Source organism: Exiguobacterium sp. KKT215, assembly GCF_055635335.1.
The window spans coordinates 1-57,671 of sequence record NZ_JBVMVX010000002.1 but is presented as its reverse complement, the minus strand read 5'-3'; the positions used below and the strand labels follow the sequence as shown (position 1 = coordinate 57,671).

55 protein-coding genes and 3 pseudogenes (1 of these 58 running past the window's edge) are annotated in these 57,671 nt (G+C 44.4%); 22 read left to right on the top strand and 36 right to left on the bottom strand.

Annotation, left to right across the window (positions count from 1 at the left end):
• The 3 genes from hxlB to ACZ2GZ_RS15800 all read left to right on the top strand — a co-directional run.
• A protein-coding gene (gene hxlB, locus ACZ2GZ_RS15810; RefSeq protein WP_101190294.1) for a 6-phospho-3-hexuloisomerase crosses the window boundary here: on the top strand, positions 1–266 show its 3' portion. The gene continues 289 nt to the left of window position 1, outside the view; the window shows 266 of its 555 coding nt (coding positions 290–555); its start codon lies beyond the left edge, outside the window; it ends in the stop codon at positions 264–266.
• Positions 267–436: 170 nt separating this feature from the next.
• On the top strand, positions 437–1,054 hold the full coding sequence (locus ACZ2GZ_RS15805) for a cyclase family protein (RefSeq protein ID WP_101801553.1): 618 nt from the start codon (positions 437–439) through the stop codon (positions 1,052–1,054).
• A gap of 60 nt (positions 1,055–1,114) precedes the next feature.
• Positions 1,115–1,966 (top strand): Cof-type HAD-IIB family hydrolase, encoded by an 852-nt coding sequence (locus tag ACZ2GZ_RS15800; RefSeq protein ID WP_101190296.1) that lies wholly within the window; start codon positions 1,115–1,117, stop codon positions 1,964–1,966.
• A gap of 15 nt (positions 1,967–1,981) precedes the next feature.
• Here ACZ2GZ_RS15800 and ACZ2GZ_RS15795 read toward each other — a convergent pair.
• Positions 1,982–2,968 (bottom strand): annotated as a pseudogene (locus ACZ2GZ_RS15795) (Gfo/Idh/MocA family protein).
• Between the two features lie 194 nt (positions 2,969–3,162).
• Here ACZ2GZ_RS15795 and ACZ2GZ_RS15790 point away from each other — a divergent pair.
• Positions 3,163–3,516 carry a winged helix-turn-helix transcriptional regulator gene (locus tag ACZ2GZ_RS15790; RefSeq protein WP_101190298.1) on the top strand — a complete coding sequence of 118 codons (354 nt, stop codon included), beginning with the start codon at positions 3,163–3,165 and terminating at the stop codon, positions 3,514–3,516.
• A gap of 150 nt (positions 3,517–3,666) precedes the next feature.
• On the opposite strand, the gene ACZ2GZ_RS15785 is transcribed toward ACZ2GZ_RS15790, so the two are convergent.
• Together ACZ2GZ_RS15785 and ACZ2GZ_RS15780 are read right to left on the bottom strand one after the other, a co-directional pair.
• The gene (locus ACZ2GZ_RS15785) at positions 3,667–5,028 is read right to left on the bottom strand and encodes an IS1182 family transposase (protein ID WP_470295615.1); all 1,362 of its coding nucleotides are present in this window, start codon (positions 5,026–5,028) and stop codon (positions 3,667–3,669) included.
• A gap of 328 nt (positions 5,029–5,356) precedes the next feature.
• Positions 5,357–5,698 carry a YolD-like family protein gene (locus ACZ2GZ_RS15780; RefSeq protein ID WP_029336188.1) on the bottom strand — a complete coding sequence of 114 codons (342 nt, stop codon included), beginning with the start codon at positions 5,696–5,698 and terminating at the stop codon, positions 5,357–5,359.
• Between the two features lie 371 nt (positions 5,699–6,069).
• Between ACZ2GZ_RS15780 and radC the strand changes: the two genes are divergently transcribed.
• From radC to ACZ2GZ_RS15750, 6 genes are all read left to right on the top strand, one after another.
• The gene (gene radC / locus ACZ2GZ_RS15775; RefSeq protein WP_214803672.1) at positions 6,070–6,525 is read left to right on the top strand and encodes a RadC family protein; all 456 of its coding nucleotides are present in this window, start codon (positions 6,070–6,072) and stop codon (positions 6,523–6,525) included.
• 752 nt (positions 6,526–7,277) lie between these two features.
• Positions 7,278–7,664, top strand: coding sequence for a hypothetical protein (locus tag ACZ2GZ_RS15770; protein WP_214758538.1), 387 nt, complete (start codon positions 7,278–7,280; stop codon positions 7,662–7,664).
• A 411-nt stretch (positions 7,665–8,075) separates the two neighbouring features.
• The gene (locus ACZ2GZ_RS15765; protein ID WP_114167311.1) at positions 8,076–9,515 is read left to right on the top strand and encodes a caspase family protein; all 1,440 of its coding nucleotides are present in this window, start codon (positions 8,076–8,078) and stop codon (positions 9,513–9,515) included.
• A gap of 60 nt (positions 9,516–9,575) precedes the next feature.
• Positions 9,576–10,184: a hypothetical protein gene (locus tag ACZ2GZ_RS15760; protein WP_114167312.1), complete on the top strand. Its 609-nt coding sequence runs from the start codon at positions 9,576–9,578 to the stop codon at positions 10,182–10,184.
• A 519-nt stretch (positions 10,185–10,703) separates the two neighbouring features.
• Positions 10,704–11,276 carry a lecithin retinol acyltransferase family protein gene (locus tag ACZ2GZ_RS15755; protein WP_131472574.1) on the top strand — a complete coding sequence of 191 codons (573 nt, stop codon included), beginning with the start codon at positions 10,704–10,706 and terminating at the stop codon, positions 11,274–11,276.
• Positions 11,277–11,448: 172 nt separating this feature from the next.
• Positions 11,449–12,087: a helix-turn-helix domain-containing protein gene (locus tag ACZ2GZ_RS15750; protein ID WP_131472576.1), complete on the top strand. Its 639-nt coding sequence runs from the start codon at positions 11,449–11,451 to the stop codon at positions 12,085–12,087.
• 335 nt (positions 12,088–12,422) lie between these two features.
• Here the strand turns inward: ACZ2GZ_RS15750 and ACZ2GZ_RS15745 are convergent, their stop codons facing one another.
• The 3 genes from ACZ2GZ_RS15745 to ACZ2GZ_RS15735 all read right to left on the bottom strand — a co-directional run bounded on the left by ACZ2GZ_RS15745 (position 12,423) and on the right by ACZ2GZ_RS15735 (position 16,591).
• Positions 12,423–12,725 carry a putative quinol monooxygenase gene (locus ACZ2GZ_RS15745; RefSeq protein ID WP_012655943.1) on the bottom strand — a complete coding sequence of 101 codons (303 nt, stop codon included), beginning with the start codon at positions 12,723–12,725 and terminating at the stop codon, positions 12,423–12,425.
• Between the two features lie 136 nt (positions 12,726–12,861).
• Positions 12,862–14,013: an alcohol dehydrogenase catalytic domain-containing protein gene (locus ACZ2GZ_RS15740; protein ID WP_131472577.1), complete on the bottom strand. Its 1,152-nt coding sequence runs from the start codon at positions 14,011–14,013 to the stop codon at positions 12,862–12,864.
• 322 nt (positions 14,014–14,335) lie between these two features.
• Positions 14,336–16,591 carry an ATP-binding cassette domain-containing protein gene (locus ACZ2GZ_RS15735; RefSeq protein WP_131472579.1) on the bottom strand — a complete coding sequence of 752 codons (2,256 nt, stop codon included), beginning with the start codon at positions 16,589–16,591 and terminating at the stop codon, positions 14,336–14,338.
• Between the two features lie 286 nt (positions 16,592–16,877).
• Here ACZ2GZ_RS15735 and ACZ2GZ_RS15730 point away from each other — a divergent pair.
• Positions 16,878–17,357 (top strand): annotated as a pseudogene (locus ACZ2GZ_RS15730) (IS30 family transposase); the annotation flags it as partial.
• Positions 17,358–17,542: 185 nt separating this feature from the next.
• Here ACZ2GZ_RS15730 and ACZ2GZ_RS15725 read toward each other — a convergent pair.
• A protein-coding gene (locus ACZ2GZ_RS15725; RefSeq protein ID WP_131472581.1) for an IS3 family transposase occupies positions 17,543–18,662 on the bottom strand; the annotation gives its coding sequence in 2 pieces (ribosomal slippage) (positions 17,543–18,395 and positions 18,394–18,662; 1,122 coding nt in all).
• Positions 18,663–18,762: 100 nt separating this feature from the next.
• On the opposite strand from ACZ2GZ_RS15725, the gene ACZ2GZ_RS15720 reads away from it, so the two are divergent.
• Positions 18,763–18,897 (top strand): hypothetical protein, encoded by a 135-nt coding sequence (locus ACZ2GZ_RS15720; protein WP_255418329.1) that lies wholly within the window; start codon positions 18,763–18,765, stop codon positions 18,895–18,897.
• Positions 18,898–19,174: 277 nt separating this feature from the next.
• Here ACZ2GZ_RS15720 and ACZ2GZ_RS15715 read toward each other — a convergent pair whose 3' ends face one another.
• The 3 genes from ACZ2GZ_RS15715 to ACZ2GZ_RS15705 form a co-directional block, all read right to left on the bottom strand.
• Positions 19,175–20,116, bottom strand: coding sequence for a DNA/RNA non-specific endonuclease (locus tag ACZ2GZ_RS15715; protein WP_470295645.1), 942 nt, complete (start codon positions 20,114–20,116; stop codon positions 19,175–19,177).
• Between the two features lie 56 nt (positions 20,117–20,172).
• The gene (locus ACZ2GZ_RS15710; RefSeq protein WP_029596478.1) at positions 20,173–20,553 is read right to left on the bottom strand and encodes a hypothetical protein; all 381 of its coding nucleotides are present in this window, start codon (positions 20,551–20,553) and stop codon (positions 20,173–20,175) included.
• Between the two features lie 124 nt (positions 20,554–20,677).
• The gene (locus ACZ2GZ_RS15705; RefSeq protein ID WP_029596479.1) at positions 20,678–20,959 is read right to left on the bottom strand and encodes a hypothetical protein; all 282 of its coding nucleotides are present in this window, start codon (positions 20,957–20,959) and stop codon (positions 20,678–20,680) included.
• A gap of 143 nt (positions 20,960–21,102) precedes the next feature.
• On the opposite strand from ACZ2GZ_RS15705, the gene ACZ2GZ_RS15700 reads away from it, so the two are divergent.
• The 3 genes from ACZ2GZ_RS15700 to mphN all read left to right on the top strand — a co-directional run bounded on the left by ACZ2GZ_RS15700 (position 21,103) and on the right by mphN (position 23,595).
• Positions 21,103–21,945, top strand: a complete 843-nt coding sequence (locus ACZ2GZ_RS15700; RefSeq protein ID WP_131472583.1) for a ComEC/Rec2 family competence protein — start codon at positions 21,103–21,105, stop codon at positions 21,943–21,945.
• Positions 21,942–22,166: a DUF3006 domain-containing protein gene (locus ACZ2GZ_RS15695; RefSeq protein ID WP_470295644.1), complete on the top strand. Its 225-nt coding sequence runs from the start codon at positions 21,942–21,944 to the stop codon at positions 22,164–22,166. Before ACZ2GZ_RS15700 ends, ACZ2GZ_RS15695 begins: the two co-directional genes overlap by 4 nt.
• Positions 22,167–22,704: 538 nt before the next feature.
• Positions 22,705–23,595, top strand: coding sequence for a macrolide 2'-phosphotransferase MphN (mphN, locus tag ACZ2GZ_RS15690; RefSeq protein WP_131472585.1), 891 nt, complete (start codon positions 22,705–22,707; stop codon positions 23,593–23,595).
• 69 nt (positions 23,596–23,664) lie between these two features.
• Here mphN and ACZ2GZ_RS15685 read toward each other — a convergent pair whose 3' ends face one another.
• The 19 genes from ACZ2GZ_RS15685 to ACZ2GZ_RS15595 all read right to left on the bottom strand — a co-directional run bounded on the left by ACZ2GZ_RS15685 (position 23,665) and on the right by ACZ2GZ_RS15595 (position 40,305).
• Positions 23,665–25,101, bottom strand: coding sequence for an ImmA/IrrE family metallo-endopeptidase (locus ACZ2GZ_RS15685; RefSeq protein WP_138858530.1), 1,437 nt, complete (start codon positions 25,099–25,101; stop codon positions 23,665–23,667).
• Between the two features lie 4 nt (positions 25,102–25,105).
• The gene (locus tag ACZ2GZ_RS15680; RefSeq protein WP_138858529.1) at positions 25,106–25,393 is read right to left on the bottom strand and encodes a hypothetical protein; all 288 of its coding nucleotides are present in this window, start codon (positions 25,391–25,393) and stop codon (positions 25,106–25,108) included.
• Positions 25,394–25,398: 5 nt separating this feature from the next.
• Positions 25,399–25,848, bottom strand: coding sequence for a hypothetical protein (locus ACZ2GZ_RS15675; RefSeq protein ID WP_138858528.1), 450 nt, complete (start codon positions 25,846–25,848; stop codon positions 25,399–25,401).
• A 9-nt stretch (positions 25,849–25,857) separates the two neighbouring features.
• On the bottom strand, positions 25,858–27,012 hold the full coding sequence (gene mobP2 / locus ACZ2GZ_RS15670) for a MobP2 family relaxase (protein WP_138858527.1): 1,155 nt from the start codon (positions 27,010–27,012) through the stop codon (positions 25,858–25,860).
• On the bottom strand, positions 27,005–27,256 hold the full coding sequence (locus ACZ2GZ_RS15665) for a hypothetical protein (protein WP_029596487.1): 252 nt from the start codon (positions 27,254–27,256) through the stop codon (positions 27,005–27,007). The genes mobP2 and ACZ2GZ_RS15665 overlap by 8 nt, the downstream gene beginning before the upstream one ends.
• A gap of 192 nt (positions 27,257–27,448) precedes the next feature.
• Positions 27,449–28,288: a hypothetical protein gene (locus ACZ2GZ_RS15660; protein WP_470295643.1), complete on the bottom strand. Its 840-nt coding sequence runs from the start codon at positions 28,286–28,288 to the stop codon at positions 27,449–27,451.
• Entirely contained in the window at positions 28,289–28,867 is a 579-nt protein-coding gene (locus tag ACZ2GZ_RS15655; RefSeq protein ID WP_470295642.1) for a hypothetical protein, read from the bottom strand. It lies immediately after the preceding gene.
• Positions 28,868–28,897: 30 nt separating this feature from the next.
• Positions 28,898–30,004, bottom strand: coding sequence for a lysozyme family protein (locus ACZ2GZ_RS15650; RefSeq protein WP_470295641.1), 1,107 nt, complete (start codon positions 30,002–30,004; stop codon positions 28,898–28,900).
• A complete protein-coding gene (locus ACZ2GZ_RS15645; protein WP_470295640.1) occupies positions 30,004–31,956 on the bottom strand; it encodes a VirB4 family type IV secretion system protein in 1,953 nt (650 codons plus the stop codon). Before ACZ2GZ_RS15645 ends, ACZ2GZ_RS15650 begins: the two co-directional genes overlap by 1 nt.
• 17 nt (positions 31,957–31,973) lie before the next feature.
• A complete protein-coding gene (locus tag ACZ2GZ_RS15640) occupies positions 31,974–32,594 on the bottom strand; it encodes a hypothetical protein (protein WP_470295639.1) in 621 nt (206 codons plus the stop codon).
• 1 nt (position 32,595) lies between these two features.
• The gene (locus ACZ2GZ_RS15635; protein WP_233005489.1) at positions 32,596–32,895 is read right to left on the bottom strand and encodes a DUF5592 family protein; all 300 of its coding nucleotides are present in this window, start codon (positions 32,893–32,895) and stop codon (positions 32,596–32,598) included.
• A gap of 6 nt (positions 32,896–32,901) precedes the next feature.
• The gene (locus tag ACZ2GZ_RS15630; RefSeq protein ID WP_470295638.1) at positions 32,902–34,845 is read right to left on the bottom strand and encodes a pLS20_p028 family conjugation system transmembrane protein; all 1,944 of its coding nucleotides are present in this window, start codon (positions 34,843–34,845) and stop codon (positions 32,902–32,904) included.
• A 15-nt stretch (positions 34,846–34,860) separates the two neighbouring features.
• A complete protein-coding gene (locus ACZ2GZ_RS15625; protein WP_470295637.1) occupies positions 34,861–35,277 on the bottom strand; it encodes a hypothetical protein in 417 nt (138 codons plus the stop codon).
• A 16-nt stretch (positions 35,278–35,293) separates the two neighbouring features.
• Positions 35,294–35,536 (bottom strand): hypothetical protein, encoded by a 243-nt coding sequence (locus ACZ2GZ_RS15620; RefSeq protein ID WP_470295636.1) that lies wholly within the window; start codon positions 35,534–35,536, stop codon positions 35,294–35,296.
• Positions 35,537–35,552: 16 nt separating this feature from the next.
• Positions 35,553–37,916 carry a VirD4-like conjugal transfer protein, CD1115 family gene (locus ACZ2GZ_RS15615; protein ID WP_470295635.1) on the bottom strand — a complete coding sequence of 788 codons (2,364 nt, stop codon included), beginning with the start codon at positions 37,914–37,916 and terminating at the stop codon, positions 35,553–35,555.
• A gap of 14 nt (positions 37,917–37,930) precedes the next feature.
• Entirely contained in the window at positions 37,931–39,031 is a 1,101-nt protein-coding gene (locus tag ACZ2GZ_RS15610; RefSeq protein ID WP_470295634.1) for a hypothetical protein, read from the bottom strand.
• A 66-nt stretch (positions 39,032–39,097) separates the two neighbouring features.
• The gene (locus ACZ2GZ_RS15605) at positions 39,098–39,322 is read right to left on the bottom strand and encodes a hypothetical protein (protein WP_012390467.1); all 225 of its coding nucleotides are present in this window, start codon (positions 39,320–39,322) and stop codon (positions 39,098–39,100) included.
• Positions 39,323–39,334: 12 nt separating this feature from the next.
• The gene (locus ACZ2GZ_RS15600) at positions 39,335–39,517 is read right to left on the bottom strand and encodes a hypothetical protein (RefSeq protein WP_051627825.1); all 183 of its coding nucleotides are present in this window, start codon (positions 39,515–39,517) and stop codon (positions 39,335–39,337) included.
• A 299-nt stretch (positions 39,518–39,816) separates the two neighbouring features.
• Positions 39,817–40,305 (bottom strand): helix-turn-helix domain-containing protein, encoded by a 489-nt coding sequence (locus ACZ2GZ_RS15595; RefSeq protein WP_470295633.1) that lies wholly within the window; start codon positions 40,303–40,305, stop codon positions 39,817–39,819.
• A 365-nt stretch (positions 40,306–40,670) separates the two neighbouring features.
• Here ACZ2GZ_RS15595 and ACZ2GZ_RS15590 point away from each other — a divergent pair, with 365 nt between their 5' ends.
• A complete protein-coding gene (locus ACZ2GZ_RS15590; RefSeq protein ID WP_470295648.1) occupies positions 40,671–40,862 on the top strand; it encodes a helix-turn-helix domain-containing protein in 192 nt (63 codons plus the stop codon).
• A gap of 126 nt (positions 40,863–40,988) precedes the next feature.
• Here ACZ2GZ_RS15590 and ACZ2GZ_RS15585 read toward each other — a convergent pair whose 3' ends face one another.
• The 5 genes from ACZ2GZ_RS15585 to ACZ2GZ_RS15565 form a co-directional block, all read right to left on the bottom strand.
• Positions 40,989–41,963, bottom strand: coding sequence for an IS3 family transposase (locus ACZ2GZ_RS15585; protein ID WP_470295647.1), 975 nt, complete (start codon positions 41,961–41,963; stop codon positions 40,989–40,991).
• A 65-nt stretch (positions 41,964–42,028) separates the two neighbouring features.
• Complete coding sequence (gene istB, locus ACZ2GZ_RS15580) at positions 42,029–42,781, bottom strand: IS21-like element helper ATPase IstB (RefSeq protein ID WP_470295632.1); 753 nt, start codon at positions 42,779–42,781, stop codon at positions 42,029–42,031.
• Positions 42,778–44,325: an IS21 family transposase gene (gene istA, locus ACZ2GZ_RS15575; RefSeq protein ID WP_470295631.1), complete on the bottom strand. Its 1,548-nt coding sequence runs from the start codon at positions 44,323–44,325 to the stop codon at positions 42,778–42,780. Before istA ends, istB begins: the two co-directional genes overlap by 4 nt.
• Before the next feature lie 152 nt (positions 44,326–44,477).
• On the bottom strand, positions 44,478–44,756 hold the full coding sequence (locus ACZ2GZ_RS15570) for a helix-turn-helix domain-containing protein (protein ID WP_470295630.1): 279 nt from the start codon (positions 44,754–44,756) through the stop codon (positions 44,478–44,480).
• Positions 44,757–45,029: 273 nt separating this feature from the next.
• Positions 45,030–47,972: an SIR2 family protein gene (locus ACZ2GZ_RS15565; protein ID WP_470295629.1), complete on the bottom strand. Its 2,943-nt coding sequence runs from the start codon at positions 47,970–47,972 to the stop codon at positions 45,030–45,032.
• Between the two features lie 198 nt (positions 47,973–48,170).
• On the opposite strand from ACZ2GZ_RS15565, the gene ACZ2GZ_RS15560 reads away from it, so the two are divergent.
• The 5 genes and pseudogenes from ACZ2GZ_RS15560 (at position 48,171) to ACZ2GZ_RS15540 (ending at position 54,075) form a co-directional block, all read left to right on the top strand.
• A complete protein-coding gene (locus tag ACZ2GZ_RS15560; protein WP_470295628.1) occupies positions 48,171–49,121 on the top strand; it encodes a type II toxin-antitoxin system PemK/MazF family toxin in 951 nt (316 codons plus the stop codon).
• Positions 49,122–49,605: 484 nt separating this feature from the next.
• Positions 49,606–50,631, top strand: a complete 1,026-nt coding sequence (locus ACZ2GZ_RS15555; protein ID WP_470295627.1) for a tyrosine-type recombinase/integrase — start codon at positions 49,606–49,608, stop codon at positions 50,629–50,631.
• A 190-nt stretch (positions 50,632–50,821) separates the two neighbouring features.
• Positions 50,822–52,012, top strand: coding sequence for an AAA family ATPase (locus ACZ2GZ_RS15550; protein WP_470295626.1), 1,191 nt, complete (start codon positions 50,822–50,824; stop codon positions 52,010–52,012).
• The gene (locus tag ACZ2GZ_RS15545) at positions 52,009–52,758 is read left to right on the top strand and encodes an HNH endonuclease (protein ID WP_470295625.1); all 750 of its coding nucleotides are present in this window, start codon (positions 52,009–52,011) and stop codon (positions 52,756–52,758) included. Before ACZ2GZ_RS15550 ends, ACZ2GZ_RS15545 begins: the two co-directional genes overlap by 4 nt.
• Before the next feature lie 296 nt (positions 52,759–53,054).
• A pseudogene (locus tag ACZ2GZ_RS15540) lies at positions 53,055–54,075 on the top strand (IS3 family transposase).
• A 376-nt stretch (positions 54,076–54,451) separates the two neighbouring features.
• Here ACZ2GZ_RS15540 and ACZ2GZ_RS15535 read toward each other — a convergent pair.
• Positions 54,452–56,137: a hypothetical protein gene (locus tag ACZ2GZ_RS15535; protein WP_470295624.1), complete on the bottom strand. Its 1,686-nt coding sequence runs from the start codon at positions 56,135–56,137 to the stop codon at positions 54,452–54,454.
• Between the two features lie 479 nt (positions 56,138–56,616).
• Here ACZ2GZ_RS15535 and ACZ2GZ_RS15530 point away from each other — a divergent pair, with 479 nt between their 5' ends.
• Positions 56,617–56,730 carry an IS3 family transposase gene (locus tag ACZ2GZ_RS15530; protein WP_470295646.1) on the top strand — a complete coding sequence of 38 codons (114 nt, stop codon included), beginning with the start codon at positions 56,617–56,619 and terminating at the stop codon, positions 56,728–56,730.
• A 122-nt stretch (positions 56,731–56,852) separates the two neighbouring features.
• On the opposite strand, the gene ACZ2GZ_RS15525 is transcribed toward ACZ2GZ_RS15530, so the two are convergent.
• Entirely contained in the window at positions 56,853–57,479 is a 627-nt protein-coding gene (locus tag ACZ2GZ_RS15525) for a hypothetical protein (RefSeq protein WP_470295623.1), read from the bottom strand.
• Positions 57,480–57,671 lie beyond the last annotated feature (192 nt).

The window sequence follows — 57,671 nt, the reverse complement described above, 5'->3', positions numbered from 1 at the left end:
TGACGAAGAAAGCCAAAAGCATCGGTGCAACCATAGTGGCTGTTACTACAAACCCTGAGTCTACAATAGGCAAACTGGCGGATATTCGAATTGAAATACCGGCACAAGCAAAAGGGGAGGGCACTAGTGGCAAATCGATTCAACCGATGGGATCATTGTTTGAACAGTCGCTTCTTGTGTTTTATGACGCGGTGATTTTGAGATTCATGGATAAAAAGGGACTCAAATCCGATGTCATGTATGGCAGACATGCGAATTTAGAATAGAACAACGAATAAGCTTGAGTTTAAGATTTTTTAAGCTCAAGCTTATTTCTAATTGTTTATCAAGCTTGAACTTTTTTGCACCAAAGTATTTTCATTGGACAACTGTATAAATGGCATGCGAAGGTGAAGGTATCATTGAAGACAATATTACTAATGGAGGGTTGGATTACATGAAAATGTATGATGTAACAGGGGCGATCTATGAAGGCATGACCGTTTACAAGGACAAACCGGAAAAACAGCCGAAAATCAATCAGCAGACAAACGGCTATGTTACGGAAACGCGGCTGGATCTGGATGTGCACACCGGAACGCATATCGATGCGCCGCTTCATATGAATGTGGATGGAGAGACATTCGAATCGCTTTCGCTGGACAGTCTTGTAGGGCCTTGTCAAGTTCTCGATTTGACGGCAGTAAAGAACGGAATTTCAAAAACGGACTTAGAAGGATTCAAGCTTCAAAAAGGAGATTTTATTTTATTAAAAACGAAAAACTCGTTTGAGGAAAAGTTTAATTTTGATTTTGTCTATCTGGCAAAAGATGGAGCAAGCTATCTTGCTGAGTTAGGGATTCGCGGGGTTGGAATAGATGCGCTTGGAATTGAAAGAAGCCAAGAAGGGCATCCGACGCATAAAACCTTATTTGCAAATGACATCATCATCATAGAGGGCCTGAGATTGAAGGAAGTGGAGCAAGGACAATACTTTATGGTTGCCGCGCCTTTGAAATTAGTAGGTACGGAGGCTTCACCTGCGCGAGTATTGTTGTTTGAAGGATTAAGTTGAATTTTTCTGTTTCAATCATTTTTCCATGAAAGATAAAACATAATTGTAAGGAGAGAGCCTATGTATAAATTGGTCGCGATCGATCTCGATGGGACATTGCTCACAGACGATTTAATGATTTCACCAAATACAGTAACCGCTATTAAAAAAGCGGTGGAAGCGGGGACAATTGTTACGATTGCTACGGGCCGCATGTTTTCCTCTGCGAAACTCATTGCCCTGCAGTTGGGTATAAATGTACCGCTCATCACTTATCAAGGTGCATTGATCAAGGATGTTAATGAAAAAGAAGTAATATATGAGCGCACTGTTCCTCCCGATATTGCACAAAAGTTAATCGAAATTTCTCGTGAGAAAAAATTACATCTACAAATATACCAAGATGATATTCTCTACAGTGCCGTAGAAAATGACAAGCTGATTGCTTATTCTGAAGCAGTTAAAGTGCCCTATCGGATAGAGCCCAATCTCATCAAGCTTGCCCAAAAAGGCGTGACAAAACTACTTTTTATCGAAGAACCAATCGTCCTCGATTACTTACAAAATGAATTGCAAACCTTATTCGGCAAGTATGCTCACATCGCAAAATCAAAAAAACACTACCTTGAAATCACCCATCCCGAGGCAAACAAAGGTAGTGCCCTATTATGCTTAGCGAAAAAACTTGGTATAGACCGTTCAGAAATAATCGGTATTGGTGACAACTATAATGACATCGAACTTATTGAGACAGCCGGTCTCGGTATAGCAATGGGAAATGCCGTAAAGGAAGTGAAAGCTATGGCTGATTATACGACCTTTACGAACAATGAAGAAGGGGTGCTTCACGTATTAGAAAAGTTTATTTTAGAGCCAGTGAATACTTCCAATTATATAGAAGAAAAAAATTCTGATTCGCTTCCGACGGCCTGATCAATTGAAGACCGTTTACTTGGAATCACTTGGATAGGACAGGCCGATTTCTTGGCGGACTTTATCCATTACGCACATGGTGGTATAGGAGTTTTCAAACGAATTAACAAGTGACTCCGTTTTCTTTTGGCTGATTAAATCGATAAACTCTTTCACTTCATAATACATAGCGGGCTGAGGTTGTCCTACTGTCACTGATTCAACAGTGCCATCGTTGTAATGAATGTCCACTTTTTCGGCTGAATGTATTTTATCAATCACCATAATTCCTTTTTCCCCTTGGATTTCGCTTGGTAAAGTGGAATTTGTGATTTTTGAATAAATGATAACCGCATCTTTGTCATCATATTTCAATAGGACACTTCCTTCGCCATCTATACCGCAATCCAGGATAAGACCTGTGGCCTTTATTTCTTTTGGCTCGCCGAACAGTAAAATGAGCGGGTATAAACAGTAGGTGCCCAGATCCATCAATGAACCGTTCGCAAAATTTGGATTAAATACATTTAATACTGTTCCTTTTTTGTATGCATCATAACGCGATGAGTACTGGCAATAGCTAGCAAAGTATCTGCGGATAGGGCCGATTTTGTGCAGATTATTTTGAATAGCCTTAAAGTTTGGAAGCAACGTAGATTTCATCGCTTCCATAAGCAGCACATTATGATCTTTCGCTTCTTGAATCATTTTCGCTGCTTCTGCTGCATTGGCAGCCATCGTTTTTTCACATAATACATGTTTGGAGTTTTTTAAAAACAAGACGACTTGGTCAGCATGGAATGAGTTGGGTGTGGCAATATAAACCGCATCGATTTCATCGCTGACTGCCATTTCTTCCAAGTCAGTAAAAATTTTAGTTATTCCTTATTGACTGGCAAATTCCTCTGCTCTTTCCAACGTTCGGGAATAAACGGCTGCTAATTTAAAATTCTCAATCTCTTTTGCCGCTTCAAGCAATCTTTCTGTAATCCAATTAGTACCCACTATGCCGATTCGTATCATTTTTTATCCTCTTTTCTGTTTTTATTGCATTATCGCCCACAATTGCAAAGACATTATTCCAATGCTAAAAAAATTTACTAACCATTCTATATCTAGTATAATTATTAAGTTACATTAATTATAGTACTGACTTTTTTATCACATAGTATCGAAAAGTATACGATGGAAATATAACAAGGAAGGAAAGAAAATAGATGCCTAATTTAGGAGAGAAAGTTTTTAATTGTGAAAAAGAGCTGACACTTTCCATCATCGGAGGAAAGTGGAAAATGCTAGTGCTATGGCATTTAGGAAAAGAAGGAACTAAACGTTTTGGGGAATTAAAAAGTCTTATGCCAGGCATCACGCAACGGATGCTCGTGAATCAATTGCGTGAACTTGAAGATCATTTGATTGTCCACCGGGAAGTATACCCTGTGGTTCCGCCGAAAGTGGAGTACTCACTTACCGAACAAGGAAGAAGCCTTATTCCAATTCTTGATTCCATGTACGAATGGGGCAAAGAATACATCGAGCAAAACTTGGATCAGCAAATAGAAAACAACTAAGTTAGTAGGTATTTAAAAATAGCTGAATAAAATAAAGCGGATTTCAGTAAAATGAAATCCGCTCAGATTGTAGACAAAGTCACGTTTCAGGCGAACTGAAACGTGATTTTGTCGTTTTCGGGCCTTTAGGCGCTCTGCCCGCGCCCTTTTTCAGGCGGGCTGGGCGTTCTTCCATGCCCAGCCCGCCATCTTCTTGAGATTGAGGGCAGCAAAAGTAAGCATCGCCTGCATTGAAACTTTTTCAAGTCCCCGATAACGAGTCCAACGCATGCCATGCTTCTCTTTTGCGTCCGCGAACACGCGCTCGACCGTCTGTTTACGACGGTCATAGATGTTGCGGTTCAATTCCGTGTGGCGGAGGTCTTCGACCTCGTCCATATAGGGTTGCCAGAGGTGTCGCTCGATGATCCGCTGGTGCTTCTGGCTCTTCGTGCACTGCTCGAGCAGCGGGCAGTTCACACAAACCGCGGGATTCGAGACGTACTTGCGTTTCCCCTCGCGCATCGTCGTACTGTACGTTAATAACTCGTTGTTTGGGCAGATGTAGACGTCACGGTGCTCGTCGTAGATGAAATCCTTGGTCTTGAAGGCGCCCTTCTTACCCTTCGGGCGAGTGTATGGGAAGACCGGCAGGATCCCACGGTCAATCAGCAGCTTGGCAATGGCCGGATTTTTATAGGCGGAGTCGGCGGCGAACAGTTGAATCAGGCGGTCGGAGACCTTGTCGAGCAGATCGGGGAGCGCTACACTATCGTGCACGTTACCCGGTGTGACGATAGCACCGAGCACGAACCCATGGGCGTCGCTCGCCGCATGGACAGAGTAAGCGAACTGCTTCTCACGCTCACCTTTTACGTAATATCCACTCTCAGGGTCTGTCGTGCTGACCTTGATTTCCTTCGTCTCCTCCGCCTGATTCTTTTTTGGCCCTAAGGGCTTCTTTCCACTTTCTTCGCGGTCACGCTCGACCTCGGCATCGAGTTGTTCCTGATAGTGTTTCACCTCTTGCCGGACGGTCTTCTTGACGAGCTTCCGCTTGTTTGCGTTCGCTTTGACGTGTGTCGAGTCTACGAATAGGACGGCGCGATCGATGAACCCTGCGTCCGCAGCCTGTTCAAGGATATGATAGAAGATGTCATCGAATAAGCTCGTGTACTGGAACCGACGCACATAGTTCTTCCCGAACGTCGAGAAATGTGGCACCTTGTCCGCGAATCCGAACCCGAGAAACCAACGGTATGCGACGTTCGTCTCGATCTCACGAATTGTCTGTCGCATGGATCGGATACCGAACAGGTACTGAAGGAAGGCCATCTTGATCAGAACGACAGGGTCGACGCTTGGCCGGCCACGGTCCTCAGAATATAAGTCCTCCACGAGCGGATAGATGAACTCAAAGTCGATCACCGCCTCGATTTTTCGGACCAGATGGTCTGCTGGCACAAGCTCGTCGAGCGTGACCATCTCCAGTTGTGTCCGATTGGTTTCCGATTCTGTTGATTTCCTGATCATCCGATTCGCCTCCATAATTGTTTCTATATCTCTCATTATAAAAAAGCGACGACGGTACGAAAAGAGGGATTGATGCGTGGGCCGACTGCGGGCACGGCGAGACTTCCAGGGGATTAGCAAGCAAAGGGAGACCCAGCAGCGACAAAGTCGCGATGCGGCTCCCTGCTTGCCCCCAGAAAAGCGAGCTGTGCCCGGTCGGGCAAATAAAAAAGACTGCAGACAATGTTTTGTCTACAGTCTGGGAAGAGTATAATTACTCTTCCTTTTTTGAAAAGTCGAGGAGCGAAACTTCGTTTCGTGACGCAGACTTCGAACAACCGCTAGGGCGTTAGTCCATTGATTGTTCCACGTGAATGATTGCCTCGAACGGCACATGGATGATCCCGTCCCGCTGATTGGCCAGCTCGACGGTCCGCTCCATATAGTTCGTCCGGTGCACAAAACCCTTGAATCGTTTCATCTCCCGCTTCTCCACATATTTTACCTCTACCAAATCTCCGCTGAAGATCGCGTCGTTCAGCACATTCTCATAGACCGATAGGACCTGTTCATCGATATCTGGCATCTCAATTTTTTGAATCTCTTTATAGTATTTCGTCAGTAGCGCCTTGTGCTCGGGCATGAGGAATGGGATCCATTTCAATTCGCCCCGATCGCGATACATCGTCATAATAATTACCCCTCTCCATAAAACGAACGTTTGTTCTTATTTTATACCCGATTTACCTCGCTTGAACAGCCTTTTTCGTGATTGGTAATCCGTTCGTCCTGTTTCCGTACTCTAGCTCGCTGGTCGTCGGTGCAAGGGACGTCAAAAAAATGACGCGCCCTCCGGCCCGTCTTCCTTCGCTTTAGGCTCAAAGCGAGGCTTTTCGCTCGTTGGCTACGGAAGCCTGGACCTATGTGCGCTCTACGCATTTTTTTGAGGCTCTCCCTGCGGTCGCCCTTGCACCGTCTCCCGACGCTCGCTGCGTTTCCGTCAACAGGACGCACAACGGTGTTCGTTCTGAGGACAGATTATCCGAAAGGGGACAAACCATCATGGAACTATCCGCCATCATCGAGGTCATCCGTATCAAACAAGAGGTTCGCGAGGAAATGGTCGCCCTCGAGCACGCCATCATCCATTCGCCGGACAGCGCCCGACAAATCGGGTCATCATTCATCGGGGACGACGACCGTGAAGTTTTCCTTGTCATTATGCTCAACACGAAGAACCGGGTCATCGGTGTCCACCGGGCGCACGTCGGGAGCGTCAACTCGAGCATCGTCCACCCAAGAGAGGTCTTCAAATGCGCCATCTTGAACAACGCCTCGTGCCTCATCGTCTGTCATCAGCATCCGAGCGGGGACCCGACCCCGAGCCGGGAGGACATCCTCGTCTCCGAACGGTTACATGAAGCGGGGGACCTCATCGGCATCCCGGTGCTCGACCATCTCATCCTCGGGTCGGACGAGTCGTACGTCAGCATGAAACAGCGAGGTTACATGGGTTGAACGGAATGGAGTGGGGCCGGGGGACCGGTCCCGGTCCGTCCGGTAAGGGCACGGACGAAAAACGTACGTTTTTCTTTGACGGGATGGGCGACTCGCGTTGCTCTCGCCTGGATCCGTGGGGCGGGATCCGGGAAAAGGTCCGTTTTCGTATAACGAAAACGAGATGGTTCGTGTGTGAAAATTGGACGTTGTTTTGGTCTGTCTCATAAGAAGATTGTTTGATGAAATGGTAGAAGTGAAAACACGGTTTGTTTATTGAAAATGATTATGTTTTCTAAACAAGCCCTAGGGCTTGTTTGAAACAACACCAGGGCTTATGTGAAACTAGGTGAGATGTTGCTTGCGTAAATGCGAGATATCATGAGGCTATCAAATGGAGAGGACGATTCAGATGGATAAATTCCAACTAGACCAACAGACGATGGACGAAATGACGGAGGTATTGCTACGCCGCCTCCCGGATCGGTTAAACGTTAAGAACGGGGAATTTAAACTTGTGAGTATGGATATCCTATGTGATGTGAAAGAAGGGGAGTTATTGACAAGAAGCACAGTTTTTTTCACCACCAATACGCTTCGAACATATGGTCGACCGTAAGAATTTTCTAGATGTATACATGTAGATTTGTATACGTGTATACATGTATACGCGTATACATTTTTGAATGGGAATCGTTTCTACTAGTGTATGGATGAGGACTGAACTGTCTTTTTACGGGGAATCGTTTTAGAGAGAACCGGAAGGGGGAGGCGTGACGGACGAGGGGCTGCTTGATGACTATGCGTTCGAAGGATTGGATCCGTTCGTCCGGACCGTGTTCTCGGAACTGATGGAACATCCCGAGTGGATGCGTGTCGTCGACAGGCAACATGGCGTCGAGAAGGTCGTCCGGTTCGATGAAGGACGGAACTCGCCTTACTTCCGCATGGTGATCTATCTGGATGTAGAAGAACGTCCGATCAAGATCGTGTATCTATATGGGACATGGGTGGTGGCGGATGGGGACGTCCGCTTCGTCGTCTCAGAGCTATCCAAGGGTATATTCGAGTATGAACTCATGCATGTCCATTGGCTCATCAAGTATCGCTTCGAGGATTGGGGCGTGTCTGAAGACGGGGCATGGGAGAAGGAATGGTGATCCGGGCTCATGCGTGAGCGTCTAACGCCTTGTGGCGAAGTCGCTCATCGCACCGCTGCCTCCCTGACGGCCCGATAACAAGAGCTGCTGGTTCACCGCCGCATCTCTATGTTCCTGGCCCTTTCTGACGGGAGGCACGGAGCGTAAGAACAACACTAAAAGCAAGAACGTGGGCTTGTCGATCGACAAGCGAGGGAAACCATTCAGTCGAATGGTTTTTTGTTTTTACCTAGAGGCACTTTACTTTTCAAATCAGCTGTTTATCAATGGCTCTTAGAATAAGGATTGAGAATGAAAGAGTCTGCGTCGACATGTCTTCTGAATCGAGTGATTGATTTTCTATTCAAGTTTGGAGCATGTGTACATTGTATAATACAATATATGTAAATGATGAGAAGGTAGGGATTTACATTGTACAAAGCTCTATTAATTGCAGTCAATGAGCAACGTGACCATGAGATATCTGCTCTTCCGAATACGTTAAACGACGTAAGAGAAATCAATCGATTATTGACAGAAGAGCCCGCCGTATTCGGTAAATCTGACGTCCAGATTTTATATGGGAATTTGACCACCAAGTCAATGTTAGACCATGCATTACATAGTTTTTTTGGAGATGCGTCTCCAAATGATGTCTTATTTCTCTACTGGGCAGGCCACGGGGGGTTCAGTCAAACCAATGCGTATTTCATTCCATATGATGCAGGTATTCATGCTATAGGTGACACCAGCATCAACATGTCCGATGTCAGAGACCATATCGATCAAACAAAGGCCCGCACAGTCTTGAGCTTTTTTGATACGTGTCATAGCGGTGCGCTCATGCGATCAATCGACAATCTGATGGAGAGAGGGCTTGAAATTAAAGGGTCCGGTAAGTTCGTCATCGCAGCGTGCACGGAAAATCAGTTGGCTTGGGATCGAAACGGGCATGGAGCCTTCACAGATCATTTGATCCGTGGCCTAGAAGGTGGGGCGACGAACCTGAGCGGGGAGATTGATATCTACACGCTCTATGCTTACGTCAGCCGGGCTCTCTCGAAAGAATTCGAGAATCAACATCCTGTCTTAAACAGCACGCTCTCCGGTCCACCTGTCATCATCAAGAATGTAAAGACGAGACAGGCCGAGTCGAATTTGTCACCACTCTTTGACGGTGGACAACGGGTGATCGACAATTCTGGAGACTGGTTTCTATTGGGAAGTTCGAGCGCACGTTACTTCTCCTATCGCTACAACAGTTCTGACAAGGCATACAGCTTGATCTTGAAGGCCGAAGACAACTCGAGAGGGGTCGAGGAGGTGCTCAAGCAGATGTGGAAAACTGAGCAACCTTTCGCGATTGAAGATACGGCTGAATATGTCCGCGTGGCCGAGGTGAATGTGGAAGTGGTCGGGGGTGAAAAAACAATCAACCTCAAGCTGGTCTCGAGTGAAGACAGACATGGCAGTCATATGTTTAGTGAAATGACAGTGAATGGTATTAAACCCGATGAAATCGCTAAGCTGAGAATCGATCACTATCTATTCAACAAAGAAGTTCCAAGACATGTCAGAATGGATCATTCGGAAACACTCATTTACGGGAATCCATCCGACTATGAGGTGTCCAATCGGTTAATCCCGGATTTGCTTGATCAGCATGTCACCCTGGAATGTATCAGACTACACCTCATAGCGGTCCTTGTATTCAAATCAATTGTGTCTGAAGTGAGCTCATTGCATTTATTTGTCGAACGCGGTGCCATCACGAGGATTACCATCGAAGGTAGGCGGCCCCGCGTCTACTCGAACGTCAATCCGTCAATAGTGTCAGTGGACGAACCGGTACATTTTTCATTGGACTATTGATACGATCCGCGTACATGAGTAAGCGAAAGACCATCAAATCAGAGAAGGCGGAGAGGCCAGATGAAACATGCCTTACCGGACACACGTTGGCTATATGAACAACTTTTGAACCATGGGCAACAGACCGCTGTCGATGACTTTGCGGCTAAATGCCCTATGCACGGGCAAGCGGAATTCGTAGCACAGTTATGGGAGACGGACGCGGAAATCGGAGGGATCGGCGGATACCAGCTTCCTAAAAACCCGATACAAAATCCGTTTCCCGGCGGAATGGAACGAACTTTATATAGGCCGTTGCAGTATGCGGCGAGCGAACTAGAGCGGGACGTAGCGCATGGGGCGCGATACATCGTTCAATATGCAGGCATGCACCTGGAGGCCGTGACACGTCAATATTTGATGCGATCGCAAAAGCTCGGGTCGCTTCGACACTCCCAGTCCACCTTAGGAAAAGCGGTCCATCAAATCGCCAAGCTACGAACGATAGATGAAAAGACGATTCAGAGCCTACTTGTATTCGTACGTTTGTACAACATGTCGAAACATGAGGTGAACCAAGACGAATCGAGAGACCGTCTATTCAGTGCGGAGGACGCACTGATCGCTTATCTGTCTGCTCGTATCCTAGGCTTCCGGTTGTTGACCGAGATCGGTTTGGTTCCATCATAAGCATGGTCATGAAACAACTGATGTCCTGACACCTCTTGATCAATGGTCAAGATGTCTAGATTTTTAAACGTGAAAGATATCAATCTTTTTAATCGAACAGGCCATGAAAGAATGAATCAGACCATCTTAAACGAGCATGTATATATTTCGATGTCGAAACGTATACATACTCGTTTTACCCACTATTCCAAAAGTGTTTAAGCAGGACACTCCTGTCTCTCGACATGAAAGAGGCAAAACGAATATCTATTACGAACAACTTCACAAAACGTGAAATGGTGGCGAATCATCTGTTGGCTATACCAGTATCGGAGAATAAAGTCATTCATCTACCAAATTAACAAATGATAATAATCCCCTTACAATTTTATTCATAGGTAATACGATAAAAATATAGTATAATTTTTCCTGTTAATTAATCTTAGTTTTTTATCTTTATACTTTTATTTTGTAAAGAATTCGACATCTTAATTTTTGAATGATATTTGATACAAAGAAAAAAAGATTGGAGATATACAGTTGAAAAATAGATTTTTAGACAAAATTAAAGTCACGCCATCTAACAAAAAAGTACTAAAAAATATCGTTACTCCCATGTTATGGGCACGAGAAAAAACTTCAATTCATAGGCATTCCTCACTTTTGAATAAATCATACAATTTTATGCAAGAGCCTGCTATTGGTGCATTGATTTATTGCCAATTAGGTACAGCAGAACATTCGGGTGTATACATAGGAAATAAAAATGTTATCGACTTAAATCGAAAAGGAGAAATTAAAAAAGTTAGTCTGAAAGAATTCACTGGTAACATCCTTAGTACAGATAAAGACATTTTTATTCCAGTAATGAAGCATGCAATGTGGCCATTAGGAGATGAAAACATAGCAAAAGAAGCGTTTAAAAATCTGTCAGAAAGAAGAAAATACAATCTTCTTGATGATAACTGTCATCAATTTGTAGCAGGCTGTATCATAGGGAACCTTGAAAATGATTGTAATTTTTTGTTTATGGTCAAAGAAGAGTTTTCAAAATTCTTGAGTGTAGAGGAATCTAACATTGTTTGGGTTCGCTGGAAGTGGTATTTAAATTAGGATGGCCAAATCTTCAATCGACTACATCGATAGATAGATAACATAGGGTTATGGAGTGATCATCTACCTATGAATCGAGTGTATTCGTTTTATGAAGGATTTCTCTCGCTTTTAATACAATGAACATGGTATTATTTAATGAGAACATCATTGTGTTAAAAGGAGGTCCGTCATGTATACAATTGATGAAGCATTTGAGATTCTATCGAAGACCAAGCTCACGACCCACAAGGAAACCGTCCGGAACTGGGTACGAAAAGGCGTGATACAGGCGGAACCGCTCGAGTCCCGTAAAAAAGGCTATCGAATCAGCGAGGAGGCTCTCGAGCAGTTCATCAAAAAACGGATGCCTGAAGGATGGGAGATGTATCCAAAGTCGGTGACAGGAGATGCTCGGGAGGTCGTCAAGAGTGAGGACGTGGCCCCATATCACGTCGAAATCGACGTGGAAGCAATCAAAGAGCAGGGGCGGATTGAAATGTGGCATCAAGTGGCCGGCCGCTGGCTGTGGGAAGGCGATTTTGAGATCAGTCGTAGGATGGTGCGGAACGCGGTCGCGCATAGACGTTATTCAAAAGAATTTGAACAGCTGGTTTGGGAAAGGTGTCTTAAGAACAGTGCCCCACGAAAAAAACCACGTGTCCTTTATTTGGTTGATGCGTTCTTATTTGAAGAAGAGCGGGTGCCATTTCACAAGGGTTTTGATATCAAAGAAGATCAAATCATGCAGGCATTGATTGAACACGTTCGTATGAATGCAAAGTCCGGAAAATATACAAATGAATCTAGTGTAAATAAATTCAAGATTTAGACGCTTCTAATGAAAAGGTGTACTCTCTTTAACATTGAGAATACACCTTTTGCAATTGTTGTTGTATTAAATGAAAGATTGCACCTATATTTCTAAAGATTAGACTTCACTCTTAAGAAAATCGTCAGCACGACACAGAGTGGTGACTAAAGTGGACCCCATTGTCAAGACACTAATTTTATAATAATAAGGTGAAAACAGTCATTCTTCTTGTCCTTGTCCCATCTTGCAGACCCAGCCTTTCCTATGCCAGGTTCTGTCAAGGGCGTATTTTCCCTTGACAGGGCCTGGGATGGGAAAGATAATTGCTCCGAGATGGCAACGATAATATGACTTTATTTAGGAAGCTTGGAAGCAAGGACATCAATATTTTCAATCACTGGTGGCTCTACGAAAAGTTCAGGAGCTTTCTCCATCAATGCCGCAGCCACTTGACCAGAAAGGTGTGCTTGACGACCTGTGTCGTCCGGGAATGCGTCAAAGATTCCGAATGTCGTAGGTCCAAGTCGGATTGCAAACCATGCAATCGTTTCTGACTCCTCCTGAACCACAGGTAGGGCCCCACGTAGGAAGCTTTCAACTTCCGCTTCTTTTCCAGGTTTTGCTTCAAGTCGAACCAATAGCGCTACATTAACCATTTTTCTATCTCCTCCTCAAATTAGAAATTTCATCCATATGTGAGAACTATAATTCTATTTTACCTTTAATATATACACATTAAAAATATATTGTTCAGTTATATCAAACTACTTAAACGTTTAATTTTATGAATAATTACTCCGGTTTAAATACGACTTTAATATTATTATCTCGTTTTTCATCAAATACTTTATAAGCCTCATCGGCTTTTTCTAAAGGAAAAGTATGTGTGATAATTTCAGTAGGATCAAATACTTCATCTTTAATCATTTCATATAATTTAGGCATTAAATGAATAACTGGTGCCTGACCAGTTGTTAAACGAACATTTCTATTAAATATTAAATCAAGTGGAAAGTTATCAGCTGGTGTACCATAAATTCCAGTCAGTTGAATTGTACCAAATTTACGGACTGATTCAGCGGCTGTAATAATCGGACTAATTGTTCCTCTTTGTTGAGATGTTTTTGAAAGTTTTGGTTCTGGACTTGATTGTGCGCCATCAAAACCAACACAGTCAATAACTACATCAGCACCACCACTAGTTTTTTCTTTCAATAACTTACCAATTTCTTTTTCTTTATCGAAATTATAAACTTCAACACCATTGTATTTTTTAGCATGCTCTAGTCTATGTTCGACATTATCGATTGCTATAACACGTTCGGCACCTTTTAGTTTCGCAAATTTTTGTGCCATTAAACCTATAGGACCACATCCTAATACAATAACAGTATCCCCAGCCTTCACACCTGCATGTTCGACACTCCAATAAGCTGTAGGTACTACATCAGATAAAAATAATACTTGTTCATCTTTTAAATCACTATCTGGCACAACAAAAGAAGAAAAATCAGCATATGGAACTCTTAAATATTCAGCTTGACCACCCCAAAAATTCCCATGCATTTTTCCAAATCCAAATAACGCACCGTTATCCATCTTCCAGTTTGCAGGTTCTTCATTAGATTGATCACATTGTGATTCCATTTGGTTATTACAGTAAAAACAATCGCCACAACCAATATTAAAAGGAATAACGACACGATCACCTTTTTTTAGATTCTTAACTTCTTTACCAACTTCTTCAACAATCCCCATTGGTTCATGTCCGATAACAAAATCTTTATCCATAAACATATCGCCTTGATGATATAAATGTAAATCTGATCCACAAATACCTGAAGCAGTAATCTTAATAATTGCGTCAGTTGGTTCAATAATCTTTGGATCTGCAACTTTTTTTACTTTCATTTTCTTTTTACCTTGAAATGTTACAGCCTTCATACACATTACTCCTTTATTATATAATATCTGTATAACACATTATTAATACCCCTAATTTTAAATGATAAAACCTTTATACATATATTATTACCTTTACACAAGATTAAATATTCAACAAACTATTTATTTAATTTTACTTCTTAATTATCGAAAGATTTATCAGCTATGTGAATACCTATTAATTCACTATCTTTATTAAGGATAGGGGCTCATATTGCCCAAATGAAGTATCAGCTTAGTATATCTTCTTATTACATATACTTGCTTTTACTCTACCATCACTAAAAATATCTTACTTTTTTCACCACTAAATACACTCCTCTTATTTTTGAATGTAATTAGATAAATGTTTCCCAGTTACGCTATCTTGTATGCTAAGGACACCTTCTGGGTAACCACTGTATAATAATCTTCCTCCTTGTTGACCAGCAGCTGGTCCCATATCAATTAACCAGTCTGATTCTGTCATCATTGACAAGTTATGCTCGATTAGAACGACGGTATTACCTTCATCCACTAATTGATTAAATAATTCGATCAGCACATGGATATCCCTTTCATGTAACCCTGTTGTTGGTTCATCAAAAATAAAGATGTGGTCAGTCACTTGATTGATTAAATACTCACTGAGCTTTACACGTTGAATTTCTCCACCTGAAAGTGTGTCCAATGATTGTCCAAGTGTCATATAGCCTAGACCAGTGGCAGCGAGGGATTTTAATATCTCCAGAATTTTATGATGTGTATTGAAGTAATTTATTCCTTCTTCCACCGTTAATTGTAAGACATCTGCAATAGAGTAACCATCTACTTTAGCATCTAGAACTTCCTGTCTATAACGTGTTCCATGACATACTTCACAAACTTGTGAAAAATCAGGCATAAACGCAAGTTCTGTTTTAAGAATTCCTTTTCCTTTACAGTTTGGACAAGCACCTTCAGAATTATAGCTGAACATACTTTTCTTTAGCCCTGTCTCCTTACTGAAAAATGCTCGTAATTCATCAAATGTATTGGTATAAGTTAATATATTTGAACGATTTGAAACATTAATAGCTTTTTGATCGATGAATATAACATTTTTAATCTGTTTAAACCCAGTTTTTATGAGCGTACTCTTACCAGAACCAGCAACCCCTGTAATAACAGAAATAGCATTTTTAGGGAGATACACTTCAACATTTTTGACGTTATTTTTTGTAACTGGACCGATATGAATCATTTCTTGAGATGACCTTGGAACTTTTAGTTGATGTTTTTCTTTGAGTTCTTGTCCAGTCGCAGTGTGGGAGTCGAGAAGTTGATCGTATGTTCCTTCAAATGTAATTCTACCCCCATTTTTACCGGCACCTGGTCCTACGTCAACAATGTGATCTGCAATCTTAATAATATCAGGATCGTGTTCAACCACAATAACTGTATTTCCTTTATCCCGAATAGACATAATTATGCGATTGATATTTTCAATATCTTCAGGATGCAGTCCAACACTCGGTTCATCGATAATGTATACGAGATCGGTCAGTGGGCTACTTAAATGACGAATAAGCTTAATACGCTGAGATTCACCACCTGATAATGTAGGTGTTTCTCGACCAAGTGTCAAATAACCAAGTCCAATATCAACTAGAGATTGAAGTTGCTGTTTAAGCGGCTTTACAATATATGCAGCTGTTTTATCAGTAAGATAGTCTAAAAACAGGATATTTTCTACGATACTTTGATTTGTAAAATCAGCAATATCTGCACCGTTAATTTTGCAGCTTAAAATACGTTGATTTAAACGTTTTCCGTGACAGTTAGGACAAACCATTGTCGTTACAACACGCTCATATTCATCCGGCCACCTGCTTTTTTCATAGCCATCATTAATAATAAACAGTCGCCTGAATCGATAGACGACCCCTTCATATTTTGCAGTACGGGGCCATTCTTCAGGAGGATTGGTCAGTTTGGTCGGCTCTAAATAAAGTAATTGATGCATCTCTTCCTTCGAATACTCTTTCAGCTTCTTATCATTATCAAATAGACCCGAATGCGTATAGCTTTTACCACGCCAGTGATCTGGTCCGAATGTAGGAAAATTAATTCCATGTTCGTTTAAAGATTTGTCATAATCCAGCAATTCATCGATATCAATTTCCTCGACATATCCTAAGCCTTGGCATCTCTCACACATTCCTGCCGAATTATTGAATGAAAATTCATTTGAATATCCGACAAATGGTTGACCAATACGAGACCATAGTAGACGAACAGCAGAATAAATGTCGGAAATTGTACCTACTGTAGAGCGCGAGTTACCACCAAGTCTTTTCTGACCAATGACCATTGAAACAGGAAGATTTTGAATGGAATCTACATCAGGTTTCTCATAATGAGTTAATTGATTCTGTATATATGTAGAATAAGTTTCATTGAGTAGACGCTCAGATTCAGCTGCAATCGTACTAAATACTAATGAAGATTTTCCAGATCCTGATTTTCCTGTAAAAACGGTCAATTGATGCTTTGGAAGACTTAACGAAACATTTTTTAAATTATTTTGTCGTGCACCTTTGATGATGATATTTTTCATCCCAAACTTCCTCTCCATAATTAAATATATTTATATTTTTTACCTTTTTAACGAGAAATAAGTTTATAAGTATCAATTTTAAAGTTCCAAATTTTTAGCTGAATTTCCGATTATATTCTATTAAAAAATTTAGGGAAATTCTATAATCAAGTTAGCCACCTACGGTGTGCTTTAAAAAATTTAAATGTACGCAGATTGTAAAATTAAGCTAGACAACTAAAAAAGCCTTCTGTGCTAAACTTAATATGTATTTCCGACCAAAGAAAACATTAAGGAGTTAGCACAAATGGCCTATACACACCTTACCACGGATGAACTTGCGTCCATAGAATTATATTACCACCAGAAAATTTCGGTCAGTGAGATCTGCCGGAGAATTAAGCGTTAAAGAGAGATCGTCTATAATGTAATTAATGCACTCAAAGCAGGTATATCTGTACTGGAATTCTATCAGAACGATAAGAAAAGAAAATCTCTTTGCAGAAGACGTAGAATCGTCCTTCCTAAGCATCAGATCAGTTATATTCAAAAAAGGATAGCCGACGGCTGGACACCTGACACCATCATAGGCAGAAATGAAGAATCTATCAGCTGTTCTGTTAAAATTCTGTACAGAATGTTCAGAGAAGATATTCTTCCTGTTCACTCACTTCCGATGAAAGGGAAAAGAAAACCTAACAGTCATCATGAGAAAAGAGGTCGTCAGACTTTCAAACGTCACATTTCAGAAAGAACAGTTGAATTTCCTGACTTTGATAAAGCGTTCTAAAGTGGATCCCATTGTCAAAACACTAATTTTATAATAATAAGGTGAAAACAGTCATTCTTCTTGTCCTTGTCCCATCTTGCAGACCCAGCCTTTCCTATGCCAGGTTCTGTCAAGGGCGTATTTTCCCTTGACAGGTCCTGGGATGGGAAAGATAATTGCTCCGAGATGGCAAGGACAGTAACCTACTGAAAATAGATGGATGCCGGTGTCCTATAACCCAATGACTGGTGGGGACGTTCCCAGTTATAGAATTCCATGTAGTCACGGATGTTCTGTCTCGCTTCTCTTGGTGTCCCGTAGTCCTTCAGATAGACCTCTTCGTACTTGAGGCTCCGCCAGAAACGTTCGATCATGATGTTATCCAGTGCCCGACCCTTGCTGTCCATGCTGATTTGGACGGCAGGCTGTTCCTTCAGGAGGTGGATATATTTGGAACTGGTGAAGTGGCTACCCTGGTCACTGTTGAAGATGTCCGGCTGCCCGATCGTGAAAGCCCGCCGGACGGCATCCAGGACAAAACCTATTTCCAGTGTCTGGTCCAGTTCCCAGCTGATGATATACCGGGAGTGCCAATCGATGATGGCTGCCAAATACATCCAGCTATCCTGCAGGCGGATATACGTGATATCAATGCCCCAAGCCTGGTTGGGACGGGTAATGTTCACCCCTTTCAGTAGGTATGGATAAATGCGATGCTGCAGGTTGCGTTTACTCAGATTGGGGCCTGGATAGAGAGCCTGTATGCCCATCTCGCGCATGTGACGCTGGACCCTCTTGCGGTTGATATTCACCTCTTCATTTTTCAATACTTCGGCAATCCTGCGTGACCCGTAGAACGGATATTTGGTGTAGATCTCATCAATCCTATGCTTGATGGCAACCTCTTCAGGCGAAGGGGCAACCGGCCTGTAATAAAGGCTGGAACGATTGAGCCCAAGCAGATCGGCCTGTTGGGAAACAGGAAGTTTACTGTTTCCCCATTCCATCATCTCTACCCGTTCCTGTCTAATCGTGGTAGATGCCAGATTTTTTTTTGATCCACGACAGCTGCGTGGTTAACTTTCCGACTTCTGCATAGAGATTTTCCAGTTTCTCTTCATAGTCGGCTCTCATCTTCTCTTGGTCCTTGTTCTGTTTCTTGAACACTTGTGGCATCTCTGACAGGAAATGTGTTTTCCACTTATGCAGCTGGTTCACATGGATGCCATGTTCGGAAGCAATCTGGCTCATTGTTTTTTCTTCCTTCAAGATTTCCAACACAACTTGAGTTTTGAATTCGGGTGTATATCTTTTTCGTTTCATATACCTACCTTAACATCTCCTTTTTCGTGTCTGAAATCTTGGGTCCATTATAAAGAGACAGGGTTATGTGGTGCGCGTGGCATCGATCAAGAATTTATCCATGACGTGGATGCAACCATCGTGTTGGACCGTCGGGGCACACGCGACATTGTCACCGGATGTCGAGGCATGTTCGATTTTTGTGAAGCGTCTTATGGAGAACTGTTCGAAAGAGCGGGGCGATTGGTCGGAATGAACGACTGGAAGGCGACGCGCAACGGGGGATCAAGTGATGCAAAAGTATTTGCGGAATTCGGTATTCCGTCTGTGAATCTATCCATCGGTTACCGTGACGAGCATACAGACTTCGAGGAAGTTGACTATTGTGCAACATTTGAGACGGTGGTACTTGTCGAAACAGTCCTTAGTCATCGTCTGATTCAACAAAATAGCTGAAAAAATAGGAAGGCAGCACTTGAAAAAAATGCTGCCTTCCTATTTGCAATTTTCCTTGTATTAAAATGATTCTATTTTTATTCCCCTACCATTCCGTCATTATCGTTATCACGCATATAGGGGTAGAGCCAATGGTCGCTCATGATCGGCATCGTGAAACCGGCGTCTTTCGCTTCCTGGATCGTCACCTGACCGTTGCCATTCGTATCTACGCTCGAGACATCGCCTGTGGCCTCAGGTGCAGCTGCGGGTTCCGGTTCACCTTCTGTTAGGCCGAGTGCTGCATTCACTTCATCCGGGTTAACGTTGTCGAAGGAATCGGTGACGACATTTCCTTTGACCGTATAGGTGTATTGGTAGTGTGACGGAATATAAGTTTTCGTATCCGGATAGGTAATGATCGCCTCGAAGTCGGTCGCGCCGCCGGCCATACGGATGACGTCCTCCATATAGGCCTGGTCCCCGTAGCGGTTGAGCGTGCTATCTTGTGGTGTGATGTTGTAGGCGTTCGAGACGCCCCCGAGCGAGTCAGCGATGACGTGGCCTTCATCGAGATCACTGTTTTCGACGCCTGAGACCTTCGCCTCGTCATGATAGTAACGGCCATCCGAGGTCACATCCTCCGAATCATCATCCTGCAAGATGATCTGATCGGCGATGACACGAATCAATTGACCATGTTCGTTCGTGAACGCCCAATACTCGCGATCTCCATATCCGATATCGACGACGACGTTCGCCTCACGGTACCCGGACAAGTCCCCACCATCAACATTGATCAGTTTATAGCCGGAGAATTGATTGTTATCCGAATTTGTGACCGTTTCTTCGGCTGTTGCAGGTTCTTCTGCAGTCGTCTCCGTCTTTGCGTCGTCTGTGCTCGTTTCGGTCGTCTCGACGACTTCTTCTGTTTGAGTAGCAGGCTCCTCTGCTTTCTCATTTGTAGAAGGGGTGTTTTCACTGGTACAACCGGCCATCAGCAGGATGGCCAAAGGCAAGGCTAAGTAGGTAAATTTCATTTTGTTCTCCTTATAGCATGTATATATGTAGATGAGTCAATACGATCTATGTTCAATTATATCCTCCGCATGTTTACGATGCGCCAATCCTTCACGTTTTGTTCGTCCATATGTTGAGTGACGCGTTCGATCATTCTAAATCGTTCGCGCTGACAAAAGTTGTAGGCTTCTTCCGGTAATGGCAGTTCGACCTCAATCGTGACTTTCACTTTTTTTCTTCGTTTGTTGAATCGATTCAGCAAATGATGTTCCAGCTTCGTGATGAACGCGTCGTCACCAATACCCTCTTCTGACTTCAGTACGCCGGTTATCTCAGGACTGATTCCATCAAGGTGGTGTTTGATTTCAAACGGTGTCGCATCTAAGTACTCGCAGAGGTGATCAAAGCGCAGTAACTCTGTACCGTGATATTGCTGGATCCATTCTTGAAGTCGCATGAGGAGAACCCCTTTTTAGTTCAAGTGTACCTCGTAGGGTTTTAACAAACAGTGACGAAGTCGTGTACAGCGTATGTAAGGTGCCGCACATGAGACTTGTTCGATTTCGTAATTCTGTCCTTCCTTAAAAACGGACTTTGTTCTGAGCCTCCATCTCTGCCAGCTTTGCCTTTTTCACATCAGGATCAGTGGTGAACCGATAGCTGCTTCCCTCATGGATCCAGGTCTCATCAAGGATAATGCCATTCATAATGTGGCGATACGGCATGGCGGTACATAACGTGTATCCCTTCAGATAGTGTGCAGCTTCCTGAATGGAGACACACTCCTTTACTTCTACCCCGTCTTTAAAAATCAGGACCGGTTTATACGTCTTGTTTATTGCGATTGGTTTTCGTAAATCCATTTCTCTCACTCCTCCTATCATCACACCTTACCTATTTATGTATGTGGTCAACCGCAGGAATTAGAAGCTATTTAACAAATAGCGGATTATAATAAAGGTGTGTTGGATAATTTTACAATAATTTTAAAGTGGAGTGATAGAAGATGAATAAATTGATCAAGATTGGGAGTGCCGTTCTATTTAGTGGAGCGCTATTGGTGTCACCATACGGGGAAGCATCAGCCGCTACGAGCATTAAAGTCCATTACATCGATGTCGGACAGGGAGACGCCATCTACATCAAGATGCCGAGCGGTGAGGACGTCATCATCGACGGGGGTAACAAAGGAAAGGGCGATGCCATCGTCGCCTACCTCAAAAAGCAAAAAGTTGACGATATCGAGGTATTGATCTCGACGCATCCGGATGCGGATCATATTGGTGGATTAGACGAAATCCTAGATGCCTATCGTGTCGAGAACGTCTACGCGCCGAAAGTGAAGCACACGACCCAGGCTTACAAAGATTTTCTGCAAGCCGTCAAACGGGAAGGGAAGACCATCAAAACGGCACAGGCCGGCGTGAAGCTACCGATCAAAGGCGTCAGTGCGAAGTTTGTGGGTCCGGTCAAATCCTACTCGAACAGTGACTTGAACAACTGGAGTGCAGTCCTTCATGTAACGTACAAGAAGAACACGTTCTTGTTCACGGGAGACGCGGAACACGTTTCTGAGAAGGACATGATGGCGAAGAAGCAGACGCTCCGTGCAGATGTCTTAAAGGTGGGACATCACGGTGCCAAGACGTCGACAAGCAGTACGTTCCTGAACACGGTCAAACCGAAGCATGCTATCATCAGTGTCGGGAAGAACAGCTACGGCCATCCGACTTCCGAAGTGGTGACGAACTTGAAGCGTCAAAAAACGAACACGCTTCGCACAGATAAGAATGGCACGATCATCATTACAGGGAACGGTTCAAGTTATGCCGTAAAGAAATCAAGATGAAGCGACGGAGAGGTATCATCGATCGATTTGAAGGGGACTTGGCTGTCGTCGAATTCGGAGAAGTGATGGAGGATATTCCAAAGTCACGACTTCCAGACACGGTTCAACCTGGTGACGTGCTTTGGTTTTATGAAGATGGGAAAGTTGAAGTGGACGCCAAGGAATGCAAACGATTATCGAGTGATATCGATGAGTTGATGGATGAGCTTTGGGAAGATTAAAAACGAGTATCAATTATTCATGATTGTATTTTTAAAACTTACAAATCAGTATTTTTTAATAAAGACAAATCGGCAAATAATTTTTATCTAAATATAAAGCTCGATTGACATTGAATAAAAACTGATATAAAGTCAACAGCATAATATTCACTAGGAGGATTGTTAAGAATGATGCACGCCGGGAGATTACGCCACCACACTTTGAACAATGGCTAATTGAATATGTTCAAAGGCTCTGTTTTCATAAAACAGAGTAAATGGGAGTAGTCTGCACATTTTTATCAATCTTTGACGAAGAAACCACACACTTACAAACATAGCAGATTTACAACTCTTTTTGTCGTGTCCTTTTATTTTTGATAATGGACGCTTCTTGGTTGTAGCTCATTTACTCTTGATCACAGACACCATTTTGTCTGTGATTTTTTTATGACTTCATTTAGTTAAGTCTAATTAGAAAAGATTGAAATGAAAAAGTATTAAAAATGCATACATTTCACTTGCTTATCGCACAACATAAAAATTGGAGGAACAAATCATGAACGAATTTAAACGGCTTGCAAAAAATAAAGGATTAGATGTGTTAGAGAATAGCATTGTGGTAAATGAATCGGGTGTTGATTTTCAAGTTGCTTATGCAAAAGATACGCTTGGTAGCAAGTGGATACTAAGAATTCCTCGAAGATTAGATTCGATGAGGAGCGCCTTGAAAGAAAAGGGGGCACTAGAAATTATGGAAGAACATGTGAGTTTTCAAGTTCCAAATTGGTCAATTTTTGATGATGAACTAATTGCGTATAAGCAATTAGATGGTGTTCCGGTTGCAACAATTGATGTAGAGCAACAAGATTACATCTGGAGTTTTGACAAAGAGAATACACCACAATCTTACTATCAGTCATTAGGTAAAGTGTTGGCAGAACTACACACATTACCACATCGACACTTCAAAGAAATCGGTATCAAAACTCTATATGCTAGAGATTTAAACAGTTCAATGAAGATACGGATGGAGAAGGTGAGACAGAAGTATCATGTGAATTCAGAGCTATGGGAGCGTTGGCAAGAATGGTTGGCGAATGATTCGCTATGGCCATCGCATGTAGGTGTAAGCCACGGGGATTTACACCCTGGCCACATATTAATAAATAAGAATTTTGAGGTCTCTGGTTTGATAGATTGGACAGAAATTAGTATTGCGGACACATCTGTGGATTTTCTATCACATCTATTACTGTTTGGTAAGGATGGTTTGACAAAGTTACTCGATGCTTACGACAATGCAGGCGGAAGAACATGGCCAAGAATGGATGAGCATATAATTGAGTTGTTAACAACCAGCGCAATAACTGTAGCTGAATTCGCAGAGATATCTGACCTACAAGATATGCGTGAAACAGCTGCTCATATGCTTACACAAAATGTATGAGGTAAAAGCAATGGCAGCGCTCTGAAATTGAAAAGGGTATGATTTTTTAAATCATCATACCCACGAATGTCACCAGAGTCTTTCGATGTTAAACAATGAAATTCTTGAAAGGGACTTTTGTTCTTCATCTAACAACACGTCATGCCAGTGATTTTCAAGCGATTTCAGGACCGGTCTCTCCAAACGATTGGTTTTTTCAAGATGGTGTAAAGGATGTACGGCACTTTCCGGGACGAAGTGACCACTGACCAATGGTTGATTCGGTAATGCGATTGTATAAGCCACAAGCTGATCTTCACTGAAGTCATGATTATTGGCGATGCCGAACTGCTGAAACCCGAGACCCCTACCATGAATATACATGAGCGGCTCATCGACGCGATCCATCTTCAGGTTCGTCTCGAGGGCCGCTTTTGCGTTCAGATAGGGCTCCACCTCCTCGGGGAACACACTTTGTACGGCATGCACCCGTTCATAAAGACTGAGGTCAGCGTCTTTCCATCCCATTCGCCGCTCCAGCTGTTCAAGGTAATCAAGAGGGCTCTGTTCTTTCTCCTGTTGTAAGGTGTGTACTTTTTCTAAGTGTGACTCGATATGGTCAAGAAAGGTCGCGGACGTCTGATGGACTTCCTGCAACAATTGTTCCTTGTCTAAAAGTTCCTTGTCTTTCGTCCAACCGGCCAGATAGGAGAGCGAGAAGTCGTCCGTCGGGAACCCGAGTTGATGCGAGACGACATAGGCGACCATCTCGGCTTGGAACTCCTTCTCGGGTGCCGTGAGCGGTTGGTCTCGTTCAAAATTCCGCTCCTGGTTGTGCAGCTCCGCATGGGCGAGCTCGTGGATCAGGACGCTGATGTCCTCGATCGACGTGTTTCGTGGGTTCAAGGCGATTGCATGTAGCTCCGGATAGTAACAGCCCTTCGCCGTCCCGATCTCGTCGAGGGGTTCCTCCAATAGTGTCACATTCCGGGCATCCGCGAGCGTCGTCAAGGCGTCACGGATGTCTTGTTCGTTCTCGAGCCCGCCGTCCCGGTGATACCGTTTGAAGATGTCCGAGACCTCGATTCCTTTTTCACGCGCATCGGTCTGCGTGTACTCGAACACGTGACCAATCTTGAAGTACATCATCTTGCGTGACGGGATGCGTCCTTGTTTCACACCGTCCTTGATCGGCTTCGGTGCCTTACTGAGCGGTACCCATTCGTCCTTATGCAGGGCGTACGTCACTGGACTTGGGACGAACACCTTGATGCCACGTTCGCCTTTTTGCACCTGTGCGCCTTGCTTCTCCCAGAACGGATAAGAGCCGACCGCGACCGCACCAGGAAATTGGGACTCGATCAAGACCGCGTTCCGCATCGAGTATTGATGGAACTTACCGAGGAACTGTAGATGTTCTCGAATCTTTTCTGGGCTCTCGAAGTAGCTGTCGATCTGTTTTTCCATCTGTTCCGTCAAAGCCTCGAGCTCGGCTTTCCGTTCTTCGTTCGTCTTCATCTTGGCCATCGTGTCAGACTCCTTCCTTCAACAAGTCGGTGACAGAGTCTTCAGTATCCGTAAACTCGTTCAGTTCACGTTCGAGTTGTGGCGACATTTCCGGGATGTCGAGTAACAGCCGTGTCCGTTCGAAATTGACGGGAAGCAAGACGATCTCGTCTTGCGCGATGGCGGTTAAAAGCTGATGCTCAGACATTGATATCAGAATGTCGTACCGTTTTCCATAGATGAGGACCGTGACGGTTTTCGGTTGAAGCGTCAACAGTTGTCCCATCGTGAAGGGACGTTCAAGTGGTCGCATAAGATTCATCCTCTCTCGAAAGTTAGTGTGTCCTTCTTCTGTTTTTGATGCTCGATGCGTTCCTGGACGATACGTTCTGCCGTCGCGAGGAACGTCGGCTTGAACTGGTCCGTCGTCATAATGTCCTCGATTCCCTCGGTCTGCATGAGCGCCTGCAGGAGCTCAGTCAGGATCTGTCCGTGACGGTCAGAACGGTTCGCGGCGAGCCGAATCCGCTCGAGTTCCGTTGAAACCTGTTCATTCATCATTTCCTCGATATGACGGGAGACCTGCGTGCTGATCGAGCGGGTAAGGAACTGCATGTCCCACTTCTCGTCGGCCAGTTTTCTACGTTCTTCTGCGATATGGTCGATGACCTGACCGAGGTGGCCGAAGCGTTTGTCGTCGGCGAACTCTTCTAAATACGCGACCGTCTCCGGTTTCAATCGAAGACGGATCTGTCTCAACTCTTCCATCGTCCTCCCTCACTTTCCATATTCGATGTCCCGCTCCAGCTGTTCGAAAGCGCGTTGGTTATTCAAATGTTCGAACTCGTCGTTCATGTGCCGCTCAATCCGGTAGAGTGATTCGTTGAATATCTTTTGTTGTTTGAACGCACGTCGGACCGGATGCTTGGGGGTCTTATTTTTCTCGAATATCACCTGTTCTTTTGACAAGTCGCACATCTCGGAGAGGATGGCATTCCCCATCCGCGTGTAGAGGTCCTGTCGCTTCGTCGTCCGGTACCGCTCGGCCTTCTCCGTGTCGCCGTAGCTACGACGATGGAACGACACCTCTTGCTCGAGCCGCTCGTTGAAGGCCTGGAACTCTGATTTGAAGTGAATGTCGATGTAGCGGTCGGTCAAGCGGTCGAGCGATTCACGGAGTGGCTGCATCCCGTTCATGTTGTAGCGCCATTGACGTTTGTCCTCCGGCAACCGTTCATAGATGTCCTTGAATTGACGGACGAGTTCGGGATGCAGGACACGGTTCGAGAGCATTTGAATCTTCCGGTTTCGTTTATGGGTGACCAGTTCGTCTCTTATGAACGCATTCAGTTTCTCCTGTTCTTTCGTCCGGTCGGCGAGGGAATGGATGACCTTCGACTTCATCAGCTCGATCGATTTTGGTTTGCGTTTGCCGCGCTCGCGCATATGGCTCGTCTCGACGATGGCGACATGGACGTGGATGTTGTCGGTGTTGTAATGCACGGCGCCGGTCCAGTAGGCATGGACCATCTTTTCTTTTTGGAGCATCGCCTCGACCGCGTTCCGTGTCGCCTGGATCAACCGTTTCTCGTCGACGAGGTCATCGTGGAGCACACCGGTCTCCCGTAGCCAGGCGTTATCGAACGAGATGACGTCCTGCCAGAGGATGCTCCCGTCCGCTTGTGCGTGTTTGAAGATGTCACGGACGGTGCGACGCTTTTCTTGGTCCAACCGGTCGTCCTCGCGTGTGAAGAGACCGCTCGATTTCGTCTCGTCTTCCATATAGTCGTGATACGTCTCGAACTGATCGGGGCTGTCTTTCGCATCCGGTCGATTGATGTAATCGAGGTATGTCGTGTAGCGACGTGACTTCTTTTTTGTGCTCGGCACCTTGAACTTCGACTTGATGACGACGCCCGGTGTCTCACGCATCCTGCATCACCTCGTTCAACAAACGGGTCACCTCGGCGAGCTCGTCTGCGCTCCGTTTCAGGTGGAGCGTGTTCGCCTCGAGCTGTCGTTCGAGCCGCTCGACCTGCGTCGATTGGATGCCGTTCGCACACCAGGAGGCGAGCAGTTCTTTCAAGTATTGTTGCCGGGAGCGGTTGTGTTCCTTCGCCCATTCATCGATTTGCTTCACGATGACGGGGTCGATGTCGCGGAGTAACAGATCCATCTGCCTGACCACCTTTCTAGAGGCTGTATATTGCCGAGGTCCTAAAAGTTCGTTCAAAGAGCATAAGGGGAAACTGCTATCACTTGTCGTGATAGACCAGGCAGAGCCTGGGGTTTCCGTGATATCACCAAAAGTCCGAAAATGGCACGAAATGTGCCAGTAAAATCAGCGATTTGGCACGAAATGTGCCACTTAAATCGACAGTTCCCGGAGCCGAACGCGCAACTTGTCGTGCTTTTCTTCGAGCGCTACGACCGACTGTTCGAGCTTCTCGAGTTCCAGGTTGAGTTCATCACGTTTCCGGCCAAGATCGAAAATTTCGTTCTCTTGTTCGACCTGTTCGTCGAGCGAGAGGTAGGGGAGTTCGTCTTCAAGCTCCTCTTTGTCACGGTCGAGTCGCTCGATCTGTTGCCGCTGCGCCTCGACTGATTGTTGCGCTTTTTCTAATTGTTGCTCTGTCTCCGCGAGCTCGTCTTCGACAAATAGTCTCGTGAAAGTTGTCTCGTCAGATGAGGTGTGGTTCGCCTGTTCGATGGTCCGGCGGTCGGCATAGAGGGACGCCAAAAGACTGTTCTCCCGTTCCTCAGATGTGAATGTGTCGATTGATTGTGACTCGCCCACCACATAGATTCGGACGGCGAGTTGGTCGAAGTCGTTCGGCACGTCCTTCAATTCGAGCACGTACTGATTGTTCCGGTCATACAGCGATGTGACTTCCTTCTCGGAATCCGGACGTGCCTTATAGACGTAGCGGAAGACATGATTGTTTGTGTTATCCGGTGCGTCATCGAGCGAGAGTCGGATGCGTATTGTCTTGGCCTCCGTATCGTAACTGGACGCGTGGAGCGTCATGGTCTCCCCGTTCGAGAGACGGATTGCCTCGTTGATCGGCGTCTCATTGACCGGTGCCTCCTCGGCGAAGAAGAACGACGAGGTACCGAAAAAGAGGAAGCCGATGACAAAGAATACGCCGAGTACGAGGTAGAACCGGGAGACGTTTTGGGTGAGACGCCGTCGTGTTTGTCGTCGCATCTAGATTCCTCCTTCAGGTGTCAGGTCTTCCATTTCGGTGACAACCAAACGTCCTTCGATGGACTCGAACGTCAGGGCCAACAGTTCTTGCGTCGTCTCTTCATAACCCGTCTCGGTGATCAACAGGTGCTGTTCGAACCGTACGAGGCAATCTTCTCCGGAGACAGAAGGGAACACCTCAATGTCGCGGACGGTCGTCTCGAACGTGCCGACGTCGCTCCCATCAGCGGCGAAGAGTGTGGCCGCGAGTTCCTCCGACATGACGTCCTTCGACTGTCGTTTCTGGGTCGTGTAACTGTCCTTCGTGATGGTGAAGGCGTACTCGACGAAGCGCGTCGCGCGTGTCACCAGCTCTTCCATTCGTTCCGTCTCCGTCGAAGCGACGACTGGTACAGTGTCTGACGGCGTATCTTCGGAGGTTTCCGATTCAGAGTGAGTGACGCTCTCATTTTTCGTCTCGCTCGTGTCTGAAGTACTCGTGACAGCCGTCACTTGTTGATAGAAAAAGACGTTCGCTGCGATCGAAATCAGGAGCAGTACCCCGAACAGATACGCAAGGTGACGTGCGGTGAAGTTCATTCTTCCTCCTCCTTTTCATACATGCATGACTTACAATCCGAAGACCGGGGCGGGGTCGATATGACCGAACCATTCACCCGTCTTGATCTCGAAATGCAGATGGTTCCCGCTTGAACGGCCGGTCGTGCCACAGTACCCGAGCGCTTGTCCGGCGTCAATCTGTTGCCCGGTCTGGACGCCGAGACGACTCAGGTGCGCGTACGCCGTGATGTAGTCGTCGTGTCGGACCTGGACGAGATTACCGTACGGTCCGCGGTTCCCGCTATAGATGACGGTGCCGCTTTTGACCGCGTGGATCGTGTCGGACGGGGTGCAACTGAAGTCGATACCGGTGTGGTTGTCCCGTTGTCCGAAGACGACGCGCCACCCGAAACGCGATGTCACGTTGAGCGTGATGGCGAGCGGGGAACGTAATCCCGACAACAGTTCTTTCGTGATAATCCCATCGGCGACGGCGACCGGCGCGAGGTATTTCAACACCGCGTCGACGTATTCGATGTCCCCGTAACAGGCGCCGTGCTGGACCGCACTCGGGCGATGACAACGATAGATACCGGTGTGTTTCACGCGCTGGTACATCATCTGCGAGAATGAGATGGCGAGCTCTTTCGAGTAGCGCCCGCCGTTCTCCTGGACATAATCGATAAAGCCGCCGCCGAAGTTGTAGCTCTGTAACGTGAGCTGCACGTCGCGGTTCGCCCGTTCGAAGACGGATGCGAAATATTCGACGCCGTAGACGATACTCTCCTCGGGGGAGGTGATGCACCCGATCCGTCCACACTGCGATTCGCTCGCCTGCATCGGGTCGTTCCCGCGTCCGCCGCTTTCCTGCATCATGAGCGCGAGTACGAGGTTCGTCTGTTCGGCTAGTCCGTGCTTCGTCAGTTCACTTTCTACCAAGCCCCGATATTGGAGCACCTGGTCGCTTACCTGGAGACCACCGGCCGTGTCGAATGTGACGTCGGTCGGTTGTTCGTTCTGGACACCCGTGAGCTTGTCGAGGATTCCGACGACGAGGATGACCAGGAACAAGACGAGTGCCGCGATGCCGAGCAGGATGAGTCGCCATTTGAGCGTCGCAAGCTGCCACTTCGCCATGAGGGCGAAGTGGGCAATCCGTTTCGCGGCCGCCCACATTAGGCACCTCCGCCGAACAGGGCGAGCTCCTCGGGTGCGACATCGACGTCAAAGATGAGGTTCTGTACGCCGGATATGCTAAGGACGACGCGTCCCGTCTCGAGCGAGGGGATGATGCGCATCTCGGAATTCGAGAGTTGGCCATCAAACACCGTCTGGATGATTGGGATGCTCTCCGCGTCCTGTTCGCCGATGATCTTGTATTGCGTCAATTGGAAGAGCGACTTGACGTTCTCGGCGTTCTCGGACTTCGATCCGGCCGGCACGAAGTCGGTGATCAAGTGCGACACGAAGAAGATACCGCCGAAATACTTGCGCGCCTCGCGCATGCAGCGTTGCAGATACAGGATGGCCGGTTGCGCGATGTCGCGCGTGTTGATCAAGTGGTGCGCCTCGTCGATGACGATGAGGTATTTGCATGCCTCCTCGGTCCGGAGCACGCCCTGGTTATAGGCCTTCAGTTGACTCGAGCCGTTGGCGATCATCCCGTCCCACAGCATGTTCATCAAGGAGAACACCTGCGCCTGGAACACCTCGTCGCGTAGGCTCGTCAGGTTCCGGAGCGGGAACGAGACGATGAGCTCCTCGTCGAACCGGTCAATCGAGGAATGGCCGTCGAAGATGTTGTCATAGTTGTGGACGAGGTTCGTGACGGCGAGCTCGATATTCTCGAGACGCCGCATCCGGTTCGGACTGATCGCTTCTTTGATCGAGGTGCGTGTGTCGTCCGTGTAGAGCTCACGACGCACGAGGTTCAAGAAGTCGGAGAACGTCGGGTACCGGTTCGCCGGATGCGTCGTGATCGGCAGTTCACCCTGTTCATCCCAGAGCCCGTGCCGAACGTACAAGTCCCGGAGCAGGATCTCGAACTCGTTCGTCTCTTCTTGCGTCGCCGCCGGGTTGATGTAGTGATAGAACACGGCCATCTTCGACAGGTGCTGCATGAACGAGAGTGCCTCGTTGGCGCTGCCGTCGTTGTTCGTCACGGTCTTGTAGACATGGAGCGGATTGATGAGACCGGCCGACCCGTCAAGCGCGATCTCTTTCCCGCCGAGCTGATGCACGAGGTCCGAGAATTCGCCCGTGACGTCGAGGATGCGGATCTTGTTGCCCTTGATTGCCTGGTCGAGCACGGTCTTCTTGAGGAGTGTCGACTTGCCGGACCCCATCTTGCCGATCATGAGCGCGTTATAGAACTTGCGCTGTTTGTCCTTATGGAACAGGTCAAAGATGACGCTGCCGTTCGTGTCGGTCGTCCCGTAATACGTGCCGGTCGCGTCCTGGAGCGACGTGAAGTGGAACGGGTAGCCGCCGGCGATAGAGAGGGAAGGAATCTCTTTCCCGCGGCGCCGGTTCGGGAGCTTTTGTTGTTGATCATAGCTCGTGAATAGGCTCTGCCATTCCCATTCCTGTTCGTTCAGGAAAATTGTCGAACGGAAGTTTCGGGCTTCGAGCTCTTCCATCACTTCCTGCACCTTCACCTCGAGCGTGTCGAGCGTCTTCGCCTTTACATAGAGGCGTAGGTGCAGATATTTCATCGTCTCGCCCTGGGTGATCTGTTCGTAGAGCTCGTTCAGCTCCTTATACGTCTCCCGGGCGTCGATGCGGTCGATGTTGTCCTTCGCGTTCTCGAAGCGTGTATTTTGTTCGGCCATCGACTTGTTGATGGTCTGGATGATCTCACGCTTGTCGGCCGTCCCGATGTCGAGCGTCGTCAAAACGCCCGGCATGTTCAAAATCGGTTCGAGCCAGTAGTCATAGACAAGCGACTGATATTTATAGACATGGAGACACGACAGGTAGCCGTCACCGAGCCGGACGAAGTTGGCGTCGAACTTAATGCCGCCCTGCGGCTGGATCTTGGCGATGACATCGGGATTGTAGCCTTTCTCGATCTTGACGGTCTCTGGGTCCTGTTGTTTGGATAACTTGTCACGCAGGCGTTGCCACATATACGTCACTCCTTTCTTCAGGCGTCGAGTTGTGGTTTCGTGTTCGGGTTGTTCAGTTGATAGAGCACATGCACCTTCTGGTCGAGCGTCAGCTCGCGCATCGGGTTAGAGCGGCGGAGCAGTTTATAGAGATGCGTCTTCCGCTCGCGTAGCGTCCGCTCGTCGTCGGCATAAAAAAAGAGGAGATAATCGCGATTGGTGCGATGCTCCTCGAGGTATTCGAGCTCCTGCTTCTTTTTGAGTAAAAAGGGCAGGTAGGCCGGTGTCTGATTTTGTCGAATCTGTCGTTCGATGCTGATTTTCTGCCGCTCGAGACTGAGCGGTGTGTTCAGTGGCACGACCTTGAGCGGGTGCGTGTACGCCTGCAGAAGATAGGCGAGCGAGAACACGTCATGGTCCTTTTCCTCCTCGTTCAACGAATAGATGTCTTTCGAGGTGAGCTGGACCATGTCGAGATAGGTCCCATCGCGCATCTCGAACGACTCGAACCCGGTGATGTCGACGACCGGCATCAGTTCGGCGACCGTCGATTTGACGACGACCTTGTCTTTGACCTTCCGTTTCTCGACCATGTCCTGTTCGTCGAGCCAGGTGCCTGTGCGTCTCGGTTCTTGTAGCGTGTCTTCGATGAAAGTCATCTCAATCACGTCCTTTCGTCTGCGCATCGAGCGCGAGATAGGTGTCTTTGCGTTTGATGAGCGCGTAGTAGAGTGCATGGACCATCCGCTTCTGCGGATTCGTCGCCGGCCGGAGTACCATGAACAGCCCGAAGACGATGAGGAAGACCGTGAACGGGATGTGGAGCACGGACGGGATGAACGGGAGCGTCACGAGCCGGAGCACGATGAGCCCGACGAGGAACAGGAAATCATGCAGATAGAGCATCTTGTTGATCTTCAGCTCGGTCGTGACCTCATTCGGGATCCGGTATTTGCGCATGGGTCTTCACTCCTTCTTTTTAGTGTGGTCAGGTCGCGGTGGCGAGGTCGGATAAATCCGTCGCGACTCTTCATGATTCTGGCTATGACGGTGCGTCTGATTCTCACGCACCTGTTCGATGACCTCGGTCTCTATGTCGAGCACGGTGTCCTGATGGATGGTCCGTTGGGCTCGTCCTTGGCGTTTCTCTGTTGCCGAATCATTCGAACCCGTCGTAGAGTACGAAGACGGGGATGAGTCGCTTGAATGTGGTGCATCATGAGGTGTTGGTGTCGTCGATTCGTTTTGACGATGGTCTGGTCCGGATGTGGTATCGGTGGACCCAGTGACCGCTTCGACAGTCGACGAAGTAGGGCTTGGAGACTGATTAGAACTTGAATGATCGTGAATCGATTCCGGTCTTTGCGTCTCCGATGGCGTTGGTTGATGGTCGGTTCCACGTTGAGCGTTTGATTCAGGGTTCGTCGCATGAATCGATTCAGGAGACGGGCGGCCTGACGCTTCGTTCACGTGTGGAGAACTGTGTACATCAAGCTCAGATTCTTGACCGTTGTTTGGTTGCGCATCGTTCTTCGGAATTGTCGGTCTCTCTTTGTCGGTCTGCGTGCGACTGGCGGTTTGATTGGCCTGATTGAACTCATTCGCATCAATCTGTCGCTCGTTGTCCATCCGCTGTGAAGCTTGGCCCGCTGCACTAAGCGGTGAACCGTTCTGAGGCACAGCGTTTGAATCCATCCGTGTCGTCGCGGCCTCATAGAGCGATGGCATTTTCGGTGCACCTTGTGCGGCACGCGCGACCTTCGAGACGGCGTGTGCACCGGCCGAGGTCACGCCTTTCCCGGCGGCATAGGCACCGAGCGCGACACCCCAGCCCCGTTTGAGACCTGCATCGATCCCGAACAGCCGCTCGACCATGTTCGGCCCATCAATCAATGCGACCGAGAATGCGATAAGGGCGATTAGGTAGGCGAACCCGTCCAACGTCTCCGCCAGATAGGCAGTCCCGATCGTGTACAACTTGATGGAGACGAAGATCAGGATGATCACGAGGAACGTGTTCAGAATACTTTGGATGACCTTCTTCGTCTTTTGACCACTGTGCAGATCGGCCGGTGCGACGAGGATCGCCAAGACATAGTTAAAGGCGAGCTCGAACGACAGGCGCGCCAGTTTGTAGGCGATCGAGAACAGCGTGAAGCCCATGATCCCGAGCGTCACGAAGATGGTCAACCAGTTCGGCTGATAGCGGTAGTAATACTGGTTGTTCCACTCGACGCCACTTTGATCTAGTTTGCCGAGACTTGTCTCTCTTCCATTCCATAGAATATAAGACTCAGCCAACTTGTTTCCGGTTGCCGATAAGTCGTAGTTGTTCTTGTCGAAAATCTCGTTGATCCGGATGTTATCAATTAACTCAGTCGGAATGGCATTTAATGATTCGCCTGTAGCAGCATTAAAGTTCTTCGAATCGTGCTCAATCAAATCATGTACATTTCGTTTTAAGATACTCTCAGATAATGAGGCTTCTCCGTCGTAAAGCGAATCTGTTCCGATTTCTGCGATTGCTTCATCAGAGAACTCCTGAATTCGGCTCATAGTTGGTGAAAGTAAACCTAAGATCAATAGTGTGATGAACAGGTTGATCAAAAAACTCTCACGCTCAAATTTCTTTTGGAAAATCAACAAGTATCCAGTAAACAAGAAGCTTCCTGCTAAAAGAACATACAAAAAAGGTTGAATCGTAAGAACGAATTCAACCACTTGTTCATTATTGAAGAATGTATTGGTTAATAGGATTTGATCCGTGATTGATTCAAGGCCGTCAATCAAGACTGACAGTCCTCTGACCAGAATCCATCCCATTGAGCGCAGTGCGTCATTGACCATACTACTTATTTGGAGTACATCTTCGTATTCCTGTAATTTGGTGATTAAATCGGAATCAGCCATTGAAAGACCCCCAATCTACTGAGTCCTAGTAAAGAAGTCCGCTAACTGTTGTTCGTAATTGTCCGCTGTTAACATTCCAACATTGATTTCATCTGTGACGTTTCCACCTTGAATAGAGTATAGAACGGCACCTTTTAGTTCGTCAGTGTATTCAAAGTTACCACGATCGACAAGTGTCTCACCATCTGGCTGAAACGTATTATAGAGCGTGACTTGTTGGCTTTCTTCGTTCGCTACCTCTTTTACGAATTCAACGAACTCTTCGAATTCACCATCTTCTTCTTTTACAATCAGCAAATAATCATCCATTTCGGCTGTCATGACCTTCTCAACGTGTTCAATATCACGTTGAACCAAAGCCTCATTGGCATTTGAGCAAGCTCCAAGTAAAAACAAGCTGATTCCTAAAGTACCCGCAAGTAGTTTCCTCATAACGTTTACCCCTCCGTCAGACGATTTTCCCCTTCAGTAGATCCGCGACTTTTAAATTGACGCGGAAGTCGAACTTATCTATTAGTGTAACAGTTTTCGGGGTGTCTGAGGTGTCGTCCTGATAGACGGTCAGAAAGCCGTCAGTCGTCTGAATATTGAGCACGTCGCCCCGCTCGAGGCGGACGCGCTGCGTCTCGATGATCCTCGCGACGACACGCAATTCGTTCTGGATTCGCTTCTCTCTCGCATTCTCGGCCATGGGTTCGGCCTCCTCTCTACGGTGTGCCTTGCTTCAGTTTCTCGAGTCGTTTCGCGATCATCGTGCTCAAAAAGCTTTTCTGACTGTCGGTGACGTCGTAAATTCCTAGGTTCAGGTTCGTCTCGAACTCGGGGAGGGACATTCCACCGATGTCATGTCCTTCGAACATCGAACGTAGGATACTGTCCTGAAGCACGTCACGTACCGTCAAGGAATTGTCTTCCTGATTCGATGACGCGTTGGTATCCGTCTCGTCTTCTTTCTTCGCGAAACGGACGCGGATCTGTTCGAAGTCGAGACCGGCGTGACGGCAGGGGATGTCGATGTCATGCAGAGAACGGTCCGTGTCGAAGTCGTCCGCCAGGTATTCGTAGCGGTACTTCATCGCCGTCCTGCCGGTCAGGAAGATCGGATACGACTGGATACGCCGTTTCTTCGTGTCCTGACGCTTGATGACACGGATGATGAGCATCTCACCTTCTTTTAACCCCATGACCTCGGTCGCTGTCATGAGCCGTCGGCCGTCCACGTTCTCCGTCTTCGATTTTTTGAGCGAGAACGTCTGACCGGACCTCGATTTCGTGACGATGGTCGCCTCACCGAGCTTCTTCGAGATCAGTTCGGCGGTCGACTCGTCCGCGGTCAACAGATAGTGCGTGTTCCCACAGTTGCCGTCGATCGTCTTCCAATCCTCGCCATATAGGTTCTCGAGCTGAGAGTAGGCCTGGATGACGAGATTGAAGCGCATGTTGCGCCCGAGACAGACGGTGATGATGTTGGCCATACCCTCGATTGGCGGCATGTTCCCGAACTCATCAAGTAAGAAGACGACTTGGCGCTCACATTTACCTTGTTTCGTCTGCGAGGCGACCCGGGCGAGTGCCGTATACACCTGCTTGATATAGAGCGACGCGATGACGTTGAACGTCGGGTCATAGTCCGGGACGATGAGGAATACCGCCACGGGACGCATTTGGTACATCACTTCACGGATCTGTATCATCCCATCGATTGCGTAACGGAAACGTCCACTCTCCTCATCATGCGCTTCCAGCTGGATCGTCGCAGTGCTTGAGTCAGTCGAGATTTGAACGGCGTCTCCGGTTCTAAGTGACGACGCGTGGTACACGATGAAGCTGCCATCGTCGTCTGTCGTGAGCGCATGGGTCGTCCCATCAGGGAACATGAACGTGAGACGTGTCAATGGCTCGCTCCGCCCGCTGATCCAGCGGTTGAATCCGATGCGTCGCATGTCGAGCGAGTTCATCGACGTCAGCTTCCCGGTCCCGTTCAACGTGAAGATACCGAGTTTTGCGTTCGTATTGGCCAGGATACTTGCCCGTGTCTGCCCACCCGAGAAATGGAGCGTCGCGAACTGGAGGCGGGCCGGGTGGTTCTCCGGGAACTGCTGAAAGAACTCGTCGAGTGCGGAGATCTCCTGCCCTTGTCGCGTCACGACCGTCCGTGACCCTAAGTCCGAGAGCATGAGAGCTACGTTGTACATGTTGATCTTCTCCGGCGTGTCCTTCGCCTCCTCACAGAGCCCGAGGATGAGCGCCGTACACAGGTCGATCGACGAGTTGGCCCAGAACGGGTCCCGTGCCTTCGGGTCATGGTACAACATGAACGCGACCGAGCGCGCATACTGTTGGGCGAGCGAGTAGTTCTCCTCGAGAAATGCGTCGATCGTCAGTTGCAACAGGTTGTACGACATCGATTGGAGCGGGTTCATCAGGTTCAACACCTCGACCTGATAGCCGCGTTGTTCGAGCGTCTCCTTCGAGGCGGCGAAGAGCTCGCCTTTCGGGTCGTTGATGATCAGGCTCGCTTGGTCATTTGCCCGGCTGTACAAATCAATCGTCGAGAAGACGAACGTCTCGCCCTTCCCGGATCGGGTTGTGCCGATGATCAGGTTGTTGACGGGCGAATCATCAATGAACAGCTCGTTCTTGACCCGTCCGACGGGGACACCGCCTAATCCGTCATACCGTTTCTTCCGATCCGGAACGCGGCGGTACTGTTGCTTCAATTCATCGAATGAGGTGAAGCGGGCGCTCCCTTTTTGATCTTGCCGCAGATCCCGGAAGTTCAGCCATACCTTGCCGAACACGACCAATCCGATAAACAGACTGAACGTGATCAGTCCAATCAAGACGGTCGAAGAGGGAAGTCTCACCTCCAAGAACAAGGAGGGTGAGAGCGTCGGAATCGTCGCTCCGGCCAACAGCCCGTCTTGTACAATCGGGGTCATGATTTGTCGAATGATGTTGTAGACCCCATTCAGCAGATAAAAAATCCCGGACGGCACCACCAACAGGCAGAACAGGGCGGGGAAAATCAGACGTATCGGGAATCGTGGTGATAGAGACGGAGTTCTCAATTATTTCACCTACCTTAATCTGAATAAAGAATCGTTTCTAGATTGCCTTCTTCAGCAGCGATAGCGGCTTGAATCTTCTCACGGGCCGAGGTGTCCTTGCTAGAAGTTTCCTTCAGTTTCTTGTTCAGTCCGTCAATCATGGCCGTAATGTCTTGATAGTTGTCGACTTTTTCTTGTACGACAGGGTCGTTCGTCTTGGACGCCCATTCATTCGCGGACGCGATGTCGCCAAGGGAAAGATAGGTAGTCACTTTCGCGGAGACGCGGGGAGCAGTCCACTCCACGTCTTTCGTATTGGCCACGGTCTCATGGTCTCGTTCCAGTGTGGCGATATCGAACGCACCCTCATCGGTCGGATGTGACGCTTGGAACTCGTGGAGCCGTTCCAATTTCTCCTGATTGGATAGATCGAGTCCCGCCAGCTTCGTCTCAATCAGGATCGGGTCATCCGTGAGCGTGAGCGCTTTCTGGTCTGCGCCTTCTGCCAGATAGAGATCGACCAGTAGAACATCCTCTTCCTCGGACCGATTTTTCCGTTCCAGTAAAGCGATGAGCGAGGATTCCTCACCTTGGAGCGCCTCTTCGTAAGCATCCAGCCATGTTTGTTCGACACCGGTCACCTGTTCGGCGTGCGCCTCTTTATCGATGAACCATTGCGCTGCAGTGAAGAGTGACGTGAATAGAATCCCGGCCGTGGCTGCCCCGTAGATGAGGCGGCGCTGTAGCCGGGTCAGGCGCGACTGATAGGTCGACGACACGATTGGGTTCGATTTGGCGGACGGGCGCTTATAGTCTTCCGGTGTCTGGGACTCGATCTCGTCGAGGAGCCACATCTTCTTCGCATTGTCCTCCTTCTTTGTCCGGATCCGTTGAACGCGATCTTTCACCTGGTGATACAGGTTCGGATACGTTCCTTCGGTCCCGAACATGAACGTCCCGCGATAGAGCAGTTCATCTTTCTGGTCGAAGAGCCGGAAGTCACCGGAACAGCTCGTCCCTTCCTCGCTACGTGCCTGATGCAGGTCATGGGTCGCGATGACCGCCTCGACGAAAGTGAGCCGTTCATAGTTCTGGATTCGTGTGTCCGGCACGTCGGTGAATCGTACAAACAGCATCTCGTTCCTCCTCTCGTTTCAAGCAACAAAAAAAGCCTTCCGATTGGAACGCTACGTGTATGTGCATTAGAATTTGATGTTCTGGTCTACCATCTCAGCGAGCGTGAACGCGCCCATGACGATGATCAGACCGACGGCGCCCCCTACGAGCCAACCGACGGCCTTCGAGCGACCCCGATCTCCACCGAAGATGAAGTAGAAGCCCCCGATCGCGAAAGCGATGGCCGCGGCGATAACGGCGAGCCCCTGGAAGAACTGAAGCAAGCTGAGCCCTGTCTCATTGAGTCCCATGTCGTTCCCTCCTTAGTCCTGATGCGCAGGCGACTTGAAGCTGAGCTTCGCCTCGAGCGCCTCCATGATGAGTTCCTGGTTGTCCTGGATGACCTGTTGATGTTGTTCATCGAGCCATTCCTCGTAGTCCTTTCCACGGATGCGTAAGAGTTTCTCGGCGAAGCTACGGTTCTGTTTCTGTTCTTTTGATGCCACAGTACACACTTCCTTCCCTTGATCTCGTGATGTGCAGCAGCACATCATTAAGGACAGTCGGATTCGGTGCGGTGGGTTTCTAGCCGTTCCCCCACGAACTCCGCTCCTCGTGGAATCTAAGGAGCTGTACAGGGTTTTTCGATGACCCGAAACGATGCAGTGACCTTGTGGCGAGTTTTAGGCGACTCTCGCCGAACCATCTGTGCGTAGATCCCGCCCACCCGGTCACTGGTGAGGGACACGCCGGTATGTGATTGGAGTAGACCATCCTTAAGGATGTGCTGCTGCGTCGATGTCGGTTACTGTCGGACTCTTTTCCGTTTCTTGACGTGGATGAGCTCGTCATCCGGTTTTTTGCGCTTGGCGAGTACGTGGGCGTCACAGACGACCGTGCGGATCCGGTAGTAGAGTTGCGTCAGCTGGACCGCTTCACCGCTTCCTTTCTCGATACCTATGAAGCCGTGCAGTTCATATGTCTTCCCGTCGAACGTGCGGACCGAGTCGGCCTGTGGCAGTTCCTTCAGGTCGAACCGACGTCGCTCGAGCTTGGTGACGGAACGTTTTGCCCCGTATCCGAAGTCGATGGCGTCCCAGGGCACCGTTGCGAGCGTATGTCCGAACGCACGAGCCAGATGATCGATGTCCGCAATCGACGGCACCGACCGATTCTGTTCGTACTGACTGATGGCGGGTTGCGAAATCTCCCCGAGCGTCTTCTCTGATAGTTCGACCTGTGACCAGCCCGAGAGCCGGCGGTTCTCCTTCAACCACTCCCCGAATCGATACATAAGCCTTCCCCTTTCTGTAAACCAGATCGGCGACCAAACAGATATTTCCTTTTGTTGGTTCCAATATAACAGGATTCGGCTTAAAAAACATCAGTTTTCTGATATGTCAGAAATTTTACAGTTGACGATTCTTGTCGAATCCGCTCTATATAAGGGATGATGGCCAACAGTAACTCAATATTTTTGGTTTTGTAGCACAACTGTAAAAAAATAACGTTTTGATTATAGAAAATAATAACAAGTATTTTGATTTCAAGAGATTGTGGTAGGGTAGAGGAATAGAAGGTTTTTTCAAGAATAACGAATAGAGAGTACTACGATCGTGGGGTGAATAAGTGGAATTGAACGAGGCAATCATCGAGCGGATGAAAGAGCTCGCAGCGGAACGAAATATGACAATCCATCAAGTAATTCAAAAGGGTGGATTGAATCAAGCTACGATTTCAGAGCTGATGAGCGGTAGAACGAAACATCCGAAAGTAAGTACGATTCAGAAATATTGTAATGGCTTAAATATCTCCTTAAATGTTTTTTTTAACAGTAGAAAATTTGATTAATTTAGGAAAAATGATCTCAGAAATTGATATTGAATACATGATATGAATTTGTTTAATTTTGATATAAAAAAGGCCTTGAAGACTAGACTGACCTAGCGAAATGAGACACTAATAAAAACACCTTGATTAGGCTGCCATCCCACCGTATTTTATCGGTGTGAGGTAGCCTAATTTTTCTTGGATACGTTCTTCGTTGTAGTAGGTCAAGTAATGGTTCACCCGTTCATGCACTTCCTGGTCGCTTAACGAGTTGAACTTGACGTACTGGAAGCCCTCAGACTTCAAGTTCGAATGGAATGATTCGATCACCGCATTATCCCAACAGTTGCCTCTTCGAGACATGCTGCTCGTCAGATGGCTCCTCTTAACGAAATCTTGAAAGGCATATGAGGTATAGACACTTCCTTGGTCCGAATGGATGATGACCCCTTCGGGGTTGTTCCGGCTTTCCAACGCCTTCTTTAACGTATCGATGACAAGGGGCGTCTGTTGATGCTCGTACAACTTATAGGCAACGATCTCATTGTTGAATAGGTCGATGATGGTCGAAAGATATTTCGTCGTGCTCCCGTATTGGATATAGGTGATGTCCGTCACCCACTTCTTATTCGGTTCACTGGCCGTGAAGTCTCGTTTGAGAAGGTCAGGTGCGATGATGATGCTCTCACCCTGAGACCTCCATTTTCGTTTGGGTTTGATCCGACACTGGAGATGGTGCTTTTTCATGATTCTCTGTACGGTGTTCCGGTTTGCTGTTAACTCATAGTTTTGCTCTAACAGGGCCTTTATCTTTCGATGTCCATATCGATATTTCGTATTCTTACATACTTCGACGATTGCTTGCTCTAGCACCGAAGGGTGCTTCACCGGTTCTCTGACCCAACGGTAATAGGTTGCCCGTGGCACGTCTAGGACACGTAGGATCGTCGTGATCGTATATTTCCTCTTCAGGAGTTCTACAGTCTTTAGGATTACTTCTTTCTCAACTCTCTTTCGATCTCCATGAATTTTTTTAAGATTTCGTTCTCCGTCTGAGTATTGCGGAGACAGAGAGCCACTAGTGCGGACTTGTGAGCCACGGAATGCGGACAACTGAGCCACCAAATGCGGAGACTGAGCCAGTCGGTATGAAGGAAAAGGCCATCGACGACTCAATGGCCAAAACCTTAGCCTATCCCTAGCCCATGGCGTTCCCTCATTGAGGTTTCGCCGTCGACCAGGATTTTATAGGAGTCGTGTACGATCCTGTCCAGAATCGCGTCCGCGATTTGGGCCTGTCCTAGCTTCGAATGCCACCCCTCGGGTGCGAATTGGGAACAGAAGATGGTCGAGGAACGCTTCAGCCGTGCCTCAACGATTTCCAACAGATGCATCACGTGCTCCTGTGGGAGCTCGGTGAGGAGCCATTCGTCAAGGATCAGGAGGTCGATCGTCCGATACTTGTGGATTAGCTTCCTGAAGCTGCCGTCCGCCTCGTATTTCGCCACCGCGAGCTCGTCCAATAGTTCAGGCAGCCGGATATACTTTACCTTGTGGAATTGGCGACAGGCCTGGACGGCCAAAGCGTTCGCCAACCATGTTTTTCCGTTGCCCGATGCCCCCATCAGGATGACGTTATGATGATTCTTGATGTAGTTGCCCGAGGCGAGCTCTAGGATCAGTTTTTTGTCCAACCTCCGGTCCGGGTGGTATTCAATATGTTCGATTGACGCGGACGGGTCGGACAAAGTCGCCTGCTTGATGAGCCGATCGAGCTTGTTCGACCGGCGTCTTGAGTATTCCTGGTCGACCAACAGGTTGAAACGATCATCAAAATCCAACTCGGCGTACTCTTTCATCTCATGCTGTAGTTCATACTGTTCTGCCATCCCCGTCATTTTCATCTCGGTCAACTTTCTTAACGTCTCCTGGTTGATCATGTTCTATCGCCTCCGAAATATTTTGCTCCACGCGTGAATCCGTGGTCTTCTTTTGATCGACTCGGTCGTTCGTTGACGACCGAAGCTCGTGCCGCCTTTTTCTTTTGCCGGTCCAAGATGCCTTTATAGACGCTGATGGTAGGCTGCGACGCGACCTCGAGTATGCTCTTGGCGGCCGCCTCCATCTGATCGTTCGAATGTTTCTTGTTCAGGTTCCGAATGACCGCCAGAAAGCCAAGCGCCTTTTTCTCAACGTTGTTCTCAAAAATATACGTCACGAACTTCTCCATGTTGGTACCTACGGTACGTGCCCATGCCCGGTTGTTCTCCGGGTTATGGTCGAGATAGAGGCGATGGTTGTCGGGCATATGGTCGGTGTTCGTCGCGTACTGTCCGATTGCGCCCTTCAGGCGCGTGTGGGAGGCGATTCTGACGTCCTTGAAATAGACCTCGATCAAGTTGGCCGTCAGGCGCACATCGACGTCTTCACGGGTATAATCATAAGGGACGGAATAAAACATGCGTTCAACTTGGATGTGGTAGTTCAGTTGTACTTTCGCGGTTCGCCATTCCGTCATCTTGAAGCGTGTTTTCGGTAAGGGGCGCAAGGTCGCGCTCTCCTCTTCCGTGAACACGCTTTTTCTTGAACCGCTTCTTTTTTGGAACTCCTGGGTGTTCATCTCCTCGAGCCTCGAATGGATTTCCTTGTTCAGATCCTCGATGTGGAAGCACTGGTAATTCCGTAACGCCGCGATGATCTGACGTGAAAGGAAGCCGACCGCACCTTCGACGCTCGGCTTGTCTTTCGGTTTGCGGATGCGGCTAGGCACGACGACCGTCCGATAATGGTCCGCCAGCTCACGGTAAGCCTCATTCACCTGTGTGTCGCCTCGGCGATGCTTCGTGATTCCGGTCTTGAGGTTGTCCGGGACCAGCGTCTCGGTGGCGCCGCCGAAGTATTCAAAGGCGTGTACGTGCGCAGTCAGCCACGATCGCGACTTCATGTCGAGGAAGGCCTCGGCGTAGAAATATTGGCTGTACGGAAGCGCGGCGACAAAGACATAGGCCTCAATCTCCTCGCCGGCGGCACTGTCCATGATTTTCAGTGTCGCTCCGGCCCAGTCGACCTCTAAGACTTCGCCCGGCTTACGACGGATGGGCATGGTCAGCTTGTACTTCTTTGCGTATGATCCATATTTCTCTGTGAAGGAACGATAGGCATACGGGATTCTAGCTGCGTCTCTCGCCGTGCTGCAGTATTCGTGGTGAAGCAGCTTCAATGTCACGTTCTTCTTCTGTAGCTCCTTGTGGATCATCTCGAAATCGACAGGGTGGTAACCCTTTTCCATCGGTTCACGCTCAGGGAACAAGAACTCATACAGCCATTTTTTTGTCATCCTGTCTTCCAAGCTGTCGATGCCACGCTCTGTGGCCCGTTGAATCACATCGCTCACCGTGTTCCTCGAATGTCCGGTGCTCGCACTGATCGTGCGTTGACTGATCCCATCAAAATGAAGTTCCAGTATCTTGCGACCATCAATCAAAACAAAACCCCCATACTTCAATGTCATGCCGACGGCATGCATCTCAAGTATAGGGGAGAAAAGGCATCAAGCGTATAAGTGGTATAGTGTCCGCACTGAGTGGCTCAGTTGTCCACACTCGGTGGCTCAGAAGAATGCACAAGTGGCTCATTTTAAATGCAATAATCATCCGTCTTCAGGTGGGATAGTTGACGCTCTTTCTTGTCATCCTCGCTGGCGGAATCAGGACCAAGTCCGTAGGTGTACTGCTTCCCGATCGGCTGGTCAAATCGATAGATTTCATTGGACCGATACCATCTCATCCATGTGTGGATCTGGGACTCACTTTTGATTCCGTGTTTCTCCATGATTTCTCTATTCGTCAACTCACCGCTCAGTTTGTCTTTCACCACTGCCCATTTCACTTCACTTGAATATACGTTTTTGCCCACGCAAAAACACCTCCGATGCTAGCACTTTTTTAAAGTGTACCACTGCGAAGGTGTTTTTATATTGTCTCAAAAATTTAGGTTAGCCCAGACCTTATCTGAAAGATCCTCAAAGCTTTGTTAGTCCAGTTACAGGTTTCTCATGTGAAAAACAATCTGATGTCTACACTACTGAAATTTATTACGAAGAAATTCATAGTTCATATTTAATTCTTTCAAAAATTAAACGATGAAAAATATTAAATTTTTGATTTGAATAAATCAATGCTTTCTTATTTAAATAAAGTGTTTCATAAAAATTTCAAAGTAACGTTTATCGTTAGAGAATTTGATTCTTTCTTTTAAAATTTCTACTATATTTTCTCGCATATAAATATTCATGCTTATTTTCTCCAATAGCTTGTCTGAATAGGTTATTAACCAAGATGGAACGAACTCATCGTAATTAAAGTTCTCAGGATCAACTAGAAAATCATATTCTGACTCAAACCCAGTATATTCTTGCATTTTTGAACTTGAAATTTCACCAAGAAAATACCAAGCTCCGAATTGGATCACGTATTTATTAGGGGAATATATAACTCTTGGGTCAGATTTTTTTGATTTCTGATCCTTTAAGTAATTTAGGATATATTCTTGATGCTCTGATACGTTTTCTATGGCTCCTACTTCTACGGCAGTCATAAAGTCCTCAATAGTATCTATTTGCTTTATTTGCATGATGTAGGATTTAGCAGCGGCTGTTAAAATAGGATAAAGAGAAAACATAAAGTTCGTTTGTTTTTTCATGTCTCCCAAAATAGAAATCGCATAATTTGAGAGATGATCAGATACATACAAACTATCAAAATGAAGAAGCAAATTTACAAAGTTTTTTGAGCTGAAGCCGTTAGAAGATTCTTCTGAAAAATTAGTAGTTTCATATTTTTTAGCTTGTTTAATAAGAAAGCTTTCAATTAAAGCAATTCCTTCTTTAGAAAGTCCATTAGCTAATGTAAGTCTTTCAACCCATCGATAGCGTAGACCAATATCCAAGTCTCTTTCAGGAAAATAGAATAGTAGTGTATCTATGATTTTTAGCAAACCTATATCAGAAATTTTTACATACTTAGCTAGATAGAAAGCTATTTTTGCTTCTGGAATGAGTATGTCATAATATATTGTACGCATATTTTTTTCTGATATGCATTTTACTATTTCGTCAGCGATTCTTAATAAATAATCTTCGATTAATCCACAATCTTGTATGTTAATAGTTTCTAATCTGCAGGTTTTTTCAATGTGTTTCACATCCTTTAATTCGAAAGTTTTTGCTATATTAAGGAAATCGAAATAATCTAAATAAAATGATGAATTTTCTAATGCGGCTACCATGCCTAAATCATCTTTAGGTCTACTGTACTCAAATGCATATTTTTCAAATTGAATAATCAACGAATCACGCATGTAATTTTTAAATTCAGAAAATGAATAAACCCATAGATAATTATCATAGATAAAACGGAGGTTATCATTAAGACGAAGTTGGGTCTCCGTTTCACTAGTAAGGCCAAAAGAATAGGATCCGACACTAATGGAAGAGCGTATCTTTCTAGTTAAGTCAAACAGCTTAACTATATCTTTATATAAAAACTCATTGGTGCTGAGGAATTCTAATATTTTATATTTTTTTTGAAATTCATAAGGCATACTTCTGAACACCTCAGAAATATCAAAGTTTTTCATTTCTCGTTCTATACGTTTTATAAAATCCTCAGAAAATAGTCTTTGTCTTTTCCCGTAAGCCAAATACCCTTGAATACCTAACATTTGTCTATTTCTTTGAATTATTGATTGATATATCCAGAACCTATTCACTTGTGAGAGGTAGTGAATCCACCAATTTGATTCTTCGATTGATTGTAAAAGTAGTTTAGAATACAAGTTATAGGACTCTTCCCATAGTCCAATCGATGCCAAAATAAATCCTTTTTTATAATTATCTTCGAGATTATCGTTAGATATTTGATTCATCATCTCTTCTAATTTATTGGTATCCCAATGGTATGCTGGATTTTTGATGTCTAGTGGGTTTATATCGATTTTCGTTTCACTATCCATTCTATGATGAGTAACACCATTCTTTTCAAAAAAACTTAAAACTTCGCAAAATTTCAACTTTGTTTCTTCTGAAAGGTTTATTCCTTCATTTTTAATAGTTTCAAAGAAAATTTTCATATAATCTGAATTTCGGTTTTGAAAAGGGTAAACAGATCCATCTATAGAAAAATTATAATCTTTATCAAATACGTGATTTAAGTCATTTTTCCTTACTGCATTCAATTTAAAAAGAGGTTGAAGTTTCTTGTAAAGGTAATTAACGACGTCAGAGTCCTTAGTTAGCATGTTGTTATTACGTGACTCAATCAATAAATCCATGATTGCATTGTAACGACTCAGATACTCTGAATCATTAGTTTCCACTAATGTAGCTGCATCTAATATGCGCAGTCCTTTTTTTTCATAATAAATTGCGATGTTCTCCTCAATTGGAGAAGGCTCTGTTCTGATAAATAAAGGTTTATTATAACTTTCTTTTTGCAGAGTTTTTACCCAATTTAATAATGAGTTAATATTATAATCACCTAAACCATACCCAATAAAAACAATTGTGTGCGTGGCCATAATCGTTTTCATGAGGTTACTAATTAAGGGACGATTTTGTTCGAAATTAATATAATCACTTTCCTTTAAAACAATGTTCTCTCCTTTAAACCCTCTACTAAAGTCACCATGTACTTTTAATAAGTACTTTGGGGAACTAGCATTTGCTACATCTTCTTCGTGGCTAATTACGCTAAAATACTTACCCCGTTTCCAACATGCTTTTTCAATTAAATTATCATAATTAGTTGAGATAATATGGGCTGGATTCATAGCGAGTATCTTATCATGAATAGGATTGGTTTCCCTATCGACCAAAAAAATCTGCTTTAATATTTGATCATATGACTCATTTCCTTTTACATCATGAAAGATCTGAGGGATGCGCAAATAATCATCAGCTGAATATTTTTCTTCTTTTGCACTTCCGTAGAGTTCGTAATAATATTTATCAACCAACTCATTCCATTTAGGATATTCAGAAAGAGTAGAAACACCTGCACCTACAAAGAAGACTAATTTTCCATTTCTTGATGCGTCGGCTAATTCTTGTATATAATTGGATATTTTATTCATTACATCACCTCAAGAATTTAATTTTATTCATTTTAAAAGAAGATACTACGACCCTTGATTTCTAGTGTATCGTTTCTTTCCAACTACATGAATAGTTTAGTATATTGCTTTCAATATCGGCTTAAATTTAACATAGCAAAAACGATTATAAAGTTTGATATACTTAATAAGGATGATAGTTCTAAAGGGGATTAAAAGATGAGTTTACATGAGTTTACAAACACTATAGAATCTTTAAATAACGGTATTGATCACGTTGCTTTAAAACGCTTGATTTTGGAATTGGGTGATTTAGAAACTAAAATCGAAAAATTAAGTACTCAAGATTGTGTTAAATTAAACAATGTATTAAAAGGATTCTCGGACCTATATGACATCATGCATGTTAAATCGGAAATAGAACAGGGAATCACTATGCAAAAGCTTACAATGTTTGCTAAATGTGATTTCCTCTTAGAGAATTTTGATTCTAGCTCTCAACAATTTAGACCAGAATTTACTGAGTTGGAAATTGTGCACTGTGACTTTACTGGAGTAGGCTTTGAGTGGAATGGTCCTCATTATGCAATTGTATGGAAAGTCGATCCGAAATTTGATTCCGTAATGGTGATTCCTCTAACTAGTAAGAAAAGAAAGCATCTGCCCGGAGTATTTTCTGTTGGCCAAATTTCAGGTCTTCCAAAGGGAGATACAACCGTACTAGTATCAGATATGACAAGAGTTTCGAGAAAAAGACTTTCGAAAGTATTCTACAATCACCCTCTCAAAGGACAAATATCAGTCAGATTGCCAAAACCTTGGCTTGGTAGAATTCAAGAGGCTGTTGTGGTAATTTATTCAGGCGAAGAAACCTTAGAAGAATACATTATCAATCATTGTGAGGTAGCGATACCAAGAGACCTAAAATCGTTTAGAAACCTAAGATATAAACCAATTAAAGGTCGTTTCGATAAACAAACACTTAATTTAAATTATCGTCTATGGAACAATGATCAACAACAACAAATGGAATTGATAAATCCTAAATCACAAATTAATAAACGTATCAAAGCACAACTTATAAAAAACTTGTTTTCTGAAGATCAATCAGTCAAAGAAACAGCAACAGAAGAGCTTTCAAGATTATATGATTTTATTTTTAGGCTTTAGACTATTCAAATTTCCTTATATGCTTTATAATCAACTATATAAGGATATCCTCGTTAAGAGGCGCAAGTTTTAAACTTCATGAAATCCTCGTTAAGAGGCGCAAGAAAAAAGGGTGACATTTAAAAACTGTCTCCCTTTTTTATTTTACTTAATTACGATTTTTATGAATTTTTATTAAATCAACTCCCATAAGAGTTGATAGTCTACATTCTATAAATTATAGAAGAAAATGATAAATTTAAAATAAAAGGCAAAATCAAACTTTATTTTTTTAATAAATAACTTGTGATAATATAGGATTATCACAAGTTATTTATTTTAAATTTTTTTTTTGACTATAAATGTAGTACGTTTATTATCAATTAATTAATCCAATTACTTATTGTATTTAAGGCAAAATTACTTATGTATTACTTGTTTTTATCAGAATTTTTATAAAAACTCATTTTAAGTTTTAAAATATATAGTGAAAAGAGGGAGAAGCATGGAGCTTGAGAAAAAGCAGCAGGCATTCGAAGTAGCATTGCGAGAACTGACCGGGGCGAATCCAAAATTGGCTGAGGCGTTGAAGAAGAGCCATATCGACCTAAAAGCGTTGACTGACATTGAAGTCATCGAATTGTTCTGGGCGACGGAACTGTTCCCAATCTATACGGACAAGAGCCCGCACACGCGACGCGCATATAAATTGGACCTCGAGTTCATCCTTAATTTTGTGATGACGAAGACAGACGGATTAAAAGACCTGACCGTGCTCGACATCCATCACTACCTTTTCGAGGTGAACGAACAGTATGCCCCTCGCACGGCGCAGCGGAAAAACCATATGCTCAAACGTTTCCTGACCTACCTCCACGTCAACCAATATCATCTACATAATCTAGCCTTCCACGTGAAGAACCAGCAACGCCCTGAGTTGCTCCGACGTGAGGTCGACTTTGCCGAAATCGAGCGGATCGCCGAGTCGTTCCGCTATACCGTCAAACGGGCGCAAAAAAAGGAGCTCATGGAGCTCCGGAACGAGACAATCGGGTATTTGTTGTTGACGACGGGCATGCGGGCGGCAGAACTGCTATCAATCAAGTTCATCGACGTTAAGCGAAATCAGCAGACATCCTATGTTGAGGTGAAAGGGAAACGTGACAAGTGGCGTCGCATTCCGCTCACCGAAAAGGCGATTCACCTCGTGAACCGGCTGCAGACATTGATGATGATTGAGGAAGTCTCGTCCCCTTTCATCGCCTTTAGCACAAAAAAAGCCAACAAGGCCATCACATATGAAGCCCTGCGCCTGATGACTCACCAGGCGGTCGACCATGTGGCAAACGAAGAGAAAACCCCGCCCCACTGGTTCCGACGGGCTTACATCACAAAACTCCTGGCGAACGGAAGCTCGTTAATTGGGGTCATGCAGTTAGTTGGTCACGAATCAATCAACACGACGAATGAATACTTACAGTCTTTGAACCATCTCTCAAACCTTACGACCTATGACCTCCCCTTCAAGTAATAAAATACATGGCTACGGGAAAGAACTTTATTATTACAATTGATTGCATATTTAAATGCTCTATTAAATAATCAAAAGTTTTACTATGTATGATCATATAATTATAGTGCTACTACCTAAAATGAATTTCCTCGATTCCTCATATAATGATATCATCAGAAATAAATAGTTATAATAAAGGAGTAAATACATGCCTAAATTAGATAAAATATCAATAAAAGCGATTGGTGGAATCGATTTTTTAGAGATTAAATTTAATCCCGGTATTAATCTTATCTGTGGACCGAATGGAGTAGGGAAAACTACAATTTTAGAGTGTATAAGTCATTCTTTTACTGAGGCAACTTCAAATACAATAAAAAGGAATTCTAATTACGATTTCGGAGAATGGGAAACAACGGTAGTTCACGAAAATGATTTTCAAACTCATAATTTTACTACTAATTTCTTCCATCCTTCTGATGAACTTAAATGGAAGGGCCATAATTTCAATAATCACCTCAACAGTCTGTTCGTATTTAAGTCTAACCGTCAATTAGATTATATTGAAGTTGCGGCCATTTCTAAAGACCCAGTAAAAGCCGATTATGAACTTGGTACTGAAATAAATATGATTGGAACATCTCCTGCAAATATCAAAAGTTGGTTTTTAAGTCGCTATATGTGGTCAGCACATGAGGGATTATTAGATCGTCATCAAGACCAAAACCTTCAATTAGCCATAAAATGTTTCGGCATTATTGAGCCCAATGTTTCCTTTAAAAAAGTTATACCTGCTACACATGAAATTTTATTAAACGCCTTTGGGAAAGATATCTATTTTGAATATCTTTCGTCAGGATATAAATCAATACTAATTTTATTATTGGGATTAATAAAAGAAATAGAATTTAGAATTAAAAATCCAGGAATCAATGTAAATGATTTTGCTGGCATGATTCTTATTGATGAAGCGGACTTACACTTGCATCCACAGTGGCAAGCGAAATTAATTGAAGTTTTGAGAGAAATTGTGCCTCAAGCACAAATAATTTTAACCACTCATAGCCCCCACATGATTCAAGCTGCTGAGCCTCATGAAGTAATATCTTTAGGGATAAATGAAAAAAACGAAGTTTACTTAAGAGAACTTCCTAGTAATAAATACGGTTATAAGGGATGGACAGTTGAAGAAATTTTATCAGACGTTATGGGATTACATAAAACTCGTTCAAAGGAATATAGTGACACCATAAGAAATTTTGAATTAGCTTTAGAAACGGAAGATATAGTAAATGCTCAAAAATTATTTATTATATTGAGAGAAATGCTTCATCCAGAAAATCCTGTAATTAAAATTATCGAAATACAACTTGCTAGTATTGGTGGAAGTGTAAAATGATTAAACTTGAAAGAACTTCACCACCTGCTCAACTTACTGCCGAAGTAGTTCATAGCCTTACAGAAGAGTATAAGACGAACAAAACGCCTGTTTGGAACAAGAAATATATCAAAGCTGCCTTACTTAATCTATCAAATAATAAATGCTGTTATTGCGAATGCAATATTCAAGAAGAAAGCAAGTATATGGAGGTTGAGCATTTTTTTCCTAAGGAACCTTATGAAAACAAAGTTGTTGAATGGGAAAACTTATTGCCCTCTTGTAAACGTTGTAATGTAAGAAAAGGAATTCATGACCCTAATGATGAACCCATCATTAACCCTTTTACGATTAATCCTCAAGAACATTTAAAATTAAAAAATTACCGTTTAAGACCTAAAAGTCAAATAGGATATAATTCTATTCATATTCTTCAATTAAATGATATAGAGAGATTAGTTTTATCAAGATTTAATATAGGGAACGTAATTGAAGAATCTCTTGAATTGCTCCTTGATAAAATAAAAGAATATATCAGAAATGATGAAAAAAGATCGATTGAACGTACAAAAATAACTAACAGATTAAGTGCATTACTAGAACAGGGATTACCTCACAAAGATTACTCGGCAACGGTAGCGACTATAATTTTAAATGATGAAAATTATAAACAATGCAGAATCTTGTTGAATGACTTAATGCTATGGAACGAAGATTTGCAAACTCTTGAAAATTCTCTTATAACTATATGTTTAGATCACACTTAAATCATAATTAAAGTTTTTAAATTTGATTTTTTGCAATGTTATTTGTAAAACAGCCGCTTTTATAACACTTAAGACGTTTGAAAATTTCCTAAAATATAATTAAAAAGTCATCGCAATGAGACTCTAATGATTCTACAAGGATTATTTGTCGAAAATTGTTAAGAACACAAGGAAAAGGATTTTTTATGCCTGAAGATGCATTTAAAAATCAATAATTCATATTATAATAAAAAAAGCACTTCTGAACCGCCCCATAAAAGTTGGACATGAAAATCCAACTTTTATGGGGCGTTTTTATGACCAAATTTACAAAAGCGTTGAAAATACAGGTCGCCGAACGCTACTTGACTGGTAAAGATGGCTACAGAACGTTAGGAAACACGTTCGGGGTGAGTCGTCATAAAGTACGTGAATGGGTGCTTCTCTACGAGCGATGGGGCGAGACGATCTTCGATACATCCTATACACCCTACTCGCAGGCGTTTAAACTAAGGGTACTAAACGATATGGCGGACAACGGGCTGGCCTTGATGGACGCCGCCCTGAAGTACCGGCTCTCCTCTCTCGGGCTGATCTCCATCTGGCGATCGATATACGAACGGGAGGGATCAGTTCCCTCGTCCACGAGCACGAAGGACGTTGCGGCTATCGGCGCATCCACGCTTCCTAGAGCGCCAAGGTTTCAGGCACGACCCGAAAACCGTGTTGCGTCTCATGGACGAACTCGGTCTCAAGTGCCTCGTCCGCATGAAGAAATATCGGCCCTACAAGGGAGATGTCGGAACGGTTGCACCGAACCTCCTCGAACGGGATTTTAAGGCCGTAGACCTAAACCAGAAGTGGGTGACGTATGTCACCGAGTTCCATCTTTTCGGGGAGAAATTCTATCTCTCACCGATGATGGAACTGGCAAACCGGGAAATCAACGCCTATTCGATGTCAGACAGTCCTAGGTATCCGTTCGTCGGCGAGATGTTGGACAAAGCCATCGCAAGACTCGACGGCGATGGATGGCCAATCCTCCATTCTGATCAGGGCTGGCAATACCAGTTCCGAGCATTCACGGCGAAGCTGCACGAACACGGCATCACCCAGAGTATGTCCCGAAAGGGCAACTGTCTTGATAACGCGGCCATCGAGAGTTTCTTCGCCGTGCTCAAGTCCGAGCTCCTTTATCTCAGGAAGTTCGAGGATATGGCCCATTTCAAACAGGATCTCGAGCGCTACATCGAGTACTATAATCATCGTCGCATCAAGAAACGACTAAAAACCCTGAGCCCGGTGGAATACCGGACTCAGGTTCTACAGGTCGCCTAACGAAACTATTTAGTGTCTAACTTTTTTGGTTCAGTTCACTTCTTCATTTCCTCTTTATATATAAACTTTTATTCCCATAATGATTGCTTCTAGATCCATTTCTGATAACAAAGAAAGAAATTTCTTCCCAGTCTTTTTTATAAATCCTAAAATCTTTTTTAGAGTTACTTCATCTAAGAAGGGAAATTTTTTAGAAAAATGTAAATTATTGATATTAGAAAAAAACTGTTATAACTCAATCAAAAGAGCTAAACCGTTTGATAAAAAATTATATAGCTAAAAAAATTTTAAAATGCAGTTGGTAGGGTTTATATTCTTTGACTCTTTTCAGTAAACTTCCAATTTACTTAATACCAAACAATGTAACGAGAGAAATTCATTCATTTTTATTAAAACTCCATCTTCTAATATTCAAATAAACCATTGCGATTATTAAAAATCCCCAAACAAGCGAAGTGATTCTTAAAGGATGTAATGAAATGAAACTCCCGAAATAAGGTATATTTGACATAAAATCATAAACTATAACTTTAATCGCATTAAAACCTAGCAAGATAGTTAATATTGAACTAACTATTAGTATCAAAGTTTCATTATTTTTAATTCTTTTTTGTTGGATATTATTAACATCATTTTTTAAGTTCTCAATTAATCGTTCAATTTTATTCTCTAGTTTATTGGTTCCAGTTTTTTCTAAAATACTTTCATATAACTGTTTTGGACTTCCTTCGGTATAAAAAAGTACTTCTACATCAAAATTTAATTTGATGTAGTTAAGGCTCTTTATTACATAATTATAGTCCTTGACAGTATTGTATGTGTCTTCAGTCAAATCGTCTAATAAGGATTTTAGAAAATAGTTCTTTATAAATGTAAGCTCATAGAATCTAAAATAATTAATTAGAATTCTAGGGTGTTCTCTTTTTATGATTTGGAATAAACTTTCCATATACGAATTATTTTTCGTCAATTCAATTTCGTCTTCAGCTAAAGCTTCTATAATGTACGGATACAAAAATTTTCCACCTACAGAAACTAGTGATGAATTAGGGTTGGCCCAAAAACTCAAGTCTTTATTTTTATAAACTAACCATTCTTCCATGCTTTTTTCTATATTTCGGTTTAACATCCTCAATGTAACCTGTTTGTTTGAGTTCAACAAATGAGAAGCATATTGTTTTTTATTTCTATCTATAAATTTATCATGATCATCTTTCTTATTAGAAAAATTGTAATCCCCAAAACCCCAACTAACGGGTCTATATTTATAGTTTACATTGATGGGAGTGCCTGATATTTCAACTAAAAATTGCTCATAGTAAGCGGTGATATGGTCTAATATAATATTTTCTTGGATATCATATTCCCAAAAATCTTGCTTCTTAAATACATTATTAGTTTTGTAAAATTGAACTTTTTCCAACACAAAGTTTCTTGGGACATCTTCTCCTTGATTAGGAATCTGTTTGTAATCTAACGTGATCATTATTTGCAATGTGATGATTCCTACATCATAGATAGTTGCAATGATGATTGGTTCAATATAAGAATCTTGAAATTTAGCTACAAAAGGTAATAATATAAATCTTTGTTGTTGATGCTTTACAAATTTCTCATTTAAACAACTTATATTTAATCTTTCAAGTTCATCATTCATCATTTGTGAAATTCTAAATATCTCCAATTCTACTGGAGTGACGTGATGTAAAATTGATTTGATACCAGTCTTTGAATCTTCAAGTACTTCGTTTGTTAAAAAATAATCATCTCCGATTAAATACTTCTTGTTCATTTCTTCTAATCTATTTTGTTCAAAGCCTTCAGGCAAAGTAATCATATAAAAATTATTTTCTTTTGCCTTTAAATGAGGAGGATTAGAGGCATAAAATACTTGCTTCTCTGCTAAATAATCCTCATATATCTCGTTTACATATCCTGTATCATGTTTTATATCTATAAAACATGAGTACCCTTTAGACGTGATTATGTTTTTTATTATTTTATTGTATTCTTCTTTATCAAAATTCATTATAGAAGATAAATGAATAGTTTTTAAAAACATATTGGTTCCTCCATTCATTAGATTGGAATTCTAGAGTTAAATTTTCAAAAATATCATGCTGGATACCTTCTCGAACTTGATTTCGAGGCCATAGTTTTGAATCATAAGCGTAACCGACGTCATCAAGCTCTATCTTTTCTAAAATAAAATCTATCTTTAAATAATAGATGATAGACCTGGCGATTCGTGAAATCTTCGCCTATATGAGGTCAGATAGTCTTTTGTATCCGTTCGTCGGCAAGATGTTGAACTTGGCCATTTGCGACACTCAACAATGTTAGAACCTTTTTTCACTCCGACCAAGGCTAGCAATACCAATTCTAGCCGCTCACGCCGAAGCTGTGCGAGCATAAAATCATCCTAAGTACGTCTAGAAAACCAACTGTCCCTACACCACTGCCATCGAGAGCTTCTTCGCCGTGCTCAAATCCGTACCTCTCTACTCCATAAGTTCGAGGACATAGCTCTCTTCAAACGATATAGACGGGAACTCACACGTTTTCATCGATTACTACAACCGGTATCGTATCAAGAAACTAATAAAAAATCTGAGTCCAGTCATATACCGTACTCAGATTCTAAAAGTTGCCTAACCAAACTATTTAGTATTTTACTTTTTTGATTCAGTTTACCATCACGATTACTTAAAACAATCAAAATGTAGTACCGGGATTTTGCATTATATTTTTAGTTGATAAGACTATGACAATGATGTTTAAGCAATTACTCCTTGCAAGGATTGAACCAATTGATTTCCTAAACTAAACAGTGTTGTTCCTGCGCTAGCAAGTTCCCCAACGCTCTTAACTTTTTCAATTGCAGTCTTTACGATTATACCCTTTGGCTTTTCACTTTCTGATTCTTGTACTGCTGCTTCAAGGATTTCAATAGTTTCTTCTTTATCTTGATCTGAAATAGCAGTGTTCTTGTTGAGTTCTTCAACGAATTGCTCTGTTATATCCTTCAATTCAGCCACTTGAGTTTCATTGTAGTTTTGTTTTGCTACAACCCTACCTTGGCCTTCAGCATGGTTCAGTTGTCCTCTAAAATCACCAATATGGTATACCGTACTCGACCTCTTATAAAGTCCCATATCAATTTTCAATTCTCCTAAATAGTTTACAATGTGGTCAACGAGAGGTCTAACAACATGATTATTAAACTCGGAAACTTGAGCCTGAAATTTATTAGAACTACTGTATCCGAATGCAATACCAGTAATATCGAGATTATTATCTGAAATGTAATTCAGCATTTGATAAATAAAGGCGATTTCCTCGGATTCTTGAATTGGCAATTTGAATTTATCGTGAAAATCTCTTGCACTGATAACTTGCTGCATGTCAAATCTCTTCGTGTTATTATTCTGAATAAACTCGCTAATGATCAGTGAATTTTCAATGAAGATAAGGAATCTTTTTAAGGAATCTTCGTAGTCTCGAAAATCGGCAGTTAGAAACCTACTTGCTACTCTTCTGAAATTCAATGATAGTTTCTGAAACTCATTCTCTGTCAAAGTAACGTTTCCACTCAT

Excerpts from the sequence above, each read along its gene's own strand:
- ACZ2GZ_RS15800 (WP_101190296.1), top strand. The coding sequence starts at position 1,115 with ATGTATAAATTGGTCGCGATCGATCTCGATGGGACATTGCTCACAGAC.
- ACZ2GZ_RS15790 (WP_101190298.1), top strand. The coding sequence starts at position 3,163 with ATGCCTAATTTAGGAGAGAAAGTTTTTAATTGTGAAAAAGAGCTGACA.
- ACZ2GZ_RS15715 (WP_470295645.1), bottom strand. The coding sequence starts at position 20,116 with ATGAAATTTACCTACTTAGCCTTGCCTTTGGCCATCCTGCTGATGGCC.
- ACZ2GZ_RS15685 (WP_138858530.1), bottom strand. The coding sequence starts at position 25,101 with ATGGCCAAGATGAAGACGAACGAAGAACGGAAAGCCGAGCTCGAGGCT.
- ACZ2GZ_RS15535 (WP_470295624.1), bottom strand. The coding sequence starts at position 56,137 with ATGTTTTTAAAAACTATTCATTTATCTTCTATAATGAATTTTGATAAA.
- ACZ2GZ_RS15610 (WP_470295634.1), bottom strand. The coding sequence starts at position 39,031 with ATGCTGTTTGTACGATTCACCGACGTGCCGGACACACGAATCCAGAAC.
- ACZ2GZ_RS15525 (WP_470295623.1), bottom strand. The coding sequence starts at position 57,479 with ATGCAGCAAGTTATCAGTGCAAGAGATTTTCACGATAAATTCAAATTG.
- ACZ2GZ_RS15750 (WP_131472576.1), top strand. The coding sequence starts at position 11,449 with ATGTATACAATTGATGAAGCATTTGAGATTCTATCGAAGACCAAGCTC.
- ACZ2GZ_RS15745 (WP_012655943.1), bottom strand. The coding sequence starts at position 12,725 with ATGGTTAATGTAGCGCTATTGGTTCGACTTGAAGCAAAACCTGGAAAA.
- ACZ2GZ_RS15780 (WP_029336188.1), bottom strand. The coding sequence starts at position 5,698 with ATGACGATGTATCGCGATCGGGGCGAATTGAAATGGATCCCATTCCTC.
- ACZ2GZ_RS15735 (WP_131472579.1), bottom strand. The coding sequence starts at position 16,591 with ATGAAAAATATCATCATCAAAGGTGCACGACAAAATAATTTAAAAAAT.
- ACZ2GZ_RS15635 (WP_233005489.1), bottom strand. The coding sequence starts at position 32,895 with ATGCGCAAATACCGGATCCCGAATGAGGTCACGACCGAGCTGAAGATC.
- ACZ2GZ_RS15565 (WP_470295629.1), bottom strand. The coding sequence starts at position 47,972 with ATGAATAAAATATCCAATTATATACAAGAATTAGCCGACGCATCAAGA.
- ACZ2GZ_RS15630 (WP_470295638.1), bottom strand. The coding sequence starts at position 34,845 with ATGGCTGATTCCGATTTAATCACCAAATTACAGGAATACGAAGATGTA.
- ACZ2GZ_RS15700 (WP_131472583.1), top strand. The coding sequence starts at position 21,103 with ATGAATAAATTGATCAAGATTGGGAGTGCCGTTCTATTTAGTGGAGCG.
- ACZ2GZ_RS15640 (WP_470295639.1), bottom strand. The coding sequence starts at position 32,594 with ATGACTTTCATCGAAGACACGCTACAAGAACCGAGACGCACAGGCACC.
- ACZ2GZ_RS15720 (WP_255418329.1), top strand. The coding sequence starts at position 18,763 with ATGACGTGGATGCAACCATCGTGTTGGACCGTCGGGGCACACGCGACA.
- mphN (WP_131472585.1), top strand. The coding sequence starts at position 22,705 with ATGAACGAATTTAAACGGCTTGCAAAAAATAAAGGATTAGATGTGTTA.
- ACZ2GZ_RS15625 (WP_470295637.1), bottom strand. The coding sequence starts at position 35,277 with ATGAGGAAACTACTTGCGGGTACTTTAGGAATCAGCTTGTTTTTACTT.
- istB (WP_470295632.1), bottom strand. The coding sequence starts at position 42,781 with ATGATCAACCAGGAGACGTTAAGAAAGTTGACCGAGATGAAAATGACG.
- ACZ2GZ_RS15680 (WP_138858529.1), bottom strand. The coding sequence starts at position 25,393 with ATGCGACCACTTGAACGTCCCTTCACGATGGGACAACTGTTGACGCTT.
- ACZ2GZ_RS15710 (WP_029596478.1), bottom strand. The coding sequence starts at position 20,553 with ATGCGACTTCAAGAATGGATCCAGCAATATCACGGTACAGAGTTACTG.
- ACZ2GZ_RS15705 (WP_029596479.1), bottom strand. The coding sequence starts at position 20,959 with ATGGATTTACGAAAACCAATCGCAATAAACAAGACGTATAAACCGGTC.
- ACZ2GZ_RS15665 (WP_029596487.1), bottom strand. The coding sequence starts at position 27,256 with ATGGATCTGTTACTCCGCGACATCGACCCCGTCATCGTGAAGCAAATC.
- ACZ2GZ_RS15620 (WP_470295636.1), bottom strand. The coding sequence starts at position 35,536 with ATGGCCGAGAATGCGAGAGAGAAGCGAATCCAGAACGAATTGCGTGTC.
- ACZ2GZ_RS15550 (WP_470295626.1), top strand. The coding sequence starts at position 50,822 with ATGCCTAAATTAGATAAAATATCAATAAAAGCGATTGGTGGAATCGAT.
- ACZ2GZ_RS15785 (WP_470295615.1), bottom strand. The coding sequence starts at position 5,028 with ATGATCAGGAAATCAACAGAATCGGAAACCAATCGGACACAACTGGAG.
- ACZ2GZ_RS15645 (WP_470295640.1), bottom strand. The coding sequence starts at position 31,956 with ATGTGGCAACGCCTGCGTGACAAGTTATCCAAACAACAGGACCCAGAG.
- radC (WP_214803672.1), top strand. The coding sequence starts at position 6,070 with ATGGAACTATCCGCCATCATCGAGGTCATCCGTATCAAACAAGAGGTT.
- ACZ2GZ_RS15590 (WP_470295648.1), top strand. The coding sequence starts at position 40,671 with ATGAAAGAGCTCGCAGCGGAACGAAATATGACAATCCATCAAGTAATT.
- ACZ2GZ_RS15805 (WP_101801553.1), top strand. The coding sequence starts at position 437 with ATGAAAATGTATGATGTAACAGGGGCGATCTATGAAGGCATGACCGTT.
- ACZ2GZ_RS15760 (WP_114167312.1), top strand. The coding sequence starts at position 9,576 with ATGAAACATGCCTTACCGGACACACGTTGGCTATATGAACAACTTTTG.
- ACZ2GZ_RS15655 (WP_470295642.1), bottom strand. The coding sequence starts at position 28,867 with ATGAACTTCACCGCACGTCACCTTGCGTATCTGTTCGGGGTACTGCTC.
- ACZ2GZ_RS15555 (WP_470295627.1), top strand. The coding sequence starts at position 49,606 with ATGGAGCTTGAGAAAAAGCAGCAGGCATTCGAAGTAGCATTGCGAGAA.
- mobP2 (WP_138858527.1), bottom strand. The coding sequence starts at position 27,012 with ATGCGTGAGACACCGGGCGTCGTCATCAAGTCGAAGTTCAAGGTGCCG.
- ACZ2GZ_RS15740 (WP_131472577.1), bottom strand. The coding sequence starts at position 14,013 with ATGAAGGCTGTAACATTTCAAGGTAAAAAGAAAATGAAAGTAAAAAAA.
- ACZ2GZ_RS15695 (WP_470295644.1), top strand. The coding sequence starts at position 21,942 with ATGAAGCGACGGAGAGGTATCATCGATCGATTTGAAGGGGACTTGGCT.
- ACZ2GZ_RS15545 (WP_470295625.1), top strand. The coding sequence starts at position 52,009 with ATGATTAAACTTGAAAGAACTTCACCACCTGCTCAACTTACTGCCGAA.
- ACZ2GZ_RS15605 (WP_012390467.1), bottom strand. The coding sequence starts at position 39,322 with ATGGGACTCAATGAGACAGGGCTCAGCTTGCTTCAGTTCTTCCAGGGG.
- ACZ2GZ_RS15675 (WP_138858528.1), bottom strand. The coding sequence starts at position 25,848 with ATGGAAGAGTTGAGACAGATCCGTCTTCGATTGAAACCGGAGACGGTC.
- ACZ2GZ_RS15650 (WP_470295641.1), bottom strand. The coding sequence starts at position 30,004 with ATGTGGGCGGCCGCGAAACGGATTGCCCACTTCGCCCTCATGGCGAAG.
- ACZ2GZ_RS15660 (WP_470295643.1), bottom strand. The coding sequence starts at position 28,288 with ATGCGACGACAAACACGACGGCGTCTCACCCAAAACGTCTCCCGGTTC.
- ACZ2GZ_RS15595 (WP_470295633.1), bottom strand. The coding sequence starts at position 40,305 with ATGTATCGATTCGGGGAGTGGTTGAAGGAGAACCGCCGGCTCTCGGGC.
- ACZ2GZ_RS15560 (WP_470295628.1), top strand. The coding sequence starts at position 48,171 with ATGAGTTTACATGAGTTTACAAACACTATAGAATCTTTAAATAACGGT.